Below are 56856 nucleotides of genomic sequence, written 5' to 3' on the forward strand. Positions count from 1 at the left end.
GAGCAGCGTGACGTCGTCCAGCTCGCCGGTGTCGAGGACGACGACCTTCTGCGGCCGTGCGGGGATCTCGGTGCTGCCCATGGCGTGCTTGATGGTGCGCGGGAATCCGGTGTCGGCGGCGGAGTCGGCCTTGCCCTTGTCGTCCTCCTCGGAGTCACCGCACGCGGCGAGCGCGCCGGTGCCGAGGACGACGGTGAGCAGGACGGCACTGAGCCTGCGCGGAAGACTTCTTGTGGTCATGAGGGCTGGATCCCTTGCTGTGAGCGGAGGTTGGAACGGGACGGGCGGGCGGAGACGGGAGAGGACGGGAGGGGACGGGCCGGGCGGGGTGATCAGGCGGGGACGGCCGGATTGCCCGTGGCGCGGCGGGCGGTTCTGCCCTTCGGTACGACCAGTGGGGTGCCGGTCTCCGGGTCGGGGATTACCCGGCAGTCGACGTCGAACACGTCCTTGACGAGTTCCGCGTCGAGTACGTCGGCGGGCGCCCCGGCCGCGGCGAGCTGTCCGTCCTTGAGGACGACCAGGTGGTCCGCGTACCGGGCGGCCTGCCCGAGGTCGTGCAGCACCATCACCACGGTGCGGTCCGCCTCGGTGTGCAGATCGGCGACCAGGTCGAGCACGTCGAGCTGGTGCCGCAGGTCCAGGAAGGTGGTCGGCTCGTCCAGGAGCAGCAGTTCGGTGTCCTGGGCGAGGGCGAGGGCGATCCAGGCGCGCTGGCGCTGGCCGCCGGAGAGCTGGTCGACGCTTCGGTCGCGCAGTTCCGTGGTGCCGGTGCGTTCGAGTGCCTCGTCCACCGCCGCCTGGTCGGTCTTGGACCAGGGGCTGAGGAAGGTCTGGTGGGGGTAGCGGCCCAGGCGTACGAGGGCTTCGACGGTGATGGCCTCGGGCGTCACCGGCTGCTGCGGCAGGAGGCCCATCCGCCGGGCCAGCGTCCGCGCCGCCATCCGGTGGATGTCCGCGCCGTCCAGGGCGACGCTGCCGCCGGCCGGTGCGAGCAGTCGGGTCAGGCCGCGCAGCAGCGTCGACTTGCCGCAGGCGTTGGGGCCGACGATGGCGGTGACGGCGCCGCCGGGCAGCGTGACGTCGAGGCCGCCGACGACGACCTTGTCGCCGTACCGCAGATCGAGCCCGTGCGTGGAGAGCTGATTGGCGGGCGGCTGCGGTGGGGACGTCGGCGTGGACGTCTGCGTGGGGCTCATGCGGCACTCCGGTTCATGCGGCACTCCGGTCGACGGGCCTGCTCTGTCGGATCATCAGCACAAGGAGCCAGGGGGCGCCGAGCGTCGCGGTGACCACTCCGACGGGCAGGCCCTTCACCGGAAGCAGGTGCTGCACGATCAGGTCGGAGGCGAGCAGCAGCACCGCCCCGGCCAGACCGGTGAGCGCCAGCGTTCCCGGCGTCGGCGGACCGGCCACGAACCGCACCAGGTGCGGCACAGCGAGCGCCACGAACGCGACGGGCCCGGTGAGCGCGGCGGCGAGCGATGCCAGCACGATGGCGGTGACGAGGAGTTGGAGCCGCGCGGCCGACGGGTTCAGGCCGAGCCCGCCCGCCGATTCGTCGCCCAGGTCGAGTACGGCCAGCCGCCGCTGGAGCGCGAACGCGGCGACGAGCGCGAGCGCCACCGCGCCTCCTGCGGCCCACACCTCGGTCCACGTCCGCCCGTAGAGCGATCCGGTGGTCCACTGGAGGGCGGAGCCCGCGAGTTCGGCGGGGAAGCGGACGACCATGAGGTTCACCGCGGCGGCCAGGCCCGCCTGGACGGCGAGCCCGACGAGCACGAGCCGGGTGACGGTGATCCCCGAGCGCCAGCCGAACACGCCGAGGAGCAGTGCGGCCAGGAGTCCGCCGCCCAGCGCGGCCACCGGGATCAGCGTCTGGGACGCCCCCGTGGCGAGCAGCACGACGGCTCCGAAGGAGGCACCGCCCGTCACGCCCATCACGTCGGGCGACGCCAGCGGATTGCGGAACACCCGTTGCAGCAGCGAGCCCGCGACGCCGAGCCCGACCCCGGCGACGAGTGCGGCGATCACCCGGGGCGCCCGGAAGTCCTGCACCACCAGCACGTCCGCCGGATCGCCGAGCCCGACCAGGCCGCGCAGCGCGACGGAGGCGGACAGCGGCATCTGACCCGTGGTCAGGGCGAGCGTGACGAGTACGAAGAGGACGGTGAGTCCGACGCAGGCGAGCAGCGCCAGGCGGCGCCGCTGCCGCATCCGCACCCCGGTGGGCGCGGCCTTGGCCTCACGTACGGCGAAGACGGTCATCGGGCCACCTTCCGGGCCAGGACCGCCAGGAGCGGTGCGCCGAGGAAGGCGCTGACGATGCCGACCTCGAGCTCGGAGGGGCGCACGACGACCCGGCCGAGGACATCGGCGGCCAGGAGCAGCAGCGGCCCGGCGATCAGACAGCCCGGCACGAGCAGCCGGTGGTCGGAGCCGACCGCGAGCCGCACCAGGTGCGGGGCGGCGAGCCCGATGAACGCGACGGGCCCGGCGACCGCCACCGCCGAGCCCGCCAGCAGTACGACCGCGATGCCGCCGGCAACGCGGATCCTGGCCACCGGCACGCCGAGCGCCTGCGCCGAATCGTCGCCCAGCGCGAGGGCGTTGAGGGCGGGCGAGATCGCGAGCGCCAGGACCAGGCCGATGACGAGGGTGGGAAGGACCGGCCAGAGCACGTCAAGGGTGCGCCCGGACAGCGAGCCGGCCAGCCAGAAGCGGGCCTCGTCCAGGGTGCGTTCGCTGGCCAGCATCACGGCCTGGGTCCAGGAGAGCAGCACCATCTGGAGCACGACACCGCCGAGCGCCAGGCGCACCGGGTCGAGGTCGCCCGCGCGCCGGGCCAGCATCTGGGCGAGCATCCCGGCCGCGGCGGCTCCGAAGAAGGCGAACCACAAGTACTCGACGGGGCGCGTGAGATGCAGGGCGTAGATCGCGACGACGACCGCGAACCCGGCGCCCGCGTTGATGCCGAGGGTGGTCGGCGAGGCGAGCGGGTTGCGGGTGATGCCCTGGGCGACGGCTCCGGCCACGCCGAGGGCGGCGCCCACGGCGAGCGCGACGACGGTGCGCGGAAGGCGAAGGCCGGTGACCACGATCGCGTCCCGGCCGTGGGCGTCGCCGAAGAGCGCGTCGGCCACGGTGGACAGGGGTACGGGGCGCGACCCCAGCGCCAGGCTCAGGGCGGCGCACAGCACCAACGCGCCGAATCCGGCGAGGAGCAGAGGGATCCGCCGTGTGGAGATGCTGCCTGGCGGGACGGCCCGAGCGATCTTGGACACAGGGTGAGAGTTTAGGTTAGGTATACCTAATGATGTCAACTCGCTGTGAGGGTGGGATCACTCGCGAAGGCAAGGTGCGCGACGCGCCGTTCACGATGCGGCAAGTTGAAGCGAAATAAGGTAAGCCTTACCTAGTTCGCGGTGGACGGGTCCACCGCCGGACGACCGATGGACCTGCCTTCCAAGGAGTTACGCGTGCCGCTGACCGTGGCCCCGGACCTGGCGTCGAACGCCACCGCCCTGAGCCCCGCCGCCCTGCTCACCTCGACTTACCAGCGGCTCACCGCGCACTGTGCGACGCTCGCCGTCACGGTGGCGCAACCCGGCTCGACCGCGGGCCAAGGGTGGGTCACCGGGGCGGAGCTGACGGCACATCACGATTCTCTGGAAGCCTTCGTCGCGGCGGAGGCCGCACGCATCCGCGCCGGACACGACCACACCCCGCGCCCGGACGTCGCCGCGTCCCGCGCCCTGCACGGCTACCTCTGGTCGGTCTCCCTGCTGATGAGCGGCGCCTGGTACCTGGAGCGGCGTGTGCCGCGCATCCGCCCGCAGGACGTACGCGTCCATCTGGAGACCGGCGCCTTCGAAGTCGTCCCCGGCTCCTTCGCCTGCTTCCCGGACGACCCGGCGGCGGGCCTGACCGGAGTGCGGGCCCTCCCCGACGAGGAGTCGCTGCGCACCGAACTCCGCGCCGCGGTCGTCGCGCACATGCAGCCGCTGCTCACGGTCATCGGGCCCCGACTGCGGCGCGGGCAGCGGGCCTTGTGGGGCATGGCCGGGGACGACCTCGTCTCCGGGATCTGGTACCTGGGGCGCATGCTCGACCAGGAGGACGAGGCGCTGCGCGCGGTGGACGCCCTGCTCCCCGGCCCGGTCGAACCCTTCCCCGGCGGCGCCGCCTTCCGTCACCTGACGACCCGCGACGGCGAACGGCACCCGACCCGCACCCGGCTGGGCTGCTGCCTCTACTACACGATCCGTGCCGCCGAGGCCTGCGGCACCTGCCCGCGCGTCTGCGACGCGGAGCGGCTGCGGCGCCTGGAGGCGGACATCGTCTCCGCCGATGTGCCCTCTGAAACCGGGCAGTGAAATCGTGATAGGGAATCGGGCGTAGCCCTCGCGCACGCCAGGAGACGCCCATGCCCTTCCAGGTTCCCGTCATCGACATCACCCCGTACGTCGACGGAGGGCCGGCGGCCGAACGCGCCCGCGTGGCCCGCGAGATGGACGAGGCGTGCGCCCGCGTCGGCTTCGTCCAGATCCTCGGCCACGGCGTTCCCGACGAGACGGTGGACGCCCTGACCGCTGCCATGGACGGCTTCTTCGGACTGCCCCTGGAGGTGAAGAAGAGCCACCGCGTGACCGGGGCGAACCGCGGCTACAGCCCGCCCGAGAGCGAATCCCTGAGCCTGAGCCTCGGCGTGGAGTCCGCCGGGCGCATGAACGACTTCTTCGAGGCGTTCAACATCGGCACCGAAGCCCGCTCGTTCCCCGGACTCGACCTCTCCGAGGACGACTACGGGCTCAACGTCTGGCCCGCGCAGGTCGACGGCTTCGAGCCGGCCGTGCTCGGCTACTTCGCCCGGGCCGGGCGCGTGGCCCGCACCCTGACCCGCATCTTCGCGGACGCCCTGGGGCAGCCGTCCGACTTCTTCGAGTCGCTGACCGACCACTCCATCGACGTACTGCGCATGAACAACTACGCGCTGCCGCAAGGCACCGTCACCCTCGACGGCGATCTGACGGGGATGGGGGAGCACACCGACTTCGGTCTGGTCACGGTGTTGTGGGCGGACCAGGTCGCCGGGCTCCAGGTGCTCGGCACCGACGGGACCTGGCACGACGTGTGCCCCGTCGACGGCGCGCTCCTGGTCAACCTCGGCGATCTGACCGCCCGGCTCACCAACGACCGCTGGATGTCGACCCTGCACCGCGTCAAGCCGCCGATCGTGGACGGCGGCATCGTCCGGCGCCGGTCCGCCGCCTACTTCCACGACGGCAACGTCGACGCGGTCGTCTCCACGCTGCCGAGCCACCTGGACGCCGCCGACTCGCTCGCCTACGAACCGATCCTCGTGCGCGACCACATCAAGGCGAAGCTGGCGGGGTCCCGGCAGGGCAAGGCGAACGTGGCGGCCGTCCGGGAGGCCGCACGGGTGCGCGCGGCCGACTCGGGCTCCGTCACGCCTGGTTGACGGAGGAACGGATCGCGTCGAGGGCCTCGGTGATGTTCGCTTCGGCGGCCGTCTTGTCGATGCCGAGGCCGGCGAGCGTGCCCGTGCCGCCCTCGGTCTCCAGGAGGGAGAGCAGGATGTGCTCGGTCCCGATGTAGTTGTGCCCGAGCCGCAGCGCCTCGCGGTAGGTGAGCTCGAGGACCTTCTTCGCCCCGGCGTCGTACGGGATCAGGTCGGGCACCTCGCCGACCGCGGGCGGCAGCGCCTCGGTGACGCGCTCGCGGATCGCGTCGAGTGAACTCCCCTGCGCGACCAGCGCCTTCGCGGCGAGGGCGTCCGGCTCGGTCAGGAGGGCGAGCGTCAGATGGCCTGCGCCGATCTGGTCGTTGCCCGCCGCGCGGGCCTCCTCCTGCGAGGCCATGACCACGTTCTTGGCCCGGGGCGTGAACCGGCTGAAGCCCTGGCGGGGGTCGAGGTCCGACATCTCGCCGGGGTCCTTGGGCACGAACCGCTTCTGGGCCGCCTGTCGGGTGACCCCCATGCTCTTGCCGATGTCCGTCCAGGAGGCGCCCGAGCGGCGCGCCTGGTCCACGAAGTGGCCGATCAGATGGTCGGCGACGTCACCGAGGTGATCGGCGGCGATCACGGCGTCGGAGAGCTGGTCGAGGGCTTCGGGGTGGGCTTTCTTGATGGCCTGGATCAGGTCGTCGAGACGGATGGGCTGGGTGGGCTGTGCGGGCTGCGTCATGTGTCAACGGTAGGTTGACAGTCGAAGGAGTGTCAACCCTCGGTTGACACTCGTCTGTGCTCTCCCGCATGGCCCCCGTGGCTACTCCGCCCAGGGGGAGTTCTGGATGACCTCGACGAAATCGCCGCGGGTGTAGCCGGGGACGAAGTGCTCCAGGATGTCGGCCTTCACGTTGCCGAAGGTGGTCTCCGGCTTGGGGGCGATGCCTTCGGTGAAGGCCGCCAGGATCCGCCGCTTGAAGTCGGGGCGCGGGTGCAGCGCGGTGATCTCGGCGCGGTCCTCGGCCGTCAGGTCGTCGTAGCCGATGCCCAGGACGTCGTACTCCACTCCGGCCGTGACCAGGGCGACCTCCGGCTCCATGAACTCGGGGATGCCCGGGGTCGTGTGCAGGGCGATGGCGGTCCACACCCGGCGCACGCTGTCCTCCGGTACGCCGTGACCGTGCAGGAAGTCGCGGGCCTCCTCGGCGCTGTCCACCTCGAAGCGGCGGCCGCTGTCACGGAAGCGCTCGCCCAGGCCCAGGTCGTGGAACATCGCGCCGATGTAGAGCAGTTCGGGATCGAAGCCCAGCCCCCGCCGGGCGCCCTGCAGGCTGCCGAACCAGAAGACGCGGCGGGAGTGGTGGTAGATCAGCTCGTTCGTGGTGTCCCGCACCAGTTCGGTGGCCGCGGCGGCCAGCTTGGTGTCCGGCACGGAGACTCCGGCGGCGGAAGAGGCGTGGTCGGTCATGGCGTGACTCCTGTAGTCGAGGTGGTGGGGGCGGCGATGCCTTTCGCCGTCCGGGATCAGCCTGCTCGACGTACGCCCCTCACGGCCATGTCCTCATGGACAGGTACCCCACACATCTGGACACGCCCTGCGGCTACCGTGGTCCCGTGCCCCCACAACCCGACCGACTCCGCCCCCACCACGTCTGCGTCCTCGCCTTCGACGGCGTGCGCCTCCTGGACGTCGCGGCCCCCTTGGAGGTCTTCGCCACCGCGGCCCGCTACACCGGCGGCCGCTACACCGTGCGGGTGTGCACCCCCGACGGGCAGGACGTCAGGACCTCCACCGGGCTGCGGATCGCGGCCGATCTGCCGGCCGCCGACGCGGGCGGCGCGGACACCCTCGTCGTCCCCGGCCACGCCGAGCTCGTCACCTTCGCCGAACGGCCCGACCTCGTCGAGCTCGTGGGCCAACTGGCGGGCACAGCAGGGCGGGTGGCCTCCGTGTGCACCGGAGCCTTCGCCCTCGCCGCTGCGGGTCTGCTGCGCGGGCGCAGGGCGACGACCCACTGGGAGCACGCGGCGACGCTGGCCCGGCTGCACCCCGACGTCACCGTCACGGCGGATGCCATCTACGTCCAGGACGGGCCCGTGCTCACCTCGGCCGGGGTCACCGCCGGCATCGACGTCTGCCTGGCCCTCGTGGAGCAGGACCACGGCCCCGACACCGCCCGGAGGGTCGCCCGCGACCTCGTGGTCTTCCTGCAACGGCCCGGCGGCCAGTCCCAGTTCTCCGCGGCCTCCCGCACCCCCGCGACCGGCCATCCGGTGCTGCGCCCGGTCCTGGACGCCATCGCCGCCGACCCGGCGGCCGACCACCGCCTGGCGACCCTGGCCGGGCGGGCCGCCGTGAGCGGCCGGCATCTGACCCGGCTCTTCACGCGCCAGCTCGGCACCACACCGGCCGCGTACGTGGAGTCCCTCAGGCTGGAGGCCGCCCGCATGCTGCTCGAACGCGGCGCGAGCGTCACCGACGCGGCCGAGCGCAGCGGCCTGGGCAGTGACGAGACGCTGCGCAGGGCCTTCGCCCGGCACCTGGGGACCACGCCCTCCGCGTACGCCGCACGCTTCCGCACGACCCGGGTCGAGGTGGCTCAGGAACGGGCCGGCTGATTCGCGATCAGCAGGGTCGTGCCTGCCGGGCGGAAGCCCAGCCGGGCGTAGAGGCGGGCGACGCTCTCCTGGGCGTAGGCGAGGAAGACGGTCCGTACGCCGTGGTCGCGGGCGTGGGTGGCCAGTCCCCCCGCCACGGCGGCCCCCAGGCCCTGGCGGCGCGCGATGGGCAGGGTGCCGATGCCGCCGATCTCCGTGGTGGCGACCGCCGGGTGGTAGTGGCCCACGGCCAGCGGGGTGCCGTCGGCGGCGAGCGCGGCGACCAGCGTCTTGTGGCCTGCGTGCAGAGTGGGGCGCACGGCGTCGAGCGTGCCGTCCGCCGTGACCTCCGCGGCGGCCACCGCCAGCTCCGCGCGTCCCGCCGAGCCGCCGTCCTTGGCGAAGGCGAGGCGGGGGACGGCGAGGGCGGCCGGGAGCGCCGGGTCGTCGGCGTCCAGGGCGCGGATCGTCACCCCGTCGGGCAAGGGCTGCTCGGGCAGCGCGTGGTGCGGGTCCAGGACCATCAAGGGGCGCTCCGTCACCGGCAGACCGTCGGCCTCGACGCGGGCGCGCAGGGACGGAGCGACTTCGTCCAGCCACTCGAAGGCCTCCGGCACGCCGAGTTCGCGCTGCCGGGCGCGCACCAGCGCGATGTCGGCGGGGGCGACCTCCGCGGAGCCCGCAGCGGTGGGCTGGGCGTGGCTCGGGCCGCCGTAGTAGGGGGCGCCCGCCGCCTTGCGCACGAAGAGGCGCAGGGAGCCGAACTCCTCGGCGTCGGCGAACAGCAGCGGCACGGTGGCGTAGTACTGCTCTATGTGGGCCCGCAGGTCCGTGTCGGCCCGCAGCAAGTGATCACTCATGCGGTGCATCTCATCACGGGTCCGCTCGGCACGGTTCCGCCCGTGGTCAGGTGCAGGGCCGAGACGTCAGCGGTCCGCCAGCACGCGATCGAGCGCCGCCCGGCCCGCCACTCCCCAGGTGCGCTTCCCGCCGGGAAGGCCCTGTTCCCCCGCCTGGCCGATGGAGATGAGACCCACGGCCCGGTACACGGCCCAGCCCCGGGCCCGCCGCACGGTCGCCTCGTCGGCGCGGGCGTACGCGTCGAAGAACCGTGCCGCGGCGCCAGCGGGAAGCAGCACCCACGCGGCCGAGAGGTCGGTCGCCGGGTCGCCCGCGCAGAGTTCACCGAAGTCGATCACGCCGGACAGTGTCCCGCCGGAGACGACGACGTTCGCGGGGTGCAGGTCACCGTGCAGCCACACCGGCGGTCCCGCCGGGCCGGGAGCCGCGAGAGCGTCCTCCCAGACGTCCTGGATGGCGGTGAGGGCGCCGGTGTAGCCGCCGCTGGAGACGATGGCCTGGAGGCCTGCGGCGAAGTCGTGCGCGAAGGTGCTGAGGGGAACGCCGCGCATCGGATTGGCCGGGGCGTCGGCGGGCGCGTCCACGTGGAGCGCCCTGAGGAACCGCGCCAGCGTGTCGGCCGCGTGGTCGTCGCGGCTGATCGTGGCGCGGTCGCCCGGTTCGCCGGGGACCCAGGACGCGATGGTCCAGGTCTTGGGGAAGCGCGCGGACGGTTCACCGATCCGCAGGGGGGTCGGTACGGGGAGCGGAAGGCGCGGGGCCAGGGCGGGCAGCCAGTGGTGCTCCTTGCGCAGGAGGTCCGGGGCACGCTCCGTGCACGGGAGACGGACGGCCAGCTCGTCGCCCAGGCGCCACAGTTGGTTGTCCCAGCCGGTGACCGTCCCGTGCAGGTCGAGGTCCGCCAGGTCGGGATGCTGCTCATGGAGCAGGGACCGGACCAGTGCCTCATCGAACTCGACGACGTCGCCCATGTGCGGAGTACCCACTCCCCGTGCTGCCGCTGATTGGCCGATGAATATACCCCTCGCCGCCCAGCGCACCGCGGGCTCCGTCGCAAGACTCGCCGCGAGGAGTATCCCGCCGAGCAGCAGCCAGCCAGGTACGCCCCACACCACGAGGAGAGAGGTGAGCAGGAGCGGGCCGAGGGTACGGGCGACGGGCACGCCGGTGCCGAAGAAGCCCTGGTACTGGCCCACTTGGTGCGCGGGCGCCAGGTCGAAGCTGATCTGCCAGGACCCCGCGGACTGCTGCATCTCCGCGACGACCTGGAGCACCGCCGCCGTCACCAGGACCGCCACCGTCGCCCACACCGGAAGCCCCGCGGCCGAGAGGGCGAAGACCGCGCACGAAGCGAACATGACGAGACCGGAGCGCCGCACCGCACGCGTGGCCGTGCGCGGTCCACTGACGTCACGGGCCACGCGCACCTGGAAGGCCATCACCGCAAGGGTGTTGAGGACGAAGAGCACCGAGACCAGCCAGCTCGGCGCGTTCGTCCGCTCCACCACCCACAGCGGGATCGCGAGGCTCAGCAGTGGCATCCGCAGCAGCAGGACCGCGTTGAGCGCGGTGACGACGGCGTAGGGACGGTCGCGGAGCACGGCCAGGCGCGGCTCGCCCTTCCCCCGCGCCGCGGACCGCGGCACCGCGGGCAGCCGGTGCAGCACCAGCGCGCAGAGCAGGAAGCTGACAGCGTCCAGCGCGAAGACCGCCAGATACGCCCCGCGCGTGTCGAGGGACAGGGCGAGACCGCCGAGCGCGGCACCGACGGCGAGACCTGCGTTGAGCGTCGACTGGAGATGGGCCAGGACGCCCGTCCGGGCCGCGGGCGTCACCAGGCCCGCGAGCAGCGCCTGCCGTGCCGCGGCCAGCCCGCACTGGGCGACGGCGTACAGGCAGGCCGCGAGGAGGAACGGGACGAAGGAGCGGATGAACAGGAAGGAGGCGACCGACGCGCCGGTGGCCAGGGCGAGCAGGACCGCCGTGCCGCGCGGCCCCTTCCGGTCGGCGAGCGCGCCCAGCGGCACCCCCGTGACGGAACCGATGGCCCAGGCGACCGTGAGCGCGAGCCCGATCTGGGTGGGGGAGAGGCCGATGACGCGGGTGAAGTAGAGGGCCGAGGTCACGTAATAGGCGCCGTCGCCGAGCGAATTGCTCAGCTGGGCGGCGGCGAGCACGCGTGGCGCACCGGCCTGCGGCAGGATCTGGATCGGCACAACGCTCCCTGGCTAGGCGGCCGTTGGGCCGTTTCTTCTGCGGTGAGAAGAGGCTAGCCAGCCGAATGGTCCGGCCTGTGGACCATTTCCTGGTCACGGGTGTGGGCCAATCGGCCGCTCAGCGGTGCGGCACGGTTCCCGGTCCGCCGCCGTCGCGTCGGCCGGGCCGCCGCACCATGTAGACGTCGATCGGGTCCTCGCTCTCGACGCGGAAACCGTGGCGCTCATAGAGGCGCCGGGCCGCGCTGCCCTGCAGGACGTTCAGGCGGACGAGATCGCCCTCGGCGTCGGTCCGGTCGAGCAGTCCGCGCAGCACCGCCGATCCCAGGCCCCGGCCCTGGAGGGCGGGGTCGAGGTAGAAGTGTTCGAGCCACACCCCGTCAGCGGCCGGCCGCAGCGCGACGCAGCCCGCGAAGGAGCCGTCGGCGACGACGACCGAGGTGTGCCGGGGCGAGAAGGCGTCCCGCAGTCTCTGGCGCACCCGGTGCTCGTCGAAGCGGCCGAGCCGCTCCAGGTCCGGGCGCATCACCCGCGCGCGCAGCTCGGCGATGGCCTCGACGTCGGTGGCCTCCGCGGCCCGCAGCACCCACCCCGGTACGGGCGCCGCCGCCTCCGGCGACGCCTTCGCGTGTGCGGTCATGTGTGTGGTCATGGCCGCAGTATTCCTGGACAGGATCTGGCGGCACGGGGCGGTGTCCTCGGCGGCCTGGCAGCGGCCGCAGACACCGCTCAGTTCGAGGGTGTGCTCGAGCCCGGCGAAACCGGTGGCCTTGCCCAGGCGCTCCGCCCAGCGTTCTACGACGTCCGCGTCGACCGCCTGGCTGCGGCCGCAGCAGCGGCAGATGAGGTAGTGGCTGTGCTCGTCGGTGGGCCGCTGGAGGTAGAGCCGCTCGCCGGCCTCGTCGCGTACGACATCGACCAGGCCGGCGCGTCCCAGCTCGCGCAGGGTGCGGTAGACGGTGGTCAGGCCGACCGTGCTGCCGGCGGCGGCCATCAGCGCGTGCAGCTCCTGCGCGGAGACGAAGTCCGGGCAGCGGCCCAGCATGTCGAGCACGGCGGTGCGCTGTCGCGTCCTGCGCAGCCCGCGCTCGGCGGCCCGGCTCTCCGGCGCGCCCGGCGGGGCCGCTGTCTGCGGGTTGCCCATGGGGGCTCCTTGGTCGAGCGGTGCCGTACGGACCCCCATAGTAAATGAACACGGTTTTCAAGTCGACGAGGGTGGGGACCGCGCGGCGGCCGCCGTGCGTACGGCGGCCGCGGCGGCACGTCAGCGCGTGACCTGCCAGCTGAGCGAGGAGGTCAGGTGCTTGCGCAGTTCCGGGGTGCGGACCGCCTTGTTCGGGTCGGTGGCGCGTGCCGTGACGGTGTGCGCGCGGCCGTCGTCGGGCACACCGAGCGCGTCGGCCGTCACGCTGCTCGCGTCCCGGGCCTGCCGGGCCTCGCGGCCGTCGACGTACCAGCGCACCCGTGCGTGCGACGACGCCTCGACGCGGATGCGCTCGCCGCCGCGCACCTGTCGGCCGGTGGGGGTGGCGGCGGTGAGGGTGGGCGCGTGCTGGTGGAAGCCCGCGATCATCGCCTCGCGTCCGGGCAGATTGAACTCGCGGCCCAGCGTGCGCATGATCGAGTCCTCGGTGGGGCGGTTGAGGCCGTGCCCGTGGTAGCCGCCGCCCTCGTACGCGCCGACGGTGCCGCCGTCGGGTGACTCCTGGCCGAGCCAGCGGTGCCACTTCACCTTCTGCGCGGCCATCTCGTCGGCGCTGAGCTTGGTGAGGTTGGACTCGCCCGGCTCCGGGCCGCTGTAGGTGCTCTCGTCGTACCAGTACTCGTCGGCGAGCTTGCCGAAGGAGTGGCCCGTCTCGTGGACGGCCACCTGGTCGGAGTCGGCGTGGTCGGAGGACGCGGTGCCGATGCCGTCGTACCCGGACGGCGAGGTGATGGCGTTGTAGCCCGCGCCGCCGTACTTGGTGGAGTTGCTGAGCACGATGACGAGGTCGGGGTCGGCGGCCTTGCTCGCGTACGCCTCCACCTTGTTGGTGTCGACGCACAGCAGCCGCTCGATGCCGTCGCAGAAGAACGCCGAGTCCAGGGCGGTGTTCTTGCGGACGTCGCTCGTCGGGTCGCCCGAGACGCCGGACTGCTGCGAGTGCGCGTCGACGGCCCAGACGTTGAAGAGGTCCTCGTACTCGGCGTACGGCTGGACGGCGGCCATCTCCTTCCATTTGGTGCGCACGTCGGCGTGGAAGTCCTCCTGCTGGGCGGCGGTGTAGCCGTCGCCGATGAAGACGACGTCGACCTTGGCGTCGCTCGCCCCGGCCTCCACGATCGGCAGGACGTCGCCGTCGTCCTTGATCGTGGACTCCTGCTTCCTGGTGAGCGGGTCGGAGGCGGGGACCTGCGTCCGGCGGGGGTGGCCGTCCGGCCCGGTGAAGTACTCGACCTCGACCTGGGCGGCTTCGTGGGCGGCGGGGGCGCCGGCGTCCTGGCCCTGGTCGGCGGCGACCGGCGCGGTGGCGGCGAGCGCCGAGGCCAGGGCGACGCCGGTGGCCACGGCGAGGCGCTTGCGGGATATCCGGGACATGCGGGATGTCCCGGTCGTGGAGGACATGCGGGATGAGTGTCTACGCATGGGTGAACTCCCGTGAGTCTGCGCGGAAGCGGGTTCGGCAAGTCCGCGACATAAGTGGGGGGTTAAGGGAGGTTAAGGCGCGGTTCAATGTAGGGGTTGGAGGGAAGCCAGGCAATGCCCGGGGCGGAAGGTGCTTGTGGGAATGATGAGTTCGCGCCATGTACGCCCAAGTGCCTCTGCCTCAGTCCTGGATGGGCTTGGCTTGGATCTGGAGAGGGAGAGATGACGGAGAACGGAACTGGGGGCGCGCGGCTGGACGGGCCTGCGGTGATCGGGCGGCGCGTCCTGCGGCTGCGTACGGAACTCGGGCTCACCCAGCGGCAGTTGGCCGAGCCCGCTTATACGCCCGCCTATGTCTCCACGCTGGAGTCGGGCAAGGTGAGGCCGTCCGATGCCGCACTGCGGCACCTGGCCCAGCGCCTCGGCGTCACCCCCGAGGAGCTCGCGACCGGACGCCCGGCCCGCCTCGCCGCCGAGCTGCGCCTGCGCCTGACCGACGCGCGGCGCGCCCTGGCCACCGGCGCCCCCGAGGATGCCGCCCCCCTCTTCCGCGCCCTGTGCGCCGAAGCCGTCGAGCACGCGCTGCCGGGGGAGCGGGCCGACGCGCTCCTCGGCCTCGGCGAGTGCCTCCTGGAGTCCGGCGACCTCGACGACGCGCACGAGTGCTTCGCCTCGGTGGAGCGGCTGCTCGCCGACGAGCCGCTGCCCCGCCGTGTGCCCGCCATCCGAGGCCGCGCCAACGCGCACCGCCTGACGGGTGAACTCCGCTACGCCTGTCACCTGTTGGAGACCGCCCTCGATCAGCTCAACGCCACCGGACTGCACGACCCCGACGCGCTGCTCCTCCTCTACTCGGCCTCCATCGCCCCGTACATGGACATGGGCGCGCATGAACGCGGTGCGCACGCCGCCGAACTGGCCCTCGCGCTCGCGCCGCGCGTGGACGATCCGGCGCTGCTCGCCGGGATGCACCGCGGAGTGGCCCGCACGCTCATCGCCCAGGGCCGTATCGCCGAGGCCGACGCGTCGCTGGCCAAGGCCCAGGACCTCTATCAGCAGCTGCACCTCCGCACCGAACTCGCTCATTGTCACTGGATGCGTGGGTATGTGCACGCCCAGGACGGCCGACTGGAACGCGCCGAGAGCGAACTGCGCACCGCGCACGAGATGCTCACCGCCAAGCGGGCCGCGCTCTTCGCCGAACAGGTCGAGGTGGAACTCGCGGACGTGCTGCGCCGGCGCGGCAAGGCCGGTGAGGCCGAGGCGCTGCTGAGGCCCCTGCTGACGGGCGCCACGACAGCGGGGGCAGCCGGGTCGGCCGGGTCCGCCGGGGAGACCCCGGAGGCCACCGACGTTCCCGCCCTGCGGGCCGGACGCGGAGCGGTGCATGTGGGCGCCGCGCACCGGCTGCTCGGCCTCATCGCCGAGGAGTGCGGTGACCCGGACGCCGCAGAGGAGCACTACCGCGCCGCGCTGCCGCTGCTCGAACGCGCGGGCGCGGCCGGGGACGTGGCCGACCTCTGCCGCCTCCTGGGCGATCTGCTCCGGCGCACGGGACGGACGGAGGCTGCCCTGGACGCCTACCGCACCGGCCTCGCCCACCGGGCCGCTCTGGGCACCACGACCCTGGGGCCCGCGCCGGCGCCTCCGCCGATGTGAGGGGCCGTGGATTCCGCTTCGCCGAGTGATTGTCCGGCTTTTGTCACGGTGCTGTGCGCTCGGACAACCTGATGTCCCCTCATGTCCGTCCGCCTGCTAAAAATACGGGCGGCACGGGGACGCAGACCGCCTTGTGCGCATGCTTCGCATCATTCTGACAGTTGGGCCCGAGAGGGTCGCAGGGGGAAAGGCATCAGCCTGATGAACCACGCACGTACGACCGCCGCTGTCCTGGCCACGGCGGGGGCGCTCACGGCCGCTCAGCTCGGCCTGGCCGGATCCGCCTCCGCGGCGGACGCCCCGAAGGCGCCGAAGGCGTCGGTCGCCTCGGCGCAGAGCGCCGGCTGCCCGATCGACATCGTCTACACGTCCCGGTTCTACATCGGCCCGGGCGGCTGGGTGAAGGGCGACGGCCTGTACTTCGGCCTCAAGAACAAGAGCACGAAGAGCTTCAAGAAGGTCACCTTCACCGTCAGCAACGTCAAGAACGTCCGCTTCGGCACGGCGAAGGCGAAGGGCGGCAAGGTCACGCACAAGACCTCGAAGACCATCTCCGTCTACGACAAGAGCCTGAAGGGCAAGGCCAGCCTCGGGGTCAGGGTCAAGACGCGCCTGCTGAACACCAGGTCCTACAAGGTCAAGTTCAAGGTGCACGGCAACGGCTGGAACTGCGCCGTCAACCAGGGCACGTGGGGCGCCTGACCGTCGCACGACCCGTGCCTCCGGGGTCCGGATCCGTCCGGGCCCCGGAGGCACGCCTGTTCCCGGCGGAGGGCGTCGGCCCTCGGTAACCTCGGGGCATGGTGCGGAGCGAGGCGAAGGACGTGGCCGGGTATCTGGCCGAGGTGGACGAGGGACGCAGGGACGCCCTGGTCCGGCTGCGAGAGCTGTGCCGCGCGGAGCTGAAGGGCTTCGACGAGGTCATGGCGTACGGGATGCCCGCGTACGAACGGGACGGCGCCGCCGAGATCGCCTTCGCCGCCCAGATGCAGTACATCTCCTTCTACCTGATGCGTGGCGACGTCCGCGAGGCCTTCGCCGACCGCCTGGCAGCGCACGACATGGGCAAGGGCTGCCTGCGCTTCCGCAAGCCGGAGCACATCGACTTCGACCTCGTACGCGACCTGCTCAGGGCCACCCGCCGCCCGCCGTGGTGTACTCCTCCGACGGCAGCCGGCGGCGACATCCGCACCACAGGCTGAATTTTGGTCAGCAAGAGCGACGAGAAGAAGTCTGGAGCGGTTACGTGGACGAGGTAGCGCAGACGGGGCTCGGGGCCGGCAAGTACCTGCTGGTCACCAGTTACCGCAAGAACGGCACTCCGGTGCCGAGCCCCGTCTGGGTCGTCGAGGACGGCGCCGCGCTGGGCATCTGGACGGTGACGGACTCCTGGAAGGTCAAGCGGATCCGCAACCGCGCCGACGTCCTGATCGGCCCCTGCGACCTGCGCGGCAACCCGACCGGCGAGTCCGTCCCCGCCACCGCCGAGATCTGCGACGCGGAGACGACCGCCCGCTACCGCACCCTTCTCAAGCGCAAGTACGGCCTGGTCGGCCGCCTCACCCTGCTGGGCAGCAAGCTCCGGCGCGGCGCGAGCGGGACGGTGGGCATCCGCATTACGCCCACCGGGTGACGCCCCGCGTCAGGTCATGCTCGGCTCCGCGGCCAGTTCACCACGGAAGGCGGCGGCGGTCTCGCGCGCGTGTCGCAGCCCGATGCGCGCGAAGTCCCCTTCGAGCTCGGTGAGTTCGGCCAGCGTCTCGCTCCGGTCGCGGCCGAGGCGGGCGCGCGACTTGACCAGTCCGAGACGGGACAGGGCCACGCCGCGCGGCTCCCGCATGGCAGTGAACTCCTCCAGGGCGATGGCGTACATCTCGCGGGCCGCTTCGTAACTCCCGTGCCGGTACAGGACGTTGCCGCGCATCTTGTGGTTGTACGCGAGCGCGCTCGCCAGATCCATGGTGCGGCAGATGGCCTCCGCCTCCGAGAGCAGCGCGAGCGCCCGCTCCGCCTCGCCGCGCAGTGAGAGGACGTCGGCGACCCCGCGCAGCGACCAGGCGCGCCCCCGCGCGTCCTGGGCGTCGGCCGAGATCCTGACGCACTCCTCGAACAGTTCCAGCGCTTCGGTGTAGTCGCCGGTGTTCCGCCGCATCTGGGCGATGCCGGACATCGCCCACACCATGTGCCGCGCCTCGCCGTGCGCCCGGCCCTGTTCGAGCAGCTGCTCGTGGAGCGCTGCCACCGCCGCGTAGTCCCCCTGGATGCGGCCGGTCTCGGCGAGCCCGGCGAGCGCGTAGCCGTGCGCGAGCCGCTCACCGCTGTCGGCGGCCAGCGCGACGCCCCAGGTCAGAAGCCGCCGGGCGAGCCGCAGCCGGCCGCACTGGCGGGCGAGTGTGCCGCCGCTCCACAGGGCCCACGCCATGGCCCCCGCGTCCCCCGCGACGCGTGCGCTGCGGTAGCTATGCCGCCACGCGGCGCCCGCGTCGTCCACCTGGCCGAGCCGCCGGTTGGCCTCGGCCAGGGCGAGAGCGGCGCGCGCCCTCTCCAGGGCGGTGTCCGCCTGGGAGAGGGCGCGGCCCGCTTTCGTCAGCACCTCCTCGTAGGAGGAGTTCACCCCGAGTGCCGAGCCCAACTCGCCTTGGTACTCCGGCGCGAATGCCTTGCCGTGCATAGATCCATGACCTCTCGATCAACTCCGTACGTCGGTCTCCGTACGTTGATCAAGAAGCTACGAGCGGGGCGGGGTGCGGCGAATCCCTCCGCGTATGGGTCATTCCGTACGACTCCAGGGCTACGGGCGGGGCCATGGTCATCATCGGGATGTACGGGGAGGGCGGGGCCCCGGAGGTGAGGTCCGGCAGCCGTCAGCTGCCGTCCCAGGAGTCCCCCGCGTCCCCGGCGGGAGCGGTGTCCCCGGCGGGCGCGGCGGGTGCCGTGGGTGCGGCGGGTGCGGCGGCGCCCGCGGTCGCCGACTGCAGCGCCGTGATGCACGCGGCGATCGACTTCTGGAGCTCTTCGAGGCGCAGCAGCATGTCGTCCTCGTAGATGTCGTCGACCTCGGCGTCGTCGAAGGTCAGCTCCTCGAAGACCTTCGTCGCCTTCTGGAGGCTGTTGTAGAACTTCGCACGGCGCTCCTGCACCCGCAGCTGCGGGTCGCTCTGGACGGTCTGGGCGACCAGGTCCTTCACGGTGTCGTACGCCTCGCGTGCCCACTCGCCGGAGTCCTCGCCGTCCTCGAGCTCGTCGATGAGGGACAGGTGCCGCTCGGCCTCCTCCTTCAGCTCGGCGGGCGCGTCGATCATCTGGCCCGCGGGCGTCTTGACCTGGCCCTTGTCGACGATCTGGCGGACGTAGTCGACGCGGTCGCCCGCCTTGGCCTCGGCCGCGACCGCCTTCTTGAGGTCGTCCGCCCGCACGATGTCGCGCACCAGCTCGGTGCGCAGCGCCGGGTCCTCCTCGATCCGGTCCATCAGGGCGCGCCGCGCCGCCTCGGCGGTCCCGGGGTCGGCGAGGATCGCGGCCCGCAGCGCGGTGGGGTTCTCGGCCACCTCCAGGGCCTTGGTGGGGCGGATGCCCTCGGCCTCGGCGGCCTCCGTGATCGCGGTGCCGCGCGGGGAGAGCGCGCTGGAGCGGGACGCGTAGTACGTCAACCAGAGGTCGGAGTCCGGAAGTTCGATGTCCTCGCCGGGCGTGAGCGCCTCGAAGTGGGGTACGACGCCATCGTCAGCGGCCTTGTCCCAGGCTTTGTAGTAGCGCATGACGCGCTCGGCCGAGCAGCCGGCCAGTTCGCTGAACTGCTTCGCCGATACCTTCGGCGTCTCGTCGGCTCCCTGCCCGCCGGGGCGCACGCTGCGCGCGACCTTCAGGGCGAAGGTCCAGCCGCCGGTCCGTGCGTAGGCGCCGAAGTCGCGGGCGTCCCGGGCCACCGGCTCGGGCACGTCGGCCGACGGAACCGCCGCGGTGTCGTCCGACGGGACCGCGGAGTGCTCGTCCACCGAGGGAGTCTCCACCGAGGGAGCCTCCACCGAGGTGGCGTCGGACGAGTCGGCGGCTTCAGACGGCGCGATGGCAAGAGTCACGAAGGTTCTCCTGGATGGTGATGACAAGTATCTGAGAGCTGACTCGACACCTTATCTCTCCTATTGAGGTGATATGAGGGCGAGTTGTTCTGTGGTGAACAGGTGTCCAAAGGTACGGAGGCGAATCCTCCGGTGATCGGGCGATCGGTGTGGGTCCTACACATCCCCCACACCTCTCCTCCCCGAGGATGACCCGGCGTGCACGGCACTACAGCGACCGTGGGCCGATAGTCCGGCTCTGAGTCTGACTTCCGGCCCTGTCCGGGCCTGGACTATTAAGAGGAAACCTGCTGACCGCCCTGACGTGCGCTGATCGTGCCGCGGGGGGAGTCACCCTGCCAGCCGACACCGACGGGAGCCCCTTCGCCGTGGCTACGTTCCTCTACAAACTGGGCCGCCTCGCCTTCAGGCGACGCCGCTATGTGGCACTGATGTGGGTGGTGCTGCTCGCCGGCGTCGGCTTCTCCGCCTCGGCAGCGCCGGCACCGCCCGAGGACTCCTTCTCCATGCCGGGCACGGAGTCCCAGAAGGCCTTCGACCTCCTCGACGAGAAGTTCCCCGCGGCCAGCGCCGAGGGCGCCACCGCCCGCGTCGTCATCCGCGCCCCCGAGGGCGAGAAGCTGACCGAGTCCGGCCCCAAGGCCGACGTCGAGAAGCTGGTCAAGAACCTGGGCACCGGCCCGCAGGTCGCCGAGGTCGCCGACCCCTTCAAGGCCAACGCCGTCAGCAAGGACGGCACCACCGCGTACGCGTCCGTCACGTACAAGGTCAACGCCCAGGAACTCACCGACAAGGCGCGCGACGCGCTGACCAAGACCACCGACGACGCCCGCAAGACGGGCTTCACCGTCGAGACCGGCGGCGACGCCGTCATGGCCGAGCAGGAGATGGGCGGCACGGCCGAACTCATCGGCATCGCGGTCTCCGCGGTCGTCCTGATCATCACCTTCGGCTCGATGGTCGCCGCGGGCATGCCGCTCCTGACCGCCATCATCGGCGTGGGCATCGGCGTCTCGGGCATCGCTGCCCTCGGCAGCCTCCTGGACCTCTCCGGCACGACCTCGACGCTCGCGATGATGATCGGCCTCGCGGTCGGCATCGACTACGCCCTCTTCATCGTCTCCCGCTACCGGGCGGAGATCACCGACGGCCGTGAACCGGAGGAGGCAGCGGGCCGCGCCACCGGCACCGCCGGTTCCGCCGTGGTGTTCGCCGGACTCACCGTCATCGTCGCGCTCTCCGGCCTCGCGATCGTCAACATCCCGATCCTCACCAAGATGGGCCTGGCCGCGGCCGGCACGGTCGCGATAGCCGTCCTCATCGCGCTCACCATGATCCCCGCGCTGCTCGGCTTCGCGGGCAAGAAGGTGCTGCGCCGCAAGGACCGCAAGAAGCCCGCCAGCGAGCTGCGGGACCCGAACGCCAAGCCGAAGCTGGGCACGCGCTGGGCACGCTTCGTGCTGCGCCGCCCGGTCCCGGTCCTGCTGCTCGCCGTGGTGGGCCTCGGTGCGGTCGCCGTACCGGCCACCAGCCTGGAGCTCGGCCTGCCCGACGAGGGCACGTCGGCGCCGGACACCACGCAGCGCAAGGCGTACGACATGCTGTCGGAGTCCTTCGGCGCCGGCTTCAACGGCCCGCTGATGGTCACCGTCGACACCGACAAGAACAAGGGCGCGGCCGCCGCGGCCGACACCGTCGGCAAGGAGATCGCCAAGATCGACGGCGTCGCCGCCGTCACTCCGGCCAGCGGCAACAAGTCCGACGACACCGCGATCTTCAACGTCGTACCGAAGACCGGTCCGAGCGACCACAAGACCGAGGGCGTCGTCAAGGAGATCCGCTCGACGGTCGACGGTCTCGGCGACAAGACGGGCTCCGAGGTCCTGGTCACCGGCGCGACCGCCATGACCATCGACTTCTCGCAGACCCTGGACGACGCGCTCCTGCCCTACCTGGGACTCGTCGTCGGCCTGGCCTTCCTGCTCCTGATGCTGGTCTTCCGCTCGGTCCTCGTACCGCTCAAGGCGGCGCTCGGCTTCCTCCTGTCGGTGGCCGCCGCGCTCGGCGCCGTCGTCGCGGTCTTCCAGTGGGGATGGCTCGCCGACATCGTCGGCGTGGAGCAGCCCGGCCCGATCATGAGCATGATGCCGATCTTCATGATCGGTGTGGTCTTCGGCCTCGCGATGGACTACGAGGTCTTCCTCGTGACGCGCATGCGTGAGGCGTACGTCCACGGGGCGCGCCCCGCCGAGGCCGTCGTCACCGGCTTCACGCACGGCGGACGGGTCGTCGCCGCCGCGGCGGTCATCATGATCAGCGTCTTCTCCGGCTTCATCATGGAGAACGACGACATGATCAAGATGATGGGCTTCGGCCTGGCCATCGCCGTCCTCTTCGACGCCTTCGTCGTGCGCATGGCGATCGTCCCGGCCGTCCTCGCCCTGCTCGGCAAGAAGGCGTGGTGGCTGCCGAAGTGGCTGGACCGCGCGCTGCCGAACGTCGACGTGGAGGGCGAGAAGCTGCACAAGCAGCTCGGCGACTTCCCCACGGCGCGCGAGGACGACCAGGACCGGGAGCTCGAGTCCGTACGCGGCTGAGCACCTGACGCTCCGTATGTGGAGTACCTCCGTCAGCCCGGTGACCGATCACGGTCACCGGGCTGACGCCTGTTCGAGGGCCGCGGCTCAGCGGTCCGCGTAGACCATCCACACCTGGCCGGACGCGAAGGGCATGCGCTCTCCGTCGGGGCGCGTGAACGTCGTGTCGCCCTCGGGACTCGACCGCTGCCAGCGGGTCTTGTACGCCTTGCCGCCCCGCAGGACGGTCGCCCGGCCGCTGCCGACCGTCTTGATGTACGGCGTCGCCGCGCCGTTGACGTCCTTGAAGCGCGACGGGGGCATGTCCACGTACTGGATCACGACCGTCTTCGCGCCGAGCCGCGCCCCCGAGGTGCTGCGGGCCGGGACCCCGTCGAACGAGGCGAGCCAGCGGCGCTCCTGGGACGACCAGCGGAAGGTGTGGCTGGCCGACGCGTAGCGCACGGTCCGCAGCGTGGCGGGCGAACCGCCCGCCGGGGCCGGGCCGAAGCGGAAGCCGATGTCGGTGGCGTGGTCGGCCTTCGGTGCCGAGCGCAGCACGGCCCTGGGGCGGACGAAGAGGTCGTGCGGGGCGGGGCGTCCGGCGCTGCGGAAGTAGGCGCCAGGCAGGCGGCCGTGCGAGCGGGCGTACAGCGGTGAGTTCCCGAGCACCTTGTTGAGCGAGCTGCGCACCCCCGAGTAGGCGAGGGCCGGGCGGCCGAACTGCCGCAGCAGCTCGATGTCGGACTCCCGGGCGCTGCGCACCGGGCCGACGGACTGGGGAAGGCGGCTGGAGTACACCCCCATCAGGCGGCTCATGCCGCCCTCGACCTTCTCCACGTACACGATGTCCGCCTGCGCGAGACCGGTGTGCGGCCGTGCCATGCGCGCGTTGTCGAACTTCACCGCGAGCACCGGGCCCTGATCCGCCGTCACTCCGGTGAAGGGGGACCGGTCGCGGGGCGGGGCGCCGGGGTCCGCGGTCGCGCTCTCGTGCGCGGCGCCCATGACGAGCGCGCCCACGGCGACCGTGGCAAGGAGTCTCGTGCCGATGCGGGTGCGGCGTCGGGCCCCGGCGGACCTTGCTGTCATCGCGGTTCTCCGTTCGTCCCCGAACGCGCGGTTCCGGGACCATTCGTTCCTGCAGTGGCAGCCGCAGTCCTTCCTCCGGGGCGGGCGCGATGAACCCGGTTAGGGCCATCCAGCCGCCAGGTCTCACCGCAGCGGCGTACGCGCCGGACCCTCCCGCGGGCCCGGCGCGCACCGCCGCCGTCAGGCGGTGTGCAGGGTCAGGCCGTACCGCCCGAGGATCTCGTTGACCGGCTGGTGCCAGGTCTCGCCGCCGCCGGAGCAGTTGCCCCAGCCGCCCGACGTGACGCCCTGGGCCTGGTCGCCGCTGATGAACGAGCCGCCTGAGTCGCCGGGTTCGGCGCAGACGCTGGTCTTGGTCATCTGGTGGACGGCGCCCTGGCTGTAGTTCACGGTCTCGTTCTTGGCGAGCACCTTGCCGCAGTGCCAGTGGGTGGTGGAACCGGAGCGGCAGATCGAGGCCCCGATGGGAGCCTCGGCCGAGCCGCGCACGAGCTGGTCGGAGACGGTGCCCCAGCCGAGGACCACCGGGACGGTCCACCAGCCGTTGCCCACGCTGACGTACGCGTAGTCGTTGCCGGGGAACGAGGAGCCCTGGAAGTTGCCGATGTTCGAGTTGTCCCAGCCGCGCACCGCGGCTCCCGTCTGCCCGCAGTGGCCCGCGGTGACGAACCCTCCGTGCACCGAGAAGCCGATGGAACAGCGGACGTTGCCGGTGTAGTACGGGTCGCCGCCCACGGTCCCCGCGGCGAAGGTGCTCGGCGCCTCGCCGACCGTCTCGACCTGGACGGGGCCCGCCTTCCGGGCCCGTTCGACGAACCGGCGGACATCGTTGTCGTCCTTCTGAGCGGCGACGACGTTCACCACGACGTTGTTGGTGCGCGGCGCCACGTGCCAACTGCTGACGCCCTTGGGCGCGGGCAGGGCGTCGACGCGTTCCTTGGCGGCGTCCAGTTCCTTCGCGCTGTGGCGGACCACGCGGACGGTGGCGCCGGTCTCGCGCAGGGCGTCGGCCTTGCGCGCGCTGGTGGTGGCGACGGTCAGCTTCTCGGTGTCCGCGTCGTACCACGATCCGGCGTACGTCGACCCGGCCGCCCGCCGAGCGGCGCGGTCGACGCGGGTCGCGGTCTTCTCGGCGGCGAGGCGCTCGCGCGCCTGGCTCGCGGTGAGCCCGAGGTCGTCCTGGAGGGCGGTGAGCAGGCTCGCGGATGCGGGGGGAGCGGCGGGATCGGGGGCTGCGCTCGCGGGGGAGGTGAGCGATGCGCTCGCCCAGGTGCCGATCAGGAGCAAGGAGGAGCAGGCGATGCGGACCCCGGTTCTGCGTCTCATGGCAGTGCCCTTTCTGTCGTTCCATCGAGGTGGGGAGGAACAGGGTGATGAGAGCGCTCTCACGATGAGTTCAGGCGGAGCATAGAAGCGGCCCGGTAGTCATGTCCATACCAACTGGTCGCTCCCGGGCGGCAATTGGTGTCGGAAATCGGGGTGAGACGAAGACTGGGTACGGTGTACGCTTTTCCTTCCGCCCGGTTCAGGCCAAGGAGCATCAGTGACGGTCACCCCCGCCGACAGCCACAACGTGATTCAGGTGCGAGGCGCCCGCGAGAACAACTTGCGCGACGTCTCGCTCGACATTCCCAAGCGGCGGCTCACCGTCTTCACCGGCGTCTCCGGCTCCGGAAAGTCCTCGCTCGTCTTCGGCACCATCGCCGCCGAGTCGCAGCGGCTGATCAACGAGACGTACACCGCGTTCATCCAGTCGTTCATGCCGAGCCTGGGCCGCCCCGACGTGGACGGCCTGCGCAATCTCAGCGCGGCGATCGTCGTCGACCAGGAGCGGATGGGCGCCAACTCGCGCTCCACGGTGGGCACCGCCACCGACGCGTACACCATGCTCAGGATCATCTTCAGCCGCCTCGGCGTCCCGAACATCGGGACGTCGGGCGCCTTCAGCTTCAATCTGCCCGAAGGCATGTGCCCCGAGTGCGAGGGCACCGGCGAGGCCTCCACCGTCGACGTGGACCAGCTGGTGGACCGCGAGCTCTCGCTGAACGAGGGCGCGATCACCGTCCCGTACTACGCGGTGGACTCCTGGAGCTGGCAGATCATGGTCAACTCCGGCTTCCACGACCCCGACAAGAAGCTCAAGGACTTCACCGAGCAGGAGTGGGCCGACCTCCTGCACAAGGCGCCGGTCAAGGTGAAGGTGGGCTCGAACGGCTTCACGTACGAAGGCCTGGTGGCCAAGATGCAGCGGACCTGGCTGGCCAAGGACCGCGATTCCCTCCAGTCCCACATCAAGGCCTTCGTGGACCGCGCCGTCGTGTTCGCCCGCTGCACGGTCTGCGACGGCACGCGCCTTACCGAGGCCGCGCTGTCGTCGAGGATCGACGGCCTGAACATCGCCGACTGCTCGTCGATGCAGATCAGCGATCTGGCCGCGTTCGTCCGCGGGCTCGACGACCCCGCCGTCGCCCCGCTGGTCGCCGGCCTGCGCGAGCTGCTCGAATCGCTGGTCGAGATCGGGCTCGGCTATCTGAGCCTGGACCGCACATCGGGTTCGCTCTCCGGCGGCGAGGCCCAGCGCGTGAAGATGGTCCGCCACCTCGGCTCCAGCATCACCGACGTGACGTACGTCTTCGACGAGCCGACCATCGGCCTGCACCCGCACGACATCCGCCGCATGAACGACCTGCTCCTGCGGCTGCGCGACAAGGGCAACACGGTGCTCGTGGTGGAGCACAAGCCCGAGGTCATCGCGATCGCCGACCACGTGGTGGACCTCGGCCCCGGGGCCGGTACGGCGGGCGGCGAGATCTGCTTCACCGGAGACGTGGCCGGGCTCCGCGCCTCCGGCACGCTGACCGGCCGGCACCTGGAGCACCGGGCCAGGCTGCGCGAGCAGGTGCGCGTGCCCAAGGGGCAGCTGTCCATCAAGGGCGCCGATCTGCACAACCTCAAGGACGTCGAGGTCGACATACCGCTCGGGGTGCTCGCCGTGGTCACCGGCGTCGCGGGCTCCGGCAAGAGCTCGCTGATCCACGGCTATCTCTCCGGGCGCGACGGCGTCGTGGTGGCCGACCAGTCGCCGATCCGCGGCTCGCGCCGCTCGAACCCGGCGACCTACACCGGACTGCTCGGCCCGATCCGCACCGCCTTCGCCAAGGCCAACGGCGTCAAGGCGGCACTGTTCAGCGCGAACTCGGAGGGCGCCTGCCCCAAGTGCAACGGCATCGGGCTGATCTACACCGACCTGGCGATGATGCCCGGCGTGGCGTCCGTCTGCGAGGAGTGCGCGGGGGAGCGCTTCACGGCCGAGGTCCTCACCTACCGGCTGCGCGGCAAGAACATCAGCGAGGTCCTGGGGATGTCGATCGCCGAGGCGCACGACTTCTTCCCCTCGGGCCAGGCGCACACCATCCTCGGCCGCCTCAGCGATGTCGGGCTCGGCTATCTGCGGCTCGGCCAGCCGCTCAACACCCTCTCCGGCGGCGAGCGCCAGCGGCTCAAGCTCGCCATCCACATGGCCGAGAAGTCATCGACGTACGTCCTGGACGAGCCGACCACCGGACTGCACCTGGCCGACGTGGACAAGCTGCTCGCGCTGCTGGACCGGCTCGTCGACGACGGCAACTCGGTGGTCGTCATCGAGCACCACCAGGCGGTGATGGCGCACGCCGACTGGATCATCGACATCGGCCCCGGCGGCGGTCACGACGGCGGCCAGGTGGTGTTCACCGGTACGCCCGCGTCCCTGGTGACCGACGGGCGGACCGTGACGGCGCAGCATCTGCGGGAGTACGTCGCGGGCTGAGGGCAGCTCGGCGGCCACAAGCCGATCGTGTTCGGACGGGGTGTCCGCGTAGGGTGCGTGAATGAGCATGCTGGATGACGCCCGCGCGGGCATGAACCCTGAGATCCGGCCGCAGGACGACCTGTTCGGCCACGTCAACGGTCACTGGCTGGAGACCGAGCGAATCCCCGAGGATCGCTCCAGCTGGGGCCCCTTCGTACAGCTGGTCGACACGGCCGAGGAACAAGTGAAGGTGATCATCCAGGAGCTGGCGTCGGACGGCGCCGGCTCGGATGACGCGCGCAAGATCGCCACCCTGTACGCGTCGTTCATGGACGAGGAGGCGATCGCCGCCCGCGGGCTCGCCCCCGCGCAGCCCCTGATCGACGCCGTCGCGGGGCTGCGGGACACCCGGGAGCTCGCGGCGTTCCTCGGCCGCTTCGAGCGGATCGGCGGCTCCGGTCTCTTCGGCAGCTACATCGACTCGGACGACCGCGACTCCGACCGCTACCTCTTCAACATCCTCCAGGGCGGAATCGGCCTGCCGGACGAGTCGTACTACCGCGACGAGAAGTTCGCCGAGATCCGCGAGAAGTACGTCGCCCACCTCACCGAACTGCTCACGCTCGGGCAGCACGCCTCGCCCGCCGAGGCCGCACAGAGCGTCCTCGCCCTGGAGACCCGCCTCGCCGCGGGACACTGGGAGCGGGCCGAGACGCGTGACGTGCAGAAGACCTACAACCTCACGACCCTGCACGAACTGATCACCCTGGCGCCGCACTTCGACTGGCGCGCCTTCGCCGAAGGGCTCGGCGGCTCCGAGGCCACCATCGCCGAGACGTGCGTCCGCCAGCCGTCCTACCTCCGTCACCTCTCCGCGGTCCTCGACGAGGTGCCGATCGAGCAGTGGCGCGACTGGGCGATGGTCCGGGTCCTCCGCTCCTGCGCGCCCTACCTCACCGACGCGTTCGTCCGGAACAACTTCGAGTTCTACGGCCGCACCCTCAACGGCACCCCGGAGCTGCGCGCCCGGTGGAAGCGGGCGGTCGCCTTCGTCGAGGGCTCCATCGGCGAGGCCGTCGGCAAGGAGTACGTGGCGCGGCACTTCCCGCCGAGCTCCAAGGCGATGATGGACGACCTCGTCGCCAACCTCCTGGAGGCCTACCGCCAGTCGATCGCCCGCCTCGACTGGATGACGGACGAGACGAAGGAGCGCGCGTACGAGAAGCTCGCCACGTTCCGCCCCAAGATCGGCTACCCGGACACCTTCCGCGACTACTCGGCCCTGGAGGTCTCCACCGACGACCTGCTCGGCAACGCGCACGCGGCGGCCGCCTTCGAGTCCGATCGGCAGCTCGCCAAGATCGGCGCGCCGGTCGACCGCGACGAGTGGTTCATGCTGCCGCAGACGGTCAACGCGTACTACAACCCGGGCACCAACGAGATCTGCTTCCCCGCGGGCATCCTGCAGAAGCCGTTCTTCTCGCCCGACGCCGACCCCGCCGAGAACTACGGCGGCATCGGCTCGGTCATCGGCCACGAGATCGGCCACGGCTTCGACGACCAGGGCGCGCAGTACGACGGCGCGGGCAACCTCAACGACTGGTGGACCGCGGCCGACAAGACCGCGTTCGAGGCGAAGTCGAAGGCGCTGGTCAAGCAGTACGACGCCTTCTCGCCGCGCAATCTGCCCGGTGAGTTCGTCAACGGCTCGCTCACGGTGGGCGAGAACATCGGCGACCTGGGCGGCCTGACCATCGGGCACACGGCGTACAAGATCGCGCTGAACGGCGAGCCGATGCCCACGAGCGAGGGCACGACCGGCTCCCAGCGGCTGTTCATGAACTGGGCCTACTGCTGGCGCACCAAGCGCCGCAAGGAGCAGGAGCAGCAGTACCTCACGATCGACCCGCACTCGCCGCCCGAGTTCCGGGCCAACATCGTCCGGAACCTCGACGAGTTCCACGAGGCGTTCGGGACGGCGGAGGGCGACGGTCTCTGGCTCGACCGGGCGGAGCGCGTCCGGATCTGGTGAACTCCCGGCGGTCGCGGCCCTGTTGCCGCGGCCGCCGGTCATTCCTGCTCTGTCGGCCGCTGATCGTCGGATCCTGACAGAAGCATTGACGTGCCCTTCGCCGCACTCCTACTTTCTTGGTCGGTAGTCCGAACTGTGTCCGGTATATCGAACATCAATGAGTCGGAATGAGGCACCATGGGCCCTGCACCCGCCAGACGAGCCGTCCTCCGTGCCGCAGCTCTCGCGGCGGCGGCGCCGGTGATCCCGTCCCTCGCGGCAGGCAGGGCGGGAGCGGCTCCGCGATCCGTGGTGCGGGCGGGTGCGCGGGCCGCCACCCCTTCGAGCTGGACGGCGCAGCCGTTCGCGCTGAAGGACGTGGCGCTGCGCAAGGGCGTCTTCGCCGCCAAGCGGGCCCTGATGCTCGACCACGGCCGGGGCTACGACGTGGACCGGCTGCTCCAGGTGTTCCGCGCCAACGCGGGCCTCTCCACCCGGGGCGCGGTGGCCCCCGGCGGGTGGGAGGGCCTTGACGGCGAGGCGAACGGGAACCTCCGGGGCCACTACACCGGCCACTTCCTCACCATGCTCGCCCAGGCCTACGGCAGCACGGGCGAGAAGGCGTACGCCGACAAGATCCGCTCCATGGTTGAGGCGCTGACACAGGTGCGGGAAGCCCTCCGCCACGACCCGAACGTCCTCAGCGTCCCCGGCAGGTTCGGCACCGCCGCGGAGAACGTCCGCGGCTCCTGCCAGTACGTCGACCTCCCCTCCGGCGTCCTCGGCGGCGCCACGGACGTGACCCTCTCGGCCTGGGTGAAGCCGACCCACGACGCCGCCTGGACCCGCATCCTGGACTGCGGCAACGACGCGAGCCGCTACCTCTACCTCGCCGCCCGCACCTCGGAAGGAGTCCCGCGCTTCGCCATCACGTCCAACGGACCGGGCGGCGAGCAGGGCATCAACGGCACCGCACCGCTGGCCCTGGACGAGTGGAGTCACGTGGCCGTGACGATCCGGGGCGCCACCGGCACGCTCTACGTCAACGGCACCGCGGTCGCGGCGAACACCGCGATGACCCTCCATCCGGCCGCCCTCGGCTCCCTGAAGAACAACTGGCTCGGCCGCTCCCACTTCGCGGCCGACCCCGTCTTCGCCGGAGTGTTCGACGAGGTCAACCTCTGGTCGCGGGCGCTGACCGCCGGCGAGATCGCCGGACTTCAGGAGGTGCCTGCCGCCGGGTCACCGGCCGGAGCGGGGGACTTGGCCTCGTACGCCTTCGACGAGACCAGTGGTGCCTCCTTCGCCGACGGCTCCGGCCGCGGGCGGCGCGCCACCTTGCGGCGCACCTGGGGCGGACCGAGCCACCCGGGGTTCCTCGCGGCGTACCCCGAGACGCAGTTCATCGCCCTGGAGTCGATGACCAGCGGCGACTACACCGTCGTGTGGGCGCCGTACTACACCGCGCACAAGATTCTGCGGGGCGTCCTCGACGCGTACCTCCACACGGACGACCCCCGGGCGCTCGACCTGGCGTCGGGCCTGTGCGACTGGATGCACTCCCGCCTGTCCAAACTGCCCGCGAGCACCCGGCAGCGCATGTGGGGCATCTTCTCCAGCGGCGAGTTCGGCGGCATCGTCGAGGCGATCTGCGACCTGTACGCCATCACCGGCAAGGCCGAACACCTCGCTCTGGCCCGCCTCTTCGACCTCGACAAGCTCATCGACGCGTGCGCCGCGGGCGACGACATCCTCGACGGGCTGCACGCCAACCAGCACATCCCCATCTTCACCGGACTCCTGCGGCTGTACGACGAGACGGGCGAGCGGCGCTACTTCACCGCCGCGAAGAACTTCTGGGGCATGGTCGTCCCCACCCGCATGTACGGCATCGGGGGCACCAGCACCGGAGAGTTCTGGAAGGCGCCCGGCGTCATCGCGGGCACACTGAGCGACACCACCGCCGAGACCTGCTGCGCGTACAACCTGCTCAAGCTCAGCCGGGCGCTGTTCCTGCACGAGCAGGACCCCGCGTACATGGACTACTACGAACGGGCCCTGTACAACCAGGTCCTGGGCTCGAAGCAGGACGAGGCCGACGCGGAGAAGCCGCTCGTCACGTACTTCATCGGCCTGCTTCCGGGCCATGTACGCGACTACACGCCCAAGGCGGGAACGACCTGCTGCGAGGGCACCGGCATGGAGAGCGCCACCAAGTACCAGGACTCGGTCTACTTCCAGAAAGCCGACGGATCGGCCCTGTACGTCAACCTCTACAGCCCTTCCACACTGACCTGGAGGGAGAAGGGTGTCACGGTCACGCAGGCCACCGACTACCCGAGGGAACAGGGCACGACGCTCACGGTCCGGGGCTCCGCGGCCGCCTTCGACCTGCGGCTGCGCGTACCGGCGTGGGCGAGCGACGGCTTCGCCGTGACCGTGAACGGCAGCAGGGTGAAGGCCGATCCGGCTCCGGGGAGCTACTTGTCGGTCTCCCGCACCTGGCGCGACGGGGACACCGTCCGGGTCTCGATCCCCTTCCGGCTGCGGGTGGAGAAGACCCTCGACAAGCCGGAGATCCAGGCCCTGTTCTACGGACCGGTCCATCTCGTGGCCCGCGACAGCGCCAGGACCTACCTCCGGTTCGGCCTCTACCGCAACGCCGCACTCTCCGGCGACCTGCTGCCCACCCTCACGCCGGTCACCGGCCGGCCACTGCACTACACGCTCGACGGCATCCGTCTCGCCCCCTTCTCCGAAGGCACGGAGGACCCGGCACACGCCTACTTCCAGCGGTCCGAACGGACGGTGGTCTTCGGCACGACCGACTCCGGCGTCACCAACCCGACGGGCCCGGGCGGCACGACGCTCCTCGACGCGATCTGGTCGGCAGCTCCCTTCAGGAACAAGAGCGCGCTGGTCAAGCACGCCGAGACCACCGTGCATTCCTGGGTGGGCGCAGGCCGGCTGAGCGCGGCGGAGGGCAGGAAGGTGGTGCGCACGGCACGGGAGACGTCCTACGCGCGGTGACCACAGGGGCGAGGGTGGTTGGCATAGAAGGCCGGGTGCTCGTGGAGGCGGCGTACGTAGGTACGCACGTGGGGGTACGGGGAGGTGGCCTCCGTCGCTTCCGGGGCGCGGTGGACGAGCGTTGTCCACAAGTCGACGTCCGCCGAGGTGAGTTCGTCGCCCACGAGGTAGGAGTGGGAGGCCAGGCGGTGGTCGAGGCGGTCCAGCGTCGCGGGGGTGAGCGGGGCGGCGAGAAGCTCGTGCCAGGCGTCGATCCTTGTCACCAGGGCCGGTGGGCGCAGGGCGAGCAGCGGGCCGTTGCCGTGCGCGGCGAGGCGGTCGGTGAGGTCGCCCAGGATGTCGGGCGTGTGGTTGCTGACGACGTGCCCGCTCCATCGGTCGCACAGTGCGGGGACGGTCAGCGGGCCGTCGAAGTGGTGCTCGGTGGCCTCGTAGCAGCGGTGCAGCTCGTCGAGCGCCGCCGGGGCGGTGTCCGGTGTCAGGAGCGTGGTCGTGACCGCGTCCCTGAGTCCGAGGAGGTCGAGCGTGATCGAGACGCGCAGGGAGCGGGGACATTCCGCCGAGAGGTACAGGTGGTAGCGGTGGGGGGCCGAATAGAAGCCGCCCGCCAGGGCGGCGCCGATGCGGCTGCGGATCGGTGGGGGACAGACGCCGCTCGGGGAGCGGGAATCCTCCGGGGAAGGCGTGCGGGAACGGTGCGACGCAGTGATCTCGGGCATGGCTCTCCAGACAGCTGAGGGGGCGCGCCGACCGGGCCGTGCGCACGGCGCCGGGGGCGTCTCTTCCGCGTGACGTCAGAGCGCTGGAATCGACGCGCTGCACACGCGCAGCAGGTCGATGTGCAGACGCCTGGTCAGGACGCGGGGGCGGGGCCGGGGCGCGGACAGGAGGGGCCGCTGGGTGCTGCCGCTCTCACCAACCGCCCTGGTCATGTCCACCAGCCTTGCCGTCGAGGCCCGTTGTGTCCGGGAAAACGTGACCGTCCCCGGAAGTCTGGGCGCGGGGGCCCGGCGCCGTCAAGAAGGCCCAGGCAACTCCGGGCGGAACTCCTGGCGCCGGAGCGGAACAGAAGGAGTGGCCCGGCGGTTGTCCCTGACGGGGACGGAGGGCGAGGCGCGTCCGGCGATGTGAGCACGCCCATGATCCACGGGCATTGCGCACCGCAACGGCCTCACGTAACGTCCCGAGCAGGTTATGAGCGTCAGCGTCAAGCCCTGGCTTGCTGACCGGCAACCCTCCCTCGCGGCGGGGTGCTCCAGGTGAGGACCAGGCGGTGCCCGTATCCAGGGCTCCGCAAGCGCGAGACCGGCGAGGCCCCGGGGCCCGCCGAGCCGGAAAGGGTGGAGGTGACGGACGTGCCACGTGCGTCAGCTGTGTCGTCCGAGCCCACGCCGCCCAAGCCGTCCGCGCCGTCCGCGCCGTCCATGTCGCCCGTGTCCTTCGTGCCGCGCGTCCCGGTGATCGCCCCGAGCCGCCAGGTGCATCTGTACTCCCGGCCGCACATCGACCTGCAGCGCGTCGCCGGCGCGCTCTGTCGTTCCTGACCCGTCACCCCGCCGCCGCACCCTCGGAACCGAGGGGCCGGTGTTCTCGTACGGTCGATCAGGAAGGCACACCTTTCGTGTCGTCATCACCTTCACCCTCATCTTCGCTGCCCTCTTCCGCTCCCTCCGCTCCCTCCGCCGGGCTGCACCTCGCCGTCGCGCTCGACGGCGCGGGCTGGCACCCGGCCGCCTGGCGAGAACCGGACGCCCGCCCAAGGGAGTTGCTCACCGCCCGGTACTGGGCCGACCTCGTCACCGAGGCCGAACGCGGCCTGCTCGACTTCGTGACGATCGAGGACGCGCTCGGGCTCCAGTCCTCGCATTTCACCGAGCCCGACGGACGCACGGATCAGGTGCGAGGCAGGCTCGACGCCGTCCTCATCGCCGCCCGTGTCGCCCCGCTGACCAGCCACATCGGGCTGGTGCCGACCGTGGTGGCCACGCACACCGAGCCCTTCCACATCTCCAAGGCGATCGCCACGCTCGACTACGTCAGTGAGGGCCGCGCCGGTGTACGGGTGCAGGTGTCCGCACGCCGCAACGAGGCCGCGCACTTCGGGCGCCGCACGCTTCCCGCCCTCGAAGCCGTCGAGGACCTCGGCAGGCCGGACGTACGGGAATTGACCTTCGACCTCTTCGACGAGGCGGCCGACCACATCGAGGCCGTGCGCCGGCTCTGGGACAGCTGGGAGGACGACGCGGAGATCCGGGACGCCGCCACCGGCCGCTTCATCGACCGCGACAAGCTGCACTACATCGACTTCGAGTCCAAGCACTTCAGCGTCAAGGGCCCCTCGATCACACCCCGGCCGCCGCAGGGGCGTCCCGTCGTCAGCGCGCTCGCCCACGAGACCCCGACCGAAGCGCCGTTCCGGCTGCTCGGCCGTTCCGCCGACATCGGATACGTCACCCCGCGCGACGCCGGGCACGCACGCGCCGTCGTCACGGCGGTCCGCGCCGAACAGGACGCGGCCGGGCGCTCCGACGAGCCCCTGCACCTCTTCGGCGACCTGGTGGTGTTCCTCGACGACGACCCGGCCGCCGCCGTGGCCCGACGGGATCGTCTGGACGCCCTCGCCGGTCACCCGTACACCAGCGACGCACGGGTGTTCACGGGCACGCCCGCCCAACTGGCGGACCTGCTGCAGGAGTTGCATCAGGCCGGGCTGAGCGGATTCCGGCTGCGCCCCGCCGGCGTCGGCCACGACCTCCCGGCGATCACCCGGGGCCTGGTGCCCGAGCTCCAGCGCCGCGGCGCGTTCCGCCGCGCGTACGAGGCCGACACCCTGCGCGGTCTGCTGGGCCTCACCCGCCCCGCAAGCCGTTACGCCGCCGCTGCCTCCGCCACCGCCTGACCCGGAAGGAAGGAACCCCGTCATGAGCAGGACACAGGGCGAGCGGGACAAGCCGCTCAAGCAGATCCACCTCGCGGCCCACTTCCCCGGCGTCAACAACACCACCGTGTGGAGCGACCCGGAGGCCGGCAGCCACATCGAGTTCAGCTCCTTCGCGCACTTCGCGCGGACCGCCGAACGCGCCAAGTTCGACTTCCTGTTCCTCGCCGAGGGACTGCGGCTGCGCGAACAGGGCGGAAAAATATACGACTTGGACGTCGTCGGACGGCCCGACACCTTCACGGTCCTGAGCGCGCTGGCCGCCGTCACCGAACACCTCGGCCTGACCGGCACCATCAACTCCACCTTCAACGAGCCCTACGAAGTGGCCCGCCAGTTCGCCAGCCTGGACCACCTGTCGGGCGGGCGCGCCGCGTGGAACGTGGTGACCTCCTGGGACGCCTTCACCGGAGAGAACTTCCGCCGCGGCGGATTCCTCCCGCAGGAGGAGCGGTACTCCAGGGCGAAGGAATTCCTCGGCACGGCGAACGAGTTGTTCGACTCCTGGAGCGGGGACGAGATCGTCGCCGACCAGGAGTCCGGCACCTTCCTGCGCGACGCCCAGGCAGGGGCCTTCGTCCACCAGGGCCAACACTTCGACATCCACGGGCAGTTCAACGTCCCGCGCAGCCCGCAGGGCCGACCGGTCGTCTTCCAGGCCGGTGACTCGGAGGAGGGGCGCGAGTTCGCGGCGGCGGGCGCGGACGCGATCTTCAGCCGGTACAGCACGCTGAAGGAGGGCCAGGAGTTCTACACGGACGTCAAGGGCCGCCTGGCCCGCCACGGCCGCACCCACGACCAGCTCCTCATCCTGCCCGCCGCGACCTTCGTCCTCGGGGACACGGACGCAGATGCGGAGGAACTCTCCCGCGAGGTGCGGCGCAAGCAGGTCAGCGGCGCGACCGCGATCAAGCACCTGGAGTTCGTCTGGAACCGCGACCTCTCCGCGTACGACCCCGAAGGCCCGCTGCCCGACATCGACCCGGACATCGGCGAGCACACCATCGCCCGAGGCCGCGCCCAGGTGCGGATGTACCGCGATCCGCTGGCCGTCGCGCGGGAGTGGCGCGAGCTCGCGGCCGCGAACAAGTGGTCCATCCGTGACCTCGTCATCGAGACCGGCAACCGCCAGTCCTTCGTCGGCTCCCCGGCCACCGTCGCCGAGACGATCAACTCCTTCGTCCAGGCCGACGCGTCCGACGGATTCATCCTCGTCCCGCACATCACCCCCGGCGGTCTCGACGCCTTCGCCGACACCGTGGTGCCGCTGCTCCAGGAGCGCGGCGTGTTCCGCACGGAGTACGAGGGCACCACCCTGCGCGACCACCTCGGCCTGGCCCACCCCGACGCCGGGGCGCGCACGGCCCCCGAGGCGCGCCTGCCCGAGCCCGTCTCCGCCGACCACTGAGAGGACCACCCACCATGCCCGCCATCCCTCTCGGCGTCCTCGACCTGGTGCCGATCTCGACCGGCTCCACGGCGGCCGGGGCGCTGCACAACTCCATCGACCTGGCCCGGCAGACCGAGCGATTCGGCTACGCCCGCTACTGGTTCGCCGAGCACCACCTCAACCCGGGCGTGGCCGGCACCTCGCCCGCGGTCGTCCTCGCCCTCACCGCCGCCGCGACCTCGACGATCCGGCTCGGGGCAGGCGCCGTACAGCTCGGCCACCGCACCGCTCTGTCCACGGTCGAGGAGTTCGGCCTGATCGACGCGCTGCACCCCGGGCGCCTCGACCTGGGCCTCGGCCGCTCCGGTGGCCGACCGCCCGGAGCGTCCGGCGCCGCGCCGCCGACCGCGACCCCCGTGGTCGACGGCCGCGCCCCCAACGGGCTGCGCATCCCGCCGCGATTCTCGTACGAGCATCTGCTCGGCTCGCCCCGTGTCGCCCTGCAGCGCAAGCTGCTCCAGCAGCCGCACGCCGAGGCGCAGGACTACGGCGAGCAGATCGACGACATCCTGGCGCTGCTCGCCGGAACCTACCGGTCGGCGGACGGCGTCGAAGCGCATGTCGTGCCCGGTGAGGGCGCCGACATCCAGGTGTGGATCCTGGGCAGCAGTGGCGGCCAGAGCGCGGACGTCGCGGGCCGCAACGGCCTGCCCTTCGCGGCGAATTACCACGTCAGCCCCGGCACGGTGCTGGAGGCCGCGGAGGGCTACCGCGCCGCGTTCAAACCCTCCGACGTACTCGACAAGCCCTACGTCACCGTCTCCGCGGACGTCGTCGTGGCCGAGGACGACGCGACCGCACGGGAACTGGCCGCGGGCTACGGCCCGTGGGTGCGCAGCATCCGCACCGCCGAGGGCGCCATCCAGTACCCCACGCCGGAAGAAGCGCGCCGGCACGTGTGGACCGACGCGGACCGTGCGCTGGTGGAGGACCGCACCGAAACCCAGTTCACCGGCTCCCCGGGCCGCGTCGCCGACCTCCTGGAACAGCTCCAGGAGGCCACGGGCGCCGACGAGTTGCTCATCACCACCATCACCCACGGCCACGCCGACCGGGTGCGCTCCTACGAGCTGCTCGCCCAGGAGTGGCGGCGCAGGGGGTGAGGTGTCCGTCCGCCGGGCGGCGCCGCCCGGCGGACGGACTCAGGTCAGCCGATGGGCCAGCAGTTGTACGCGTTGTAGTTGACGCCGTTGCAGCCGAACCACTTGCCGTAGAGGCAGGGGCCGATGTCGTGCCAGTAGCCGTAACAGCACGCCATGCAGGTGAAGCCCCCGCTTCCGTCGCTCACACAGGCCGAGCTGCCGTCCACGCACGCGGCCTGGGCCTGGGGCGTGCCCTGGGGAGGTGTGCCCTGAGGGGAGACGCCCCAGGTGAGGGGGGTCGCCGCCGGGCCTTGGACTCCTGGGCCCTGTGACCGGGGCCGGCGGGGCGGCTGCGGCTGGCCCTGCGGTCCCTGCGTGCTCTGCGGTGGTGGCTGGGTGTGTGCCGGTGTCCCGCACGGCGAGGGTGCGGGGGCGGCGCCGAGGCGCGCGTAGTGGGCCAGCAGTGCGGCCAGGACGGTGTGTTCGGGGGAGTCGGAGTCCTTGAGCGTGAGCTGGACGAGGCTGTGGGTGTGGTCGTCGCAGGGCACCTGGCGCAGGAGGTCCACCTGGTCGATGAGGCCGACGGGGATCGTCGTCCAGTCCTGACACGTCGTGCCGGGAGCGAACTGGACGCTGTCCGCGCTCTCTTCGGACTTCTTGACCATCCCGACGATCGCGGTCTTCTCGCGGACCGTGTCCGCCGTGAGTGCTTGAAGGAATTCCTCGCCGCTGAACGACCTGGGCATGTGTCTCCTCTCGGCGCCGCGCGGGCGCAAACCGGTGCCACGGGTGCCACGAGATTCGCGCGCTCCACGAGGGCGGCACAACGGAGGTGGAGGCGATCAGTCCGGATAGGTGAACTCGATCCGTGCGCCGGGGCGTTGAGCCGCGGCAGCGCGCCGGGGGAGGAGGGATCGCGCACCGGGGAGCGCGGCGCCTTCGTGCGCCCGCGGCGGCCGGCCCCTAACCGCTCCGGCCCCCGAGCACGATCGTGCGGGCGATGTCCAGGGTGAGGCGCTGCCACGGGTCCTGAGGGTCGCGCGAGGTGATGTCGCGGACGCGGCGCAGGCGGTAGCGCACGGACTGGGGGTGGAGGTGCAGCTCGCGGGCCGCCGCGTTGGCCGATCCGGTGTCGATGTACGCGGTGAGGGCTTCCAGGAGGTGGCGCTGGGCGGGTTCGACGAGCGGGCCGAGGACGATGCGGCCGATCTGGTCGGGGCTGACCACGGGGTGGCCCGCGAGCAGCGCCAGGACGTGCGCGTCGGCGTCGGTGAGGACCCGGTCGACGTGGTGGGCGTGCGGGGGAGCGGTGTCCAGGGCGCCCGCGGCGAGACGGTGGGCGACCGCGACGCGGTCCAGGCTCTCGCCCGAGATCACGCAGCCGCGCCAGGCGTGCCGGCGCAGGACCTCCGGCGCGGCGTCGGCGGACGTGGCCGGAAGGAGCAGTACGGCACGCGAACCGTGGGTCGTCGCCAGTGACGTGCCGTGGCTCCCGCCGCCACCGAGGGCCGTGAGCAGCGCGGTCGACGTGGGGAGGGAGATGTCGGACGAGCCGCTCTCCAGGGCCCTGGCGTCCACCGGCTGTGCCACCAACAGGCAGTAGCGCTCCGGGAGGTGGACGCCCAGGCGCGATGCCCTGGCGCTGAGCGCGCCCAGCGACGCATGGCGGCCCGCGATCAGGTCGTCGAGCAGCAGCTGAAGCGATCTGTCGCGGTCGCCCGTGAGGCGCTCACTGGTGGCCGCGTACGCCGTCGTCATCTCCTCGGAGATGGTGTCCATGGCGGTGAGCAGCAGCTGTGCGAGCGCGAAGGCGTCCTTCGCGGACAGCTGTGGCGCGCGGGCGGCGACCTCGTCCGCGAGGACCGCGGCCGCGACCCGGTAGGCGCGCAGCACGGCCTGCAGGGGGCGGCCGTCCGCGGCGCGCGCCGCCGCGATCCCGCGGAAGCGCCGCAGCTCCCCGTCGCCGATCGCGCCGTCCGTCACCCAGTGGTCCAGGAGCCGGTCCGTCGCCCAGGCCGCGATGGCCCGCACCTCGGGGAACCTGCCGCCGTCGAGCGCCGTGTACGCCGGAACCTGCTCGTGCACCGCCTCGACGACCGCCTCGACGAGGCGGGAATCGGCCAGGAGTTCCTGGCGGACGCGCTCCCGCTTGTTTGTCACAGGGTGATAGTGCCATCGGAAAAGGGTGCGTACGGCCATGGACGGGGCTTGTCACAGTGGCAAGGATCGTCGGACAGGTAGTGCAGTCGCACGCAGTCTCACGGACACCGGACGGGACCCACCACATGACGAAGCCGAACTGGGCGGACTTCCAGTACGAGATCTATCTCAACGGCATGACCGGCGCCGTACCCCGCCTGCCCACCGACCTGACCCGCCTCGAGGAGCTGACCGAACAGCGCCTCGGACCAGGGCCCGTCGGCTATGTCTCCGGCAGTGCGGGCAACGGCAGCACCGCCCGCGCCAACCGCGAGGCGCTGGAGCGGCGCCGGATCGTGCCGCGCATGCTGCGCGACGTGCACGAACGCGATCTGTCCGTGGAGGTGCTCGGCCACCGGCTGCCCGCGCCGCTCGCCCTGGCCCCGATCGGCGTCCTGTCGATCATGCACCCGGACGGCGAGTCCGCCGCCGCCCGCGCGGCCGCGGCCCGCGGCGTCCCGTACATCCTGTCCTCGGCGTCCAGCACCCCCATGGAGCAGGTCGCCAAGGAGATGGGGGACGCGCAGCGGTGGTTCCAGCTGTACTGGGCCAAGGACCGCGACGTCACCAAGAGCTTCCTGGACCGGGCCAAGGCCTCGGGCTTCACGGCGCTGGTCGTCACGCTCGACACCCCGCTCCTGGCCTGGCGGCCCCGCGACCTCGACCAGGCGTATCTGCCCTTCCTGCACGGCGTGGGCACCGCCAACTACTTCAGTGACCCGGCGTTCCGGGCGGGCCTGGCCAAGCCGGTGCACGAGGACCCGAACGCGGCCGTGATGCACTTCGTCGGCATGTTCGCCGACCCCGCGAAGACCTGGCCGGACCTGGCGTTCCTGCGCGAGAACTGGGACGGTCCGATCGTGCTCAAGGGCATCCTGCACCCGGACGACGCACGCCGCGCCGCCGACGCCGGCATGGACGGGGTGGTGGTCTCCAACCACGGGGGCCGCCAGGTCGCGGGCTCCGTCGCGGCGGCCGACGCCCTGCCGCGTGTCGTGGAGGCGGTCGGCGACCGGCTCTCCGTCCTGTTCGACAGCGGCATCCGCACCGGTGACGACATCTTCAAGGCGCTCGCGCTGGGCGCCGAGGCCGTCCTGGTGGGACGCCCGTACGCCTACGGGCTCGGCCTCGACGGACAGGCGGGTGTCGACCACGTCATCCGCTGTCTGCTCGCCGAACTCGACCTGACCCTGGCGCTGTCCGGGCACGCCGGGCCCGCCACCCTCACCCCCGACGACCTGATCGAGGAGACCGCATGACCGCCCTGAAGAACGTCCTCGCCATCGTCTCGCCCCACGTGGGCGGCCGCGCGGCGGGCGGCGCCCTCGCCGGGCTGCTCCCCGACTCGGCGCACGTGACCGTCGTCGAGTCGGCCGGCGAGGACCCGGCCGCCCTGCGCGAGGCACACATCATCATCACCGGTCTCGCGCCGGTCACCGCCGAGCACATCGCAGCCGCCCCGGACCTGGAAGTCGTCCAGTGCGCCAGCCACGGCTTCGACTACGTCGACCTGGACGCGGCCCGTGAACGCGGCGTCCACGTCTGCTCGATCGGCTCCAGCGGCGCCGAGAAGCAGAACGTCGCCGAGCAGACCTTCGCCCTCATGCTGGCCCTCGCCAAACAGCTCATCCCGGCGCACACCGCCCTCACCGAGGCCGACTGGGCGCTGCCCCGGCTCCAGCAGTCCATCACCGAGCTCTCCGGCAAGACGCTCGGCATCGTGGGACTGGGCCACATCGGCGAGGAAGTCGCCCGCCGCGCGGTCGTGTTCGACATGACCATCGTCTATGCGGGCCCCAGGCCGGCGGCAGCGGAGACGGAGGCCCGCCTCGGCGGCGCGCGCCACGTCGAACTCGACGAGCTCCTGCGTACGTCCGACTACGTCAGCCTGCACGCCCCGCTCACCGACGACACCCGCCACCTCCTGGACGCCGAACGACTCGCGCTCCTGAAGCCGACGGCCTTCGTCATCAACACGTCGCGCGGCGCGCTCATCGACCAGGACGCCCTGGCCGACGCGCTGACGGCCGGCACGCTCGCCGGAGCGGGCATCGACGTCTTCGACCCCGAACCGCCCACCGCCGCCCTGCGCCTGCTCAAGGCGCCGAACGTGGTGCTGTCCCCGCACGTCGCGGGCGTCACGCGCGAGACGCTGGTGCGCATCGGTCTCGCGGCGATCCAGAACGTCGTCGGCCACCTGGAGGGCAAGCCGCTGGGCGACGTCGTGTCCTGACGCCCGGCCGGGTGGGGCGGCGGCACCGGGCCGCTGCCCCACCGACGGACCGTGACCTACCAGATCGCTCCGACCCACTCGGGATGGTCGACGAACGGGTTGCGGTTGTGCTGGAACTGGTCGTAGATGGCCTGGTTGCGGTTCTTCTCGAACGTGTCCGGCGGGTCCTCGTCGTTCCACTGCTTCAGCACGGAAAGCCGCCCGATGGCAGGGGCGCTGCCGTTGGAGACCTTGTCGTTGGGCTCCAGGTCGGCGAAGCCGTCCTCGCCGTCGTAGCGCACGGCCATGTAGAGGATCATCCGCGCCACGTCGCCCTTGACGGCGTCACGGGGCTCGAAGGAGTCGGAGTCGGTGTTGTTGCCCGGCGCCTCGCCGACCGCGCTGCCACCGTTGTCGAAGTCCTTGTTGCCGCGGGTGCTGTTGACCGACACGTCCTCCGGGCGCAGGTGGTGGATGTCGGTCCCCGGCCCTGTCGCGGTGCCGAAGTCGCCGTGGGACTTGGCCCACACGTGCTCACGGTTCCACTGGTCGGGGTCGCCGCCGTTGCTGTCCTTGCTCTGCGAGCGGCCGGTGTAGAGGAGGATCACGTTGGCACTGTTGGCCGGGTCCTGGTCGGTGACCTTCAGGGCGTCCCAGACCTGGTCGTACGACAGCTTGGTCTGGTCGCTGATGATCGTGTGCAGGGCGCTCTTGAGCTCCGGACCGGTCTTGCCGAGAGCGTCCTTGTAGTACGTGTCGTCGTAGGCGCCCGCGGGTGCCGCGGCCGGCGTGGGGGCCGTGGTCGCGGCGTCGGCGGCGGCCGGGACGGTGATCCCGACGAGAAGCGCGGCGGCCGTCATGGCCAGCGGTTTCCAGCGACGTATGTGAGGGACGGGCATGTGGGGGGTGTCCTCTCCCGGAGGCTCACGCACCGCGGATCCCTCCAACAGGAGCCGCGTTCTACGCGAGTTGACAAGTGGGCCAACGGGAGAGTGGCACGGGTGGGCGCATCACTGTATGAACGTTGTGCGTCGAATCTGTGACGATGTCATGGACGCGACATTCGGGCCCAAGTGGTCTACAGGGGACGCACGGTGAGGATCTGCTGCGCGTGTCCGACGGGGCCGGTGACGTCGTGCAGGACGGTGCTGGTGATGCCCTGGCCGGTGGGTCCGAACGTCACCGTGGTGTCGAGGCCGGTCCAGTTTCCCTCGGGCTGCCGGTGCAGGTGGACCGTGAGGTCGACGTTCGGGAACATCCAGGCGGTGGGGGACTGGCGTACGGCGATGCCGTTGGCCGTGTCGACCAGCGCGATGTAGGACGCCAGCGGGCTCGCGCTCTGCCCGGCGACGAGGTCGAGGCCGGTGGAGATCCACGCCGTCGTGCGGCCCGGCTGCGGGGGCGCAAGCGGGCGGACGTCCAGGGACGCGATGTACCCGCCGGGCCACACGGAGGCCATCGGCCAGGGCGTCAGCGCCTCGGGAGGAGCGAGCCGGTCCGCGCCGCCGCCCGCCACGGCGCTGGTGTCGGCGGAGCTGAGGAGCCAGGCGCGGGCACGCACCACCGGACGGTCGGCCATGAGCACGACGGCTTCGAGGAGTTCGATGGTGCGGCCCGGCCGGATGGTCTCCACCCGGATCTCGCACTCGTCGAGGGCGAGGCGCCCGAGGATGTCGAAGCTGATCCGGGACAGGACGAGGCCGCTGTCCGGCCGGTCGGCCAGATGGCGGTCGATGGCATGGACGACGAGACCGCCGAGCGGGCTGAAGTGCTGTTCGGCGGTGTCCCAGGCGCCGCCCGCGTGGAGCGTGGGCTTGTAGCGGTGCTCGTCGATGGGCTCGTAGTAACTGCCGGTCTTCACGGGGTGCTTACCTCTCGGCCTTGCGGGTGCGGGACGCCTCGTCGGTAAGCAAAGATCGTACGGGTGGTCAGTTCAGCCCGTTGAGGTAGTGCTCCCCGATGTCGCGAAGGCGGTGCGCGGCGGAGCTGTGGGCCGTCAGGGCGCGGGCGTTGCGCCAGAAGCGGTCGAGCCCGGGGTCGGTCGAAGGGGAGGGCGCGTCGGCGGTGAGTTCGAGGACGCGGGTGGTGATGTGCAGGGCGGACTGGGTGGTGACCGCTTCGGCCGCGCCCACCAGGAACGCGATGTCGGCACGCTCGTCGGCGCCGAGCGCGGGCCCCGCCGCCAGACCCCGGGCCAGCGCCTCCGTCGCGCGTTCCACCACCGAGGCGGCGCTGTGCGCGGCCGTCGCCAACTCCCCGTAGGCGAGCAGCAGGTAGGGGTCGGTGGGCGGCGGCCCGCAGTCCCCGTCGGTGGTGAGAGCGGCCGTCGGGGCGGGGCGCGGCAGGGCGCGGCTGATGTCGCGCGCCTCGGCCAGGGCGCCCTCCGCGTTGCCCAGGCCGACCTGGACGAGCAGGAGGCGGCGGGTCAGCGGCGCGAGTGCGGTGAACGGCGAGATCTCGTGCTCGTCCACGGGGACCGTGCCGAGCACCTGGTGCGCGGCCACCGGCACGTCGTCGTAGCTGACGGCGCCCGCGCCGCTGAGGCGTTGGCCGAGCAGGTCGTGCGCGGGTTCGGCGCTGATGCCGGGGTGGGCCGGGTCCACATGGACGACGACCCATTCGCCGTTGTCCGTGCGCCGCGCGGTGTGGACGAGCCGGTCCGCGACGGCGACGCCCGCGGTCAGTGCCCTGCGGCCGTGCAGGACGTACCCGCCGGCGGTCGGGGTGAGCGCGAGGCCGGTGCCTGTCTGCGCGTCCGGCAGCTCGATGTCACCGCCCCAGAGCCACTGCTCGTGCACGGCGCGCAGTTCGAGCGCTGCGGCGTCCTCGGGCGCGGCGAAGAGGCGCGGACTCCACGACAGGGCGTGGTGGTGTGCGAGGAGTTCGGCGATGGAGCTGTCCGCCGCCGCGATCTCCCGGACCGCCGTACACGCCGTGCGCCAGTCGCTGCCCCGGCCGCCTGCGCTGTCCTGTCCCGACGGCGTCAGGAGCGCGGGCAGGCCCGCCTCGCGCAGCCGCGAGACCTCGTCGAACGGGGGCTTGCCCGCCCGGTCGCGCAGGTCCGCGTCGACGGCGAGGTCGTCGGCGAGTTCCCGGACGACGCGCGGCGAGGCGGAGGGGATCAGCGTTGTCACGGGGACGCCTCACAGATTCCTAGTTTCCCTACCTGATTGATAGGAATAGTGGGCCGCGAACTCCCGCGGCGGCAAGGGGGTGTTCAAGGGGCGGACGGCGTTGTCTCGCCGTATGGGATCGCGAAGGCCGGTCGGCCGAGGGCGTCTCCTGTCGGTCGCCCGAGGTCGCACCGTAATTCGGTTACGCGACGACGGCCCGGATGCCTAGCATCCGACCATGCCAAGACCTTCCGGCTTCACCCACGAGCAACATCCCGACACCAGCGTGACCATCACCCACCACGGCCGCGCGGCAGGCACGCTGCGCGGTGCGCGCGCCGAGAAGTTCCTCGCCGAGGTCGAGTCGGGCGACGCCCAGCTGGTGATGGCCCGCTGGACCGGTGCGTACAAGCACGGCAACGAGCGCACGGCGCGCAACCACCCGCGCAACCGCCGCCAGGGGTGAGGCCGTGGGACTGATCGAGCGGCTGTGGGGGGTGGGCGAGATGCCCTTCCGTGACGGGCTGTACCGGCCGGACGACACCGGCCTGGCCGTGCACGTCGACGGCCCAGGTGCCTACCACCCGGACGCCGGGCAGCCGATCCCCTTCCGTCTCGGAGCACCGATCGACGTGGCCCGCGCCATCGAGGAGGACGGTGTCACCGAGGCGCACCCCGCCTTCGAGAGCCCACTGCCGGACGGAGCGGGACGGATCTGCGGCGGGGGAAGCGGGATGGGCAACATCGGCTATCTCGCCCGTCTCGACGCCGACCGCTCCTTGCGGTGGGTCGCCGTGATGTTCTGCGCCAACCCTTTCGTGGGCGTGCGCCACGAGGGAGGCACGGCCGTCTTCACCAACGACTGGGGAAACCGGCTGGCCCTCGACCTCACCGGGCACGCCTTCGCCTAAGGATTCGTCCACGCGGCCGGGTCCGCGGCGAGCGCCGTGACCGGGGTGGGCAGTTCGGCGCGCGCGACGTCGGCCAGGGACACGCCCTCCAGGATCTGGCGGACGTTCGCCCGCAGCGCGATCCACAGCGGCAGCAGCGATTCCGCGGGCCCGCTGTAGGCCAGCTCCGGTGGGCGCACTCCGCGCACCGACACCAAGGGGCCCTCCACGACGCGGATGACGTCGGCGATGCTGATGCTTTCGGCGGTCCTGGCCAGGCGGTATCCGCCGTTGCCGCCGCGCTGGCTGAGGACGAGACCGCCGCGCCGCATGTCGTTGAGGATGCCTTCGAGAAACTTGTGCGGGATCTCCTGGGCGTCCGCGATGGCCTCGGCCTTCAGCGGCCCGTCGTCCTGGCACGCGGCGAGTTGCAGCGCGGCACGTACCGCGTAGTCCGCCCTGGCTGAGATCCGCATGGCCGCATTATGCTGCACCGCCCTGAACGGCACGTATCGCCCCTGGTCAAGGGGCGGCCTCGCGCAGGGCCCGCAGCGGACCTCTGAACAGCGGGCGCAGCGGCACCGTGGCGGCGGCCACCGGGAGCACGGCCGGTTGGACGTGCGGACCCACGATCCGCTCAGACGGCTCAGACGGCTCAGACCGCCGACGGCCACGCCCACCCCCAGGACCCCCCAGGACCGGTCCGCCCGCCGTGCGCTCGGCGAGGAACGCGGCCGGCGCGCGCCCCACCGCGTCCGGCAGCTCGGCGGCGGGGGTGCCCTCGGGGCGGAGCGTGCCGTGGGACAGGACCCGGCCGCGCAGGTCCGCCACGCAGGTCCGCCACGCAGAAGGTGGAGTGCGTACGCAGAAGGTGGACTGCGGTACGCCGATGTGGACCCCGGCGGCCACCGGGCCACCGCCGTCCGGCGAGGTCAGGTCCACCGGGATCTGCGGCCGTCCCGCGCCGCCGGCCGCCACCAGCCCCGGGACCTCCCGTATCAGGCCGATGCGGGCCAGGTCGGTGCCCTGGCGGGAGACCGCGGCCGGACTGAGCCCGGCGCCGCGGGCGATCGCGCTGCGGGGGACCGGGCTTTGGTCGAGGGCGGCGCGCAGCACGGCCGCGGCGTTCGCCTCCCGGCGGCCGTCACCGGAGGTGGGCGGTGCGGAGGTGTGCGGCATGGCTGCCCTTCCGGGAGCGTTCGCGGGGCGGGCGGTGCAACCTGCCCTGTGGGACCGGGATTTGGCGAGCCGGGGTGGCCCGACTCACCCTTGCGATGTCGGGCTCGTTGCAGGGTCGTGAAGCGGGCGGGAGCGACCTTGACCATGCTTCCGGCGGGCGGCCATGCTCCTGGACATGACCGCGATGACCCCGCTCTTCCCGCGGGTCCACGGAGACCTGGGCCGCCTCGCCTCCACGGCGTGTCGCCCGCACGTGGCCTGACCGCCGCTCCGTTCCCTGCCGCGCAGCCACTCGGGCCCTGCCGCGCAGTCACCAGTTCCCCGCCGCGCGGCCACCCGGGCTTTCTGCCCCTCGCGTCCTCACCTCCGCACGCCTCACCTCGGCCGGACAGCCACGCCCTCTGCGCCGCGCTGACCTCTTTCCGCTCCGCGAGCAGCATCCAACGCCCGCCCCACCGAAGGGATTTCGAACCATGACGTCCGCACCCGTAGCAGCAGCCGCAGCACCCGTAGCGCCTGTAGTGGAGGGCCCCGCCCTCACCGTCCAGAAGGTCGGCGGCCGGATCGGCGCGGTGATATCCGGCGTCCGCCTCGGCGGTGACCTGGACGAGACGACCGTGGCCGCCGTGCGCGCCGCGCTCCTGGAGCACAAGGTCGTCTTCTTCCGCGACCAGCAGCACCTGGACGGGGAGAGCCACGAGGCCTTCGCCCGGCTGCTCGGCACCCCCGTCGCCCACCCCACCGTGCCCTCCGTGGACGGCCGTTACGCCCTCGGCATCGACAACGAACACGGCGGACGCGCCAACCAGTGGCACACCGACGTCACGTTCGTGCCCGCCTACCCGGCGTTCTCCATCCTGCGCGCCGAGGTCGCCCCGCCCTACGGCGGCAACACCCTGTGGTCCAACACCGCCGCCGCCTACCGGGACCTGCCCGAACCGCTGCGGGTCCTCGCCGACAGTGTGCGCGGCGTGCACACCAACGACTACGACTACGCGGCCACCCGCCCCGGCGCCACCTCCGCGGCGCTCGAACAGCACCGGAAGGTGTTCACCGCGGTCACGTTCCAGACCGAGCACCCCGTGGTCCGCGTCCACCCCGAGACCGGTGAACACACGCTGATCCTGGGCAACTTCCTGCAGAAACTCAGCGGGTTCCGCGCCGCCGACTCCCGCGCCCTGATCGGCGTACTCCAGTCGCACGTGGAGCGGCCGGAGAACACCGTGCGCTGGCAGTGGCGCGCGGGCGACGTCGCCATCTGGGACAACCGTGCCACGCAGCACTACGGAGTCGACGACTCCGACGCTCACGAGCGCACCCTGCGGCGCGTCACCGTCGACGGCGACGTGCCGGTCGGCGTCGACGGCCGCCGATCGGTGCTCCTGGCCCCGGAGTCGGTGCCGGAGCCCGGCCATGGGATCGCCTCCGGCGCCTCCACCGACGGTGCGGTCGCGGAGGCCTGAGCGAGGAGGGCGTGTCCCCTTCGGCGGCCACGACCGTGTCCCCTTCGGCCATGATTCGGCACGCCTTCAATAAACCTGCACATCGAATACGCAGCCCAGTCACGCCATTCGGCGAAGACGCCACACAAAGTCCTGTGCATTGACCACAGAACTTTCGCTTTGGTGCGAGAGTGTCCGCTTTGGTGGAGGGAGTCCTTCCGCTCGCTGGATTTCCTTCTGTGAATCTTGTGAAGGAGCTGCCCCCGCGCGGTGAACATGCCTGCACGCAGCGGTGATTCGATGCCGCAGGCGCCGCCGGCCGTCGCTTGGTCGATTGGATGTACGACGTGCGAACGTGCTTTGATCCTGGCCACCGCGGAATTCGCACATCAGGTTCCGCAGTGTTTGGAAACACCTTTGCACCATTCATGAGAAGGGCAGCTCACACCATGAACTACACCCCCCAGGTCGAGACCCTCGAGATTTCCGACGCCGACCTCGACAACGTCTCCGGTGGCCTCGTCGCCGGTGTCGCGGGCAACGTCACCAGCACCGTTGACTCCATCGCCCCGGTCTCGGGCGTCGTCGGCGGCGTCGTCGGCACCGTCGAGGGCGCGACCGGTCTCAACACCGGCGCCGTCACGGGCCTGGCCTCCGGCCTGACCGCTGGTCTCTGAGCCTTCCGCTCACCGAGACGCCATGATTCGTGAGCCCCGGAACCATTGGTTCCGGGGCTCACGGACGCCACAGGCAAAGTAGACGCCACAGGCAAGTAGCCGCCACAGGCAAAGTAAGGGAAGCGTTCCGTGCAGTTCCGCCAACAGGCTCTGTCCAAGCTGCAGTCGCCCGAGGAACTCGACCTGCCGGTGCGCTACGCCCGACCCCAGGGCCTGCTCGTCCTCGCCGTCACCCTCGTCGTCATGGCCGCCGCGAGCATCTGGGCCGTCACCGGCTCGATCTCCTCCACGCTCAAGGCGCCCGGCATCCTCACCCACGGCCAGGGCAGTTACGTCCTGCAGAGCCCCGTCACCGGACAGGTGACCGGCGTCCTGGCCGAAGAAGGCAAGCAGCTCGCCGCCGGCGCTCCCGTGCTCAAGGTCCGTACGGACCGGGGCGACAAGGTCGTACGCTCCATCGCCGCGGGCCGCGTGACCACGCTGGTCGCCAGGATCGGCACCGTCGTCACCACCGGCGACGACGTCGCGACCGTCGAGCGCGCATCGGGCGACGACGACCCCCTCCTCGCCATGATCTACGTACCCGCGGACAGCGCGGCCACCGTGCCCGTCGGAGCCTCGGTGGACCTCACGGTCCAGTCCGTGCCCGCCCAGGAGTACGGCATGCTGCGCGGCCGCGTGAAGGCGATCGGGCGAGCCGCCCAGAGCGAGCAGAAGATCAGCGGATTCCTCGGCGACAAGGAACTGGCCGAGCAGTTCACCAAGGACGGGCCGCCCGTGGGCGTCCTCGTGCGCCTGGAGAACTCCTCCGGCACCAAGTCCGGCTACAAGTGGTCGACCGCGGGCGGCCCGCCCTTCGAGCTCACCTCCATGACCCTGGCCAGCGGCGCCTTCCACCTCGCCGAGCAGCGCCCGATCGATTGGCTGCTTCCGTGACCGCACCGCACCCCTCCCCGGCGCACCAGCAGCAACTGCCGCCCCCCGGCGGCCGTCGCAGACACCGCCCCGAGCCCCCGCAGCGCGGCCGCCGCCGCGCCGCTCCGCCGCGTCCCGCGGCGAAGGGCAAGCGGCACAAGACCGTCCGTACGCCCACCGTCCTTCAGATGGAGGCCGTGGAGTGCGGCGCCGCCGCCCTCGCCATGGTCCTCGCCCACTACGGACGGCACGTCCCGCTGGAGGAGCTGCGCATCGCGTGCGGCGTCTCGCGCGACGGCTCGCGGGCCAGCAACCTCCTGAAGGCGGCGCGCAGTTACGGCCTCACGGCCAAGGGCATGCAGATGGAACCGGCCGCGCTCGCCGAGGTGAAGGCGCCCGCGATCCTCTTCTGGGAGTTCAACCACTACGTCGTCTACGACGGCATGGGACGCCGCTTCGGCCGCCGCGGCGTGTTCATCAACGACCCGGACAAGGGGCGGCGCTTCGTCCCCTCCGAGGACTTCGACACCAGCTTCACCGGTGTCGTCCTGGTCCTCGAACCGGGCGAGGACTTCCGCGCCGGAGGGCGCAGGCCCGGTGTCATGCGGGCGCTTCCCGCGCGGCTGCGCGGCACGACGGGCACCATGCTCGCCGCGCTCTTCGCCAGCCTGCTGCTCGTCGCGGTCGGCGCGGCCCTGCCCGCGCTCAGCCGCACGTACATCGACCTGTTCCTGATCGGTGATCAGACCTCGCTGCTGGGCGCGCTGTTCGCGTCGATGGGCGCGATGGTGGCGCTCACCGTGGTCCTGACCTGGCTGCAACAGGCGAACCTGCTGCGCGGGCGCATCATCTCCTCCACGCTGAGCAGCGCCCGCTTCCTGCGCCATCTGCTGCGCCTGCCCGTCACGTTCTACGCCCAGCGCAGCCCCGCCGACCTCGTCCAGCGCCTCGCGTCCAACGACGCGGTGGCCGAGACCCTGGCCCGCGACCTCACGGCAGCAGGGGTCGACGGCATCGTCGTACTCCTCTACGCGGCCCTGTTGTGGACCTACGATCCCCAGCTCACCCTCGTCGGCGTCGGCATCGCCCTGCTGAACATCGTCGCGATGCGCATCGTCATCCGGCTGCGGGCCACCGGAACGCAGAAGCTGCGCGCCGACAGCGCCAAGCTCACCAACACCTCGTACACCGGCCTGCAGTTGATCGAGACCATGAAGGCCACCGGCGGCGAGAACGGCTACTTCCGGCGGTGGGCCGGGCAGCACGCCACCACCCTGGAGGAGCAGCAGCGCCTCGGTGTGCCCAGCGCCTGGCTCGGCGTGGTCGCGCCGACCCTCGCGACGCTCAACAGCGCGCTGATCCTGTGGATCGGCGGCCTGCGCGCGGTGGAGGGGCACCTGTCGATCGGCCTGCTCGTCGCGTTCCAGGCCCTGGTCACCCGCTTCACCGCGCCGATCACCCGCCTCAACGGCGTCGCGGGCCGCATCCAGGACTTCGGCGCCGACGTCGCCCGCCTCAAGGACGTGGAGAACTTCCCCGTCGACACCCTCTACTCGCGCCCCGAACCGGCCGCGAGCACCCGCCGCCTCAAGGGCCACGTCACCCTTGACGACATCACCTTCGGCTACAGCCCCCTGGACAAGCCGCTCCTGACGGGCTTCTCCCTCTCGGTCGGCCCCGGCCAGCAGGTCGCGCTCGTCGGCGGCTCGGGCAGCGGAAAGTCGACCGTCTCCCGGCTGATCTCGGGGCTCTACAGCCCTTGGGAGGGCACGATCCGCATCGACGGACAGCGTCTGGAGGACATCCCGCGCGGCGCGCTCGCCGCCTCGGTCTCCTTCGTCGACCAGGACGTGTTCCTCTTCGAGGGCTCCATCCGCGACAACGTCGCGCTGTGGGACCCCTCCATCCCGGACGACGCCGTCGTCGCCGCCCTCAAGGACGCCTGCCTGTTCGACATCGTGGCCCGCAGGCCCGGCGGCATCCACGGCCGCGTCGAGCAGGACGGCCGCAACTTCTCCGGCGGGCAGCGCCAGCGCCTGGAGATCGCGCGGGCGCTGGTCAGGCGCCCCAGCATCCTCGTGCTCGACGAGGTGACCAGCGCCCTGGACGCTCAGACCGAACAGGTCATCATCGACAACCTGCGCCGCCGCGGCTGCGCCTGCGTCGTCATCGCGCACCGCCTGAGCACCGTGCGCGACAGCGACGAGATCGTCGTCCTCGACCACGGGGTGGTCGTGGAACGCGGCCGCCACGAACACCTCGTCGCCGCGGGCGGACCCTACGCCGACCTGGTCAAGGAGCACTGAGGTGACCTCGGTACCGGAGCAGTACACCCAGGCCGCGTACGACGACGACCCGGTCGCCGCCGCCTTCGGCGCGCTCGGCACCCCGGCCGACTGCACGGGCCTGCGCAGCGTGCACCTCGAAGGCCCGCAGGTGCTGTGGCTGGTCGTGGCCGGGGCGCTCGACCTGTTCGCGGTGGACGCCGTGCAGCAGGGCCACTGGCACTTCCTCGGCCGCCTCGAACCGGGCACCTTGCTGCTCGGCCCCGTCGAAGGCCCCCAGCACACCCTCGTCGGCCGCCCTCTCCAGGGCTGCGAGCTGCGCCGCATCCCGCTGCGCGAGCTCTACCGCCCCGACTACGGCGACACCTGGGCCTACGAACAGCAGTACCCCAGTCAGTACGACACCCAGGACCAGGCCCTCAGCCTCCTGGAGCACGCCTTCGCGCTCGGCATCGGACGCAGCCACCGGGTCCTGTTCGAGGCACCGCTCGACGGCCGCACCATGGCCGACGACGTGGTGACCGACGACGACATCCTCTGGATGCCGGTCGCGCCGGGCAGTGTGCAGTACGGCTCCGCCTACAGCTCACAGGCCGCGGGGGATCTGCTCGTCGACGCCGCCATGTGGCAGCGCATGGTCAACCAGCAGTACCGGCTGCTCTCCACCCTCGACCGCTGGATCGAACGTCTGGAGCGGGCCCACGAGGACCGCACGGCCGCCGGCATCAAGGCGGGCGAGACGGTCCGCGAGCAGGCCGACCGCACCCTGATCGACTCCATCGGCCGCTCCGGCAGGGGCGGTGCGCGCCGCGGCGCATCGCGGGACGGTGACGACGCGACGTACGCGGCCTGCCGCCTGGTCGCCGAGGCGGCGGGCATCACGCTGTCCGCGGCGGCGGAGGGCGGTGCGGTCAGCGACCGGATCGACCCGGTGGAGCAGGTCGCGGTGGCCTCACGGATCCGCACCCGCGCCGTACGGCTCGACGGGCGCTGGTGGCGCGAGAACACCGGCCCGCTGGTGGGGCACCGCGCGGCCAGCGGGGCGCCGGTCGCGCTGCTGTGGCGGCGCGGCGGCTACGAGTCCGTGCACCCCACGTCCGGGCGGCGCACGCGCATCGACAAGACCAACGCGGACGAGTTCGAAGCGCAGGGCGTCATGTTCTACCGGCCGCTGCCGGAGCGGACGTTGACGCCGTGGCGGCTCTTCCGCTTCAGCCTGCGGGGCACCGGCGGCGACGTTCGCAACCTGGCGATCGCCGGTCTGGTGACGGTCGCGTTCGGTGCGCTGGTGCCGGTGGCGACGGGCCAGGTCCTCGGCGTGTTCGTCCCGAACGGCGAGAAGAGCCTCATCGTCCAGGTCTCCCTGGCGGTGATGATCACGAGCATCGTCTCGGCAGCCTTCATGCTGCTCCAGAACCTCACCATCCTGAGGATGGAGGGCCGCATGGAAAGCGCCCTCCAACCCGCTGTCTGGGACCGCCTGCTGCGCCTGCCCACCCGCTTCTTCGCCTCGCGCTCAACGGGTGAACTGGCGAGCGCGGCGATGGGCGTCAGCGCGATCCGCCGGGTCCTTTCGGGTATCGGCCCGGTCGCGTTGCAGGCGGGGACGGTCGGTGCGATGAACCTGGTCCTGCTGCTGCTCTACAGCGTCCCGCTGGCCCTGGCGGCGCTGGGGATGCTGGTGCTGATCGCGGCGGTGTTCCTGACCCTTGGCCTGTGGGAACTGCGCTGGCAGCGCCGTCTGGTGGAGCTCAGCAACAAGCTCAACAACCAGGCGTTCCAGACCCTGCGCGGCCTGCCCAAACTCCGCGTCGCCGGAGCGGAGAGCTTCGCGTACGCGGCATGGGCGGGGGAGTTCGCCCGCAGCCGGGAGCTGCAACAGCGCGCGGGCCGCATCAAGAACGTCACCACGGTCCTCAACTCGGTCTATCTCCCGCTCTGCACGCTCATCATGTTCATCCTCCTGGCGGGCCCGGCCCGCGGCAGCCTCACGGCGGGCGAGTTCCTCACCTTCAGCACGGCGGTGACGATGCTCCTGACGTCCGTCACCCAGCTGACCGGGGCCCTGCTCTCGGCCGCCGCCGTCCTCCCCATGTTCGAGCAGATCAAGCCGGTGCTCGACGAGGCGCCGGAGGTGCGGGGAGCGAGCACGCAGCCGGGCGAACTGCAGGGCGAGATCGAGGCCCGCGCCCTGTCCTTCCGCTACGCGGACGACGGCCCCCTGGTCCTGGACGACGTCTCCTTGTCCATCCGCCCGGGCGAGTTCGTGGCGGTCGTAGGCCCGAGCGGCTGCGGCAAGTCGACGCTGCTCCGCCTCCTGATCGGCTTCGACAAGCCGGTCTCGGGCAGCGTCCTGTACGACGGCCAGGACCTCTCCGCCCTGGACCAGGCGGCCGTCCGCCGCCAGTGCGGCGTGGTCCTGCAGAACGCCCAGCCGCTCACCGGCTCGATCCTGGACTGCATCTGCGGCGCCGAGACGTTCACGCAGGAGGAGGCGTGGGAGGCCGCGGCGATGGCGGGCCTGGCCGAGGACATCAAGCGCATGCCGATGGGCCTGCACACGATGATCTCCGGCGGCGGAGCGGTCTCCGGCGGCCAGCGCCAACGCCTGATGATCGCCCAGGCGTTGATCCGCCGCCCCCGCGTCCTCTTCTTCGACGAGGCGACCAGCGCCCTGGACAACGAGACGCAACGCACGGTCATCGACAGCACCCGCGCCCTGAACGCCACCCGCATCGTCATAGCCCACCGCCTCTCCACGGTCCTTGACGCGGACCGCGTCATCGTCATGTCGGAGGGCCGCATCGTCCAACAGGGCCCACCCGCCCAGCTGTTGGCGGACACCGGCGGGCGGTTGCATGAGTTGGTGCGGCGGCAGATGCAGTAGCCGACCGTCCGGCAGGGAGTGGTCGCCGGAGCGGCAGACGGCCGAAGTCGCCGTCTGCGGCCTTACGCCCCGGCCGCGTACCGCCAGAAGTCCCGCATCAGGTCGGGGAAGCCGGGGCCGCCCATCTGCAACTGGCTGAACATGAGTGTGACCGCGCCGGTGGCCGGGGTGATGTGGGCCGTGGTGCCCGTGCCGCCGACCCAGCCGTAGCGTCCCGGCACGTTCCACGGCTGGACCGTCTCGACGTCCACCGCGCCGCCGAATCCCCAGCCCATCCCTTCGAGGAAGAGACCGGCGGACTCCCGCTCGGCGGTGGTGAGTTGATTGGTGGTCATCTGGCGTACGGAAGCGGGCGTGAGCAGACGGTGGCCCTTCGGTGTGGTGCCCTCGGCGAGCAGCATACGGCCGAAGGCGAGCCAGTCGTCGAGGGTCGAGACGAGGCCGCCGGCGCCGGACGGGAACGGGGGCGGGCTGCTCCACTGTCCGCCCGGGGCGTCGAGCAGTTCCAGGCCGCTTCGGGGGTCGCGCTCGGGTCCGGCCTCCGCCCCGGCCGCGTAATAGCTGGTGAACCGGCCGAGTTTGCCGGGCGGCACGCAGAAGGCGGTGTCGGTCATCCCGAGTGGTTCGAAGATCCGCTCCGCCAGGAACTCGGGCAGTGGCACGCCTGTGACCCGGGAGATCAGCACGCCCTGGAGGTCGGAGCTGAGGTTGTACAGCCAGCCGTCGCCGGGCTGGTGCAGGAGCGGGATCCGGGACAGCGCGGCCATCCAGGCGTCCGGCGCGGGGACGGCCTGCGGCTGCGGCGGACCCTGCTTGAGTTCGCTGAACAGTGGCGCGAGCGCGGGCAGCGAGAAGTCGGAGGGAAAGCCGTACCCGGTGCGGGAGGCGAGCAGGTGGAACACGGTGATGGGGCGGACCGCCGGGACCACGTCGTCCACCGGCGAGCCCGGGGTGCGGACGACGCTCGGCGACGCCAGCTCCGGCAGCCACTCTCCGACCGGGTCGTCCAGGGCGATGCGGCCCTCCTCGACCAGCATCATGACGGCGGCGGCGACGATGGGTTTGGTCAGCGACGCGATACGGAAGATGGAGTCCCTGGCCATCGGAGCGGTGCCCTCGACATCGACGGACCCGACGGCCGCGACCTCCTCGCCCCGGTCGCCGCGGGCCACCAGGGCCACCGCTCCTGCCACGGAGCTGTTGCTGACGTGCGTCTCCAGGGTCTTGCGCAGATCGGCCATACGTCCACCATCTCAGCCCCCACCGACAGTGGGCTTCATTTCGTGCCGCGCGCGAAAGAGCCCGGCCTGCCGAGCCGTCGGCGCGTCGGCGCCGCGGCCCGGCAGGCCGGGTTGGGTGGTGCGGGGTGGTGCGGGGTGGTGCGGGGTGGTGCGGGGTGGTGTGGGGGAGCCACCCCTCAGGGGCTCAGCCCCCGATGTTCACATCGATGCAGGCGTAGAAGGCGTTGGCGGTGTCAGCGATGTTCCACACCGCGAGCACCTTCTGCTTGCCGCTGAGTCCGCCGAAGTCGACCTTGTGCGTGACGGTCTCGCCCGGCTGGGCGCCTCCGTCGTCGACC

General features: G+C 71.6%; 49 protein-coding genes, 2 pseudogenes and 1 riboswitch (2 of these 52 cut by a window edge). Of the genes and pseudogenes, 24 read left to right on the top strand and 27 right to left on the bottom strand.

The window, feature by feature from the left end; genetic code table 11:
* From ACIGXX_RS32280 to ACIGXX_RS32295, 4 genes are all read right to left on the bottom strand, one after another.
* A protein-coding gene (locus tag ACIGXX_RS32280) for an ABC transporter substrate-binding protein (protein WP_399980908.1) crosses the window boundary here: on the bottom strand, nt 1–240 show its start. The gene continues 765 nt to the left of window position 1, outside the view; the window shows 240 of its 1005 coding nt (coding positions 1–240); its start codon is at nt 238–240; its stop codon lies beyond the left edge, outside the window.
* A 92-nt stretch (nt 241–332) separates the two neighbouring features.
* Complete coding sequence (locus ACIGXX_RS32285) at nt 333–1199, bottom strand: ABC transporter ATP-binding protein (RefSeq protein ID WP_399980913.1); 867 nt, start codon at nt 1197–1199, stop codon at nt 333–335.
* 13 nt (nt 1200–1212) lie between these two features.
* Nucleotides 1213–2268, bottom strand: coding sequence for an iron ABC transporter permease (locus tag ACIGXX_RS32290; RefSeq protein ID WP_361466988.1), 1056 nt, complete (start codon nt 2266–2268; stop codon nt 1213–1215).
* Complete coding sequence (locus ACIGXX_RS32295) at nt 2265–3284, bottom strand: iron chelate uptake ABC transporter family permease subunit (RefSeq protein WP_361466991.1); 1020 nt, start codon at nt 3282–3284, stop codon at nt 2265–2267. Before ACIGXX_RS32295 ends, ACIGXX_RS32290 begins: the two co-directional genes overlap by 4 nt.
* 201 nt (nt 3285–3485) lie before the next feature.
* On the opposite strand from ACIGXX_RS32295, the gene ACIGXX_RS32300 reads away from it, so the two are divergent.
* Together ACIGXX_RS32300 and ACIGXX_RS32305 are read left to right on the top strand one after the other, a co-directional pair.
* The gene (locus ACIGXX_RS32300) at nt 3486–4376 is read left to right on the top strand and encodes a (2Fe-2S)-binding protein (protein ID WP_399981066.1); all 891 of its coding nucleotides are present in this window, start codon (nt 3486–3488) and stop codon (nt 4374–4376) included.
* 50 nt (nt 4377–4426) lie between these two features.
* A complete protein-coding gene (locus ACIGXX_RS32305) occupies nt 4427–5482 on the top strand; it encodes an isopenicillin N synthase family dioxygenase (protein WP_399980918.1) in 1056 nt (351 codons plus the stop codon).
* Here ACIGXX_RS32305 and ACIGXX_RS32310 read toward each other — a convergent pair.
* Nucleotides 5469–6209: a Clp protease N-terminal domain-containing protein gene (locus tag ACIGXX_RS32310; RefSeq protein ID WP_383821233.1), complete on the bottom strand. Its 741-nt coding sequence runs from the start codon at nt 6207–6209 to the stop codon at nt 5469–5471. The genes ACIGXX_RS32305 and ACIGXX_RS32310 overlap by 14 nt on opposite strands.
* 81 nt (nt 6210–6290) lie before the next feature.
* Nucleotides 6291–6938 (bottom strand): HD domain-containing protein, encoded by a 648-nt coding sequence (locus ACIGXX_RS32315; RefSeq protein WP_399980923.1) that lies wholly within the window; start codon nt 6936–6938, stop codon nt 6291–6293.
* A 146-nt stretch (nt 6939–7084) separates the two neighbouring features.
* Here ACIGXX_RS32315 and ACIGXX_RS32320 point away from each other — a divergent pair, with 146 nt between their 5' ends.
* Nucleotides 7085–8089: a DJ-1/PfpI family protein gene (locus ACIGXX_RS32320; protein WP_351164381.1), complete on the top strand. Its 1005-nt coding sequence runs from the start codon at nt 7085–7087 to the stop codon at nt 8087–8089.
* Here ACIGXX_RS32320 and ACIGXX_RS32325 read toward each other — a convergent pair.
* From ACIGXX_RS32325 to ACIGXX_RS32350, 6 genes and pseudogenes are all read right to left on the bottom strand, one after another.
* A complete protein-coding gene (locus ACIGXX_RS32325; RefSeq protein WP_399980926.1) occupies nt 8071–8937 on the bottom strand; it encodes a GNAT family N-acetyltransferase in 867 nt (288 codons plus the stop codon). The two genes, ACIGXX_RS32320 and ACIGXX_RS32325, sit on opposite strands and share 19 nt — an antisense overlap.
* Before the next feature lie 57 nt (nt 8938–8994).
* On the bottom strand, nt 8995–9900 hold the full coding sequence (locus ACIGXX_RS32330; protein WP_351164487.1) for an aminoglycoside phosphotransferase family protein: 906 nt from the start codon (nt 9898–9900) through the stop codon (nt 8995–8997).
* Between the two features lie 54 nt (nt 9901–9954).
* A pseudogene (locus ACIGXX_RS32335) lies at nt 9955–11139 on the bottom strand (MFS transporter); the annotation flags it as partial.
* A gap of 124 nt (nt 11140–11263) precedes the next feature.
* Nucleotides 11264–11785 carry a GNAT family N-acetyltransferase gene (locus tag ACIGXX_RS32340; protein WP_399981070.1) on the bottom strand — a complete coding sequence of 174 codons (522 nt, stop codon included), beginning with the start codon at nt 11783–11785 and terminating at the stop codon, nt 11264–11266.
* A gap of 102 nt (nt 11786–11887) precedes the next feature.
* Nucleotides 11888–12328, bottom strand: a pseudogene (locus tag ACIGXX_RS32345) (Fur family transcriptional regulator); the annotation flags it as partial.
* Between the two features lie 81 nt (nt 12329–12409).
* Nucleotides 12410–13750 (bottom strand): M64 family metallopeptidase, encoded by a 1341-nt coding sequence (locus ACIGXX_RS32350; RefSeq protein WP_383821226.1) that lies wholly within the window; start codon nt 13748–13750, stop codon nt 12410–12412.
* Between the two features lie 243 nt (nt 13751–13993).
* Between ACIGXX_RS32350 and ACIGXX_RS32355 the strand changes: the two genes are divergently transcribed.
* The 4 genes from ACIGXX_RS32355 to ACIGXX_RS32370 all read left to right on the top strand — a co-directional run bounded on the left by ACIGXX_RS32355 (nt 13994) and on the right by ACIGXX_RS32370 (nt 17063).
* On the top strand, nt 13994–15430 hold the full coding sequence (locus ACIGXX_RS32355) for a tetratricopeptide repeat protein (protein WP_399980929.1): 1437 nt from the start codon (nt 13994–13996) through the stop codon (nt 15428–15430).
* 201 nt (nt 15431–15631) lie between these two features.
* Nucleotides 15632–16132, top strand: a complete 501-nt coding sequence (locus tag ACIGXX_RS32360; protein WP_351164387.1) for a hypothetical protein — start codon at nt 15632–15634, stop codon at nt 16130–16132.
* Between the two features lie 98 nt (nt 16133–16230).
* Nucleotides 16231–16632 (top strand): iron chaperone, encoded by a 402-nt coding sequence (locus ACIGXX_RS32365; protein WP_399980933.1) that lies wholly within the window; start codon nt 16231–16233, stop codon nt 16630–16632.
* A gap of 44 nt (nt 16633–16676) precedes the next feature.
* Nucleotides 16677–17063 carry a PPOX class F420-dependent oxidoreductase gene (locus ACIGXX_RS32370; RefSeq protein ID WP_351164389.1) on the top strand — a complete coding sequence of 129 codons (387 nt, stop codon included), beginning with the start codon at nt 16677–16679 and terminating at the stop codon, nt 17061–17063.
* A gap of 9 nt (nt 17064–17072) precedes the next feature.
* On the opposite strand, the gene ACIGXX_RS32375 is transcribed toward ACIGXX_RS32370, so the two are convergent.
* Entirely contained in the window at nt 17073–18101 is a 1029-nt protein-coding gene (locus ACIGXX_RS32375; protein ID WP_399980937.1) for a tetratricopeptide repeat protein, read from the bottom strand.
* A gap of 193 nt (nt 18102–18294) precedes the next feature.
* Nucleotides 18295–19509, bottom strand: coding sequence for a hypothetical protein (locus ACIGXX_RS32380; RefSeq protein ID WP_399980940.1), 1215 nt, complete (start codon nt 19507–19509; stop codon nt 18295–18297).
* 368 nt (nt 19510–19877) lie between these two features.
* Between ACIGXX_RS32380 and ACIGXX_RS32385 the strand changes: the two genes are divergently transcribed.
* A complete protein-coding gene (locus tag ACIGXX_RS32385; protein ID WP_351164394.1) occupies nt 19878–22106 on the top strand; it encodes an MMPL family transporter in 2229 nt (742 codons plus the stop codon).
* Between the two features lie 87 nt (nt 22107–22193).
* On the opposite strand, the gene ACIGXX_RS32390 is transcribed toward ACIGXX_RS32385, so the two are convergent.
* Both ACIGXX_RS32390 and ACIGXX_RS32395 read right to left on the bottom strand, forming a co-directional pair.
* On the bottom strand, nt 22194–23177 hold the full coding sequence (locus tag ACIGXX_RS32390) for a DUF3048 domain-containing protein (RefSeq protein WP_399980943.1): 984 nt from the start codon (nt 23175–23177) through the stop codon (nt 22194–22196).
* A gap of 180 nt (nt 23178–23357) precedes the next feature.
* Nucleotides 23358–24503 (bottom strand): S1 family peptidase, encoded by a 1146-nt coding sequence (locus ACIGXX_RS32395; RefSeq protein ID WP_399980946.1) that lies wholly within the window; start codon nt 24501–24503, stop codon nt 23358–23360.
* Nucleotides 24504–24720: 217 nt separating this feature from the next.
* Here ACIGXX_RS32395 and ACIGXX_RS32400 point away from each other — a divergent pair, with 217 nt between their 5' ends.
* The 3 genes from ACIGXX_RS32400 (at nt 24721) to ACIGXX_RS32410 (ending at nt 32008) form a co-directional block, all read left to right on the top strand.
* Nucleotides 24721–26985: an excinuclease ABC subunit UvrA gene (locus ACIGXX_RS32400; protein ID WP_351164397.1), complete on the top strand. Its 2265-nt coding sequence runs from the start codon at nt 24721–24723 to the stop codon at nt 26983–26985.
* Nucleotides 26986–27046: 61 nt separating this feature from the next.
* Nucleotides 27047–28999 carry a M13-type metalloendopeptidase gene (locus ACIGXX_RS32405; RefSeq protein WP_351164398.1) on the top strand — a complete coding sequence of 651 codons (1953 nt, stop codon included), beginning with the start codon at nt 27047–27049 and terminating at the stop codon, nt 28997–28999.
* A 177-nt stretch (nt 29000–29176) separates the two neighbouring features.
* Nucleotides 29177–32008 carry a beta-L-arabinofuranosidase domain-containing protein gene (locus tag ACIGXX_RS32410; protein WP_399980951.1) on the top strand — a complete coding sequence of 944 codons (2832 nt, stop codon included), beginning with the start codon at nt 29177–29179 and terminating at the stop codon, nt 32006–32008.
* Here ACIGXX_RS32410 and ACIGXX_RS32415 read toward each other — a convergent pair.
* Both ACIGXX_RS32415 and ACIGXX_RS32420 read right to left on the bottom strand, forming a co-directional pair.
* A complete protein-coding gene (locus ACIGXX_RS32415; RefSeq protein ID WP_351164400.1) occupies nt 31996–32727 on the bottom strand; it encodes a glutathione S-transferase family protein in 732 nt (243 codons plus the stop codon). The genes ACIGXX_RS32410 and ACIGXX_RS32415 overlap by 13 nt on opposite strands.
* A 75-nt stretch (nt 32728–32802) precedes the next feature.
* Nucleotides 32803–32940, bottom strand: coding sequence for a hypothetical protein (locus tag ACIGXX_RS32420; protein ID WP_351164401.1), 138 nt, complete (start codon nt 32938–32940; stop codon nt 32803–32805).
* A 258-nt stretch (nt 32941–33198) separates the two neighbouring features.
* Nucleotides 33199–33314, top strand: a riboswitch (SAM riboswitch).
* 49 nt (nt 33315–33363) lie between these two features.
* On the opposite strand from ACIGXX_RS32420, the gene ACIGXX_RS32425 reads away from it, so the two are divergent.
* The 4 genes from ACIGXX_RS32425 to ACIGXX_RS32440 all read left to right on the top strand — a co-directional run bounded on the left by ACIGXX_RS32425 (nt 33364) and on the right by ACIGXX_RS32440 (nt 37499).
* Complete coding sequence (locus tag ACIGXX_RS32425; RefSeq protein WP_361470957.1) at nt 33364–33552, top strand: putative leader peptide; 189 nt, start codon at nt 33364–33366, stop codon at nt 33550–33552.
* Nucleotides 33553–33629: 77 nt separating this feature from the next.
* Nucleotides 33630–34907 carry an LLM class flavin-dependent oxidoreductase gene (locus tag ACIGXX_RS32430; protein ID WP_399980956.1) on the top strand — a complete coding sequence of 426 codons (1278 nt, stop codon included), beginning with the start codon at nt 33630–33632 and terminating at the stop codon, nt 34905–34907.
* Between the two features lie 22 nt (nt 34908–34929).
* Nucleotides 34930–36354, top strand: a complete 1425-nt coding sequence (locus tag ACIGXX_RS32435) for an NtaA/DmoA family FMN-dependent monooxygenase (protein WP_361470961.1) — start codon at nt 34930–34932, stop codon at nt 36352–36354.
* Between the two features lie 14 nt (nt 36355–36368).
* On the top strand, nt 36369–37499 hold the full coding sequence (locus tag ACIGXX_RS32440; protein WP_399980959.1) for an LLM class flavin-dependent oxidoreductase: 1131 nt from the start codon (nt 36369–36371) through the stop codon (nt 37497–37499).
* 44 nt (nt 37500–37543) lie between these two features.
* On the opposite strand, the gene ACIGXX_RS32445 is transcribed toward ACIGXX_RS32440, so the two are convergent.
* On the bottom strand, nt 37544–38224 hold the full coding sequence (locus tag ACIGXX_RS32445; protein WP_399980962.1) for a hypothetical protein: 681 nt from the start codon (nt 38222–38224) through the stop codon (nt 37544–37546).
* Between the two features lie 217 nt (nt 38225–38441).
* Nucleotides 38442–39638 (bottom strand): PucR family transcriptional regulator, encoded by a 1197-nt coding sequence (locus tag ACIGXX_RS32450; protein ID WP_399980965.1) that lies wholly within the window; start codon nt 39636–39638, stop codon nt 38442–38444.
* 125 nt (nt 39639–39763) lie between these two features.
* On the opposite strand from ACIGXX_RS32450, the gene ACIGXX_RS32455 reads away from it, so the two are divergent.
* Both ACIGXX_RS32455 and ACIGXX_RS32460 read left to right on the top strand, forming a co-directional pair.
* A complete protein-coding gene (locus ACIGXX_RS32455; protein WP_399980968.1) occupies nt 39764–40936 on the top strand; it encodes a lactate 2-monooxygenase in 1173 nt (390 codons plus the stop codon).
* Complete coding sequence (locus tag ACIGXX_RS32460) at nt 40933–41910, top strand: 2-hydroxyacid dehydrogenase (RefSeq protein ID WP_399980971.1); 978 nt, start codon at nt 40933–40935, stop codon at nt 41908–41910. Before ACIGXX_RS32455 ends, ACIGXX_RS32460 begins: the two co-directional genes overlap by 4 nt.
* A gap of 56 nt (nt 41911–41966) precedes the next feature.
* On the opposite strand, the gene ACIGXX_RS32465 is transcribed toward ACIGXX_RS32460, so the two are convergent.
* From ACIGXX_RS32465 to ACIGXX_RS32475, 3 genes are all read right to left on the bottom strand, one after another.
* A complete protein-coding gene (locus tag ACIGXX_RS32465; RefSeq protein WP_366465025.1) occupies nt 41967–42788 on the bottom strand; it encodes an endonuclease in 822 nt (273 codons plus the stop codon).
* Nucleotides 42789–42967: 179 nt separating this feature from the next.
* The gene (locus ACIGXX_RS32470) at nt 42968–43750 is read right to left on the bottom strand and encodes a thioesterase family protein (RefSeq protein ID WP_351164417.1); all 783 of its coding nucleotides are present in this window, start codon (nt 43748–43750) and stop codon (nt 42968–42970) included.
* 67 nt (nt 43751–43817) lie between these two features.
* A complete protein-coding gene (locus ACIGXX_RS32475) occupies nt 43818–45023 on the bottom strand; it encodes an acyl-CoA dehydrogenase family protein (protein WP_366465026.1) in 1206 nt (401 codons plus the stop codon).
* Nucleotides 45024–45240: 217 nt separating this feature from the next.
* Here ACIGXX_RS32475 and ACIGXX_RS32480 point away from each other — a divergent pair, with 217 nt between their 5' ends.
* Together ACIGXX_RS32480 and ACIGXX_RS32485 are read left to right on the top strand one after the other, a co-directional pair.
* Nucleotides 45241–45468, top strand: coding sequence for a hypothetical protein (locus ACIGXX_RS32480; protein ID WP_361470979.1), 228 nt, complete (start codon nt 45241–45243; stop codon nt 45466–45468).
* A gap of 4 nt (nt 45469–45472) precedes the next feature.
* Entirely contained in the window at nt 45473–45913 is a 441-nt protein-coding gene (locus tag ACIGXX_RS32485) for a hypothetical protein (RefSeq protein WP_399980976.1), read from the top strand.
* On the opposite strand, the gene ACIGXX_RS32490 is transcribed toward ACIGXX_RS32485, so the two are convergent.
* Both ACIGXX_RS32490 and ACIGXX_RS32495 read right to left on the bottom strand, forming a co-directional pair.
* On the bottom strand, nt 45910–46368 hold the full coding sequence (locus ACIGXX_RS32490) for an Rrf2 family transcriptional regulator (RefSeq protein ID WP_351164490.1): 459 nt from the start codon (nt 46366–46368) through the stop codon (nt 45910–45912). The two genes, ACIGXX_RS32485 and ACIGXX_RS32490, sit on opposite strands and share 4 nt — an antisense overlap.
* A gap of 46 nt (nt 46369–46414) precedes the next feature.
* A complete protein-coding gene (locus tag ACIGXX_RS32495; protein ID WP_399980979.1) occupies nt 46415–47071 on the bottom strand; it encodes a hypothetical protein in 657 nt (218 codons plus the stop codon).
* Nucleotides 47072–47544: 473 nt separating this feature from the next.
* Here ACIGXX_RS32495 and ACIGXX_RS32500 point away from each other — a divergent pair, with 473 nt between their 5' ends.
* The 5 genes from ACIGXX_RS32500 to ACIGXX_RS32520 all read left to right on the top strand — a co-directional run bounded on the left by ACIGXX_RS32500 (nt 47545) and on the right by ACIGXX_RS32520 (nt 55277).
* Nucleotides 47545–48534 (top strand): TauD/TfdA family dioxygenase, encoded by a 990-nt coding sequence (locus tag ACIGXX_RS32500; RefSeq protein WP_366465032.1) that lies wholly within the window; start codon nt 47545–47547, stop codon nt 48532–48534.
* Between the two features lie 428 nt (nt 48535–48962).
* Nucleotides 48963–49190, top strand: coding sequence for a type A2 lantipeptide (locus tag ACIGXX_RS32505; protein WP_351164427.1), 228 nt, complete (start codon nt 48963–48965; stop codon nt 49188–49190).
* A gap of 129 nt (nt 49191–49319) precedes the next feature.
* The gene (locus ACIGXX_RS32510) at nt 49320–50126 is read left to right on the top strand and encodes an HlyD family efflux transporter periplasmic adaptor subunit (protein WP_351164428.1); all 807 of its coding nucleotides are present in this window, start codon (nt 49320–49322) and stop codon (nt 50124–50126) included.
* A complete protein-coding gene (locus ACIGXX_RS32515) occupies nt 50123–52411 on the top strand; it encodes an NHLP family bacteriocin export ABC transporter peptidase/permease/ATPase subunit (protein WP_399980984.1) in 2289 nt (762 codons plus the stop codon). Before ACIGXX_RS32510 ends, ACIGXX_RS32515 begins: the two co-directional genes overlap by 4 nt.
* 1 nt (nt 52412) lies before the next feature.
* Complete coding sequence (locus ACIGXX_RS32520) at nt 52413–55277, top strand: NHLP bacteriocin export ABC transporter permease/ATPase subunit (protein WP_399980987.1); 2865 nt, start codon at nt 52413–52415, stop codon at nt 55275–55277.
* 62 nt (nt 55278–55339) lie between these two features.
* Here ACIGXX_RS32520 and ACIGXX_RS32525 read toward each other — a convergent pair whose 3' ends face one another.
* Both ACIGXX_RS32525 and ACIGXX_RS32530 read right to left on the bottom strand, forming a co-directional pair.
* Nucleotides 55340–56518, bottom strand: coding sequence for a serine hydrolase domain-containing protein (locus tag ACIGXX_RS32525; protein WP_399980990.1), 1179 nt, complete (start codon nt 56516–56518; stop codon nt 55340–55342).
* A 184-nt stretch (nt 56519–56702) separates the two neighbouring features.
* Nucleotides 56703–56856, bottom strand: the end of a protein-coding gene (locus ACIGXX_RS32530; RefSeq protein WP_351164432.1) for a lytic polysaccharide monooxygenase auxiliary activity family 9 protein. Its footprint extends 362 nt past the window's final position; only the last 154 of its 516 coding nucleotides appear in the window; its start codon lies beyond the right edge, outside the window — the gene reads right to left on this strand; the stop codon is at nt 56703–56705.

Origin of the sequence: Streptomyces sp. NPDC055243 (assembly GCF_044544025.1) — a bacterium.
GTDB lineage: Bacteria > Actinomycetota > Actinomycetes > Streptomycetales > Streptomycetaceae > Streptomyces.

Coding starts and splice junctions, on each gene's coding strand:
- ACIGXX_RS32495 (WP_399980979.1), bottom strand. CDS start 47,071: ATGCCGCACACCTCCGCACCGCCCACCTCCGGTGACGGCCGCCGGGAG.
- ACIGXX_RS32460 (WP_399980971.1), top strand. CDS start 40,933: ATGACCGCCCTGAAGAACGTCCTCGCCATCGTCTCGCCCCACGTGGGC.
- ACIGXX_RS32445 (WP_399980962.1), bottom strand. CDS start 38,224: ATGCCCAGGTCGTTCAGCGGCGAGGAATTCCTTCAAGCACTCACGGCG.
- ACIGXX_RS32375 (WP_399980937.1), bottom strand. CDS start 18,101: ATGCACGGCAAGGCATTCGCGCCGGAGTACCAAGGCGAGTTGGGCTCG.
- ACIGXX_RS32525 (WP_399980990.1), bottom strand. CDS start 56,518: ATGGCCGATCTGCGCAAGACCCTGGAGACGCACGTCAGCAACAGCTCC.
- ACIGXX_RS32415 (WP_351164400.1), bottom strand. CDS start 32,727: ATGCCCGAGATCACTGCGTCGCACCGTTCCCGCACGCCTTCCCCGGAG.
- ACIGXX_RS32310 (WP_383821233.1), bottom strand. CDS start 6,209: ATGACGCAGCCCGCACAGCCCACCCAGCCCATCCGTCTCGACGACCTG.
- ACIGXX_RS32490 (WP_351164490.1), bottom strand. CDS start 46,368: ATGCGGATCTCAGCCAGGGCGGACTACGCGGTACGTGCCGCGCTGCAA.
- ACIGXX_RS32455 (WP_399980968.1), top strand. CDS start 39,764: ATGACGAAGCCGAACTGGGCGGACTTCCAGTACGAGATCTATCTCAAC.
- ACIGXX_RS32325 (WP_399980926.1), bottom strand. CDS start 8,937: ATGCACCGCATGAGTGATCACTTGCTGCGGGCCGACACGGACCTGCGG.
- ACIGXX_RS32315 (WP_399980923.1), bottom strand. CDS start 6,938: ATGACCGACCACGCCTCTTCCGCCGCCGGAGTCTCCGTGCCGGACACC.
- ACIGXX_RS32305 (WP_399980918.1), top strand. CDS start 4,427: ATGCCCTTCCAGGTTCCCGTCATCGACATCACCCCGTACGTCGACGGA.
- ACIGXX_RS32395 (WP_399980946.1), bottom strand. CDS start 24,503: ATGAGACGCAGAACCGGGGTCCGCATCGCCTGCTCCTCCTTGCTCCTG.
- ACIGXX_RS32480 (WP_361470979.1), top strand. CDS start 45,241: ATGCCAAGACCTTCCGGCTTCACCCACGAGCAACATCCCGACACCAGC.
- ACIGXX_RS32390 (WP_399980943.1), bottom strand. CDS start 23,177: ATGACAGCAAGGTCCGCCGGGGCCCGACGCCGCACCCGCATCGGCACG.
- ACIGXX_RS32360 (WP_351164387.1), top strand. CDS start 15,632: ATGAACCACGCACGTACGACCGCCGCTGTCCTGGCCACGGCGGGGGCG.
- ACIGXX_RS32340 (WP_399981070.1), bottom strand. CDS start 11,785: ATGACCGCACACGCGAAGGCGTCGCCGGAGGCGGCGGCGCCCGTACCG.
- ACIGXX_RS32500 (WP_366465032.1), top strand. CDS start 47,545: ATGACGTCCGCACCCGTAGCAGCAGCCGCAGCACCCGTAGCGCCTGTA.
- ACIGXX_RS32405 (WP_351164398.1), top strand. CDS start 27,047: ATGAGCATGCTGGATGACGCCCGCGCGGGCATGAACCCTGAGATCCGG.
- ACIGXX_RS32465 (WP_366465025.1), bottom strand. CDS start 42,788: ATGCCCGTCCCTCACATACGTCGCTGGAAACCGCTGGCCATGACGGCC.
- ACIGXX_RS32505 (WP_351164427.1), top strand. CDS start 48,963: ATGAACTACACCCCCCAGGTCGAGACCCTCGAGATTTCCGACGCCGAC.
- ACIGXX_RS32435 (WP_361470961.1), top strand. CDS start 34,930: ATGAGCAGGACACAGGGCGAGCGGGACAAGCCGCTCAAGCAGATCCAC.
- ACIGXX_RS32365 (WP_399980933.1), top strand. CDS start 16,231: ATGGTGCGGAGCGAGGCGAAGGACGTGGCCGGGTATCTGGCCGAGGTG.
- ACIGXX_RS32290 (WP_361466988.1), bottom strand. CDS start 2,268: ATGACCGTCTTCGCCGTACGTGAGGCCAAGGCCGCGCCCACCGGGGTG.
- ACIGXX_RS32440 (WP_399980959.1), top strand. CDS start 36,369: ATGCCCGCCATCCCTCTCGGCGTCCTCGACCTGGTGCCGATCTCGACC.
- ACIGXX_RS32350 (WP_383821226.1), bottom strand. CDS start 13,750: ATGTCCTCCACGACCGGGACATCCCGCATGTCCCGGATATCCCGCAAG.
- ACIGXX_RS32410 (WP_399980951.1), top strand. CDS start 29,177: ATGGGCCCTGCACCCGCCAGACGAGCCGTCCTCCGTGCCGCAGCTCTC.
- ACIGXX_RS32355 (WP_399980929.1), top strand. CDS start 13,994: ATGACGGAGAACGGAACTGGGGGCGCGCGGCTGGACGGGCCTGCGGTG.
- ACIGXX_RS32330 (WP_351164487.1), bottom strand. CDS start 9,900: ATGGGCGACGTCGTCGAGTTCGATGAGGCACTGGTCCGGTCCCTGCTC.
- ACIGXX_RS32420 (WP_351164401.1), bottom strand. CDS start 32,940: ATGACCAGGGCGGTTGGTGAGAGCGGCAGCACCCAGCGGCCCCTCCTG.
- ACIGXX_RS32285 (WP_399980913.1), bottom strand. CDS start 1,199: ATGAGCCCCACGCAGACGTCCACGCCGACGTCCCCACCGCAGCCGCCC.